This window comes from Rhodococcus sp. PD04 (assembly GCF_035918275.1).
Taxonomy (GTDB): domain Bacteria; phylum Actinomycetota; class Actinomycetes; order Mycobacteriales; family Mycobacteriaceae; genus Rhodococcus; species Rhodococcus rhodochrous.
Genome location: NZ_CP142144.1, coordinates 288,358 through 346,028 on the forward strand (window position 1 = coordinate 288,358; position 57,671 = coordinate 346,028).

Annotated in this window: 45 protein-coding genes and 1 riboswitch (2 of these 46 only partly in view); of the genes, 32 read left to right on the plus strand and 13 right to left on the minus strand. The window is 62.3% G+C overall.

The features are described 5' to 3' along the window. Both U9J23_RS25695 and U9J23_RS25700 read right to left on the minus strand, forming a co-directional pair. Positions 1-1,138, minus strand: the 5' portion of a protein-coding gene (locus U9J23_RS25695) for an aldehyde dehydrogenase (RefSeq protein WP_088898952.1). The gene continues 338 nt to the left of window position 1, outside the view; the window shows 1,138 of its 1,476 coding nt (coding positions 1-1,138); the start codon lies at positions 1,136-1,138; its stop codon lies off the left edge, out of view. A gap of 34 nt (positions 1,139-1,172) precedes the next feature. Further along, entirely contained in the window at positions 1,173-2,633 is a 1,461-nt protein-coding gene (locus U9J23_RS25700; protein ID WP_039583666.1) for a nicotinate phosphoribosyltransferase, read from the minus strand. 834 nt (positions 2,634-3,467) lie between these two features. On the opposite strand from U9J23_RS25700, the gene U9J23_RS25705 reads away from it, so the two are divergent. The 10 genes from U9J23_RS25705 to U9J23_RS25750 all read left to right on the plus strand — a co-directional run bounded on the left by U9J23_RS25705 (position 3,468) and on the right by U9J23_RS25750 (position 12,912). Continuing rightward, positions 3,468-4,559: an LLM class flavin-dependent oxidoreductase gene (locus U9J23_RS25705; protein WP_039583668.1), complete on the plus strand. Its 1,092-nt coding sequence runs from the start codon at positions 3,468-3,470 to the stop codon at positions 4,557-4,559. 34 nt (positions 4,560-4,593) lie between these two features. Next, positions 4,594-5,235 carry an HAD family hydrolase gene (locus tag U9J23_RS25710; protein WP_272268906.1) on the plus strand — a complete coding sequence of 214 codons (642 nt, stop codon included), beginning with the start codon at positions 4,594-4,596 and terminating at the stop codon, positions 5,233-5,235. 74 nt (positions 5,236-5,309) lie between these two features. Next, positions 5,310-6,065, plus strand: coding sequence for a glutamine amidotransferase (locus U9J23_RS25715; protein WP_039583672.1), 756 nt, complete (start codon positions 5,310-5,312; stop codon positions 6,063-6,065). 20 nt (positions 6,066-6,085) lie between these two features. Continuing rightward, a complete protein-coding gene (locus U9J23_RS25720; protein ID WP_084222256.1) occupies positions 6,086-7,132 on the plus strand; it encodes a LacI family DNA-binding transcriptional regulator in 1,047 nt (348 codons plus the stop codon). Next, positions 7,125-8,048 (plus strand): PfkB family carbohydrate kinase, encoded by a 924-nt coding sequence (locus U9J23_RS25725; protein WP_039583674.1) that lies wholly within the window; start codon positions 7,125-7,127, stop codon positions 8,046-8,048. The genes U9J23_RS25720 and U9J23_RS25725 overlap by 8 nt, the downstream gene beginning before the upstream one ends. 181 nt (positions 8,049-8,229) lie before the next feature. Continuing rightward, positions 8,230-9,222 carry a ribose-phosphate diphosphokinase gene (locus tag U9J23_RS25730; protein ID WP_052227156.1) on the plus strand — a complete coding sequence of 331 codons (993 nt, stop codon included), beginning with the start codon at positions 8,230-8,232 and terminating at the stop codon, positions 9,220-9,222. Then, positions 9,212-9,784 (plus strand): flavin reductase family protein, encoded by a 573-nt coding sequence (locus U9J23_RS25735; RefSeq protein ID WP_253250136.1) that lies wholly within the window; start codon positions 9,212-9,214, stop codon positions 9,782-9,784. The genes U9J23_RS25730 and U9J23_RS25735 overlap by 11 nt, the downstream gene beginning before the upstream one ends. Before the next feature lie 14 nt (positions 9,785-9,798). After that, a complete protein-coding gene (locus U9J23_RS25740) occupies positions 9,799-10,128 on the plus strand; it encodes an NIPSNAP family protein (protein WP_039583675.1) in 330 nt (109 codons plus the stop codon). A 329-nt stretch (positions 10,129-10,457) separates the two neighbouring features. Further along, positions 10,458-11,915: an NAD-dependent succinate-semialdehyde dehydrogenase gene (locus U9J23_RS25745; protein WP_088899673.1), complete on the plus strand. Its 1,458-nt coding sequence runs from the start codon at positions 10,458-10,460 to the stop codon at positions 11,913-11,915. Positions 11,916-12,030: 115 nt separating this feature from the next. Continuing rightward, positions 12,031-12,912 carry an HpcH/HpaI aldolase/citrate lyase family protein gene (locus U9J23_RS25750; RefSeq protein WP_088899672.1) on the plus strand — a complete coding sequence of 294 codons (882 nt, stop codon included), beginning with the start codon at positions 12,031-12,033 and terminating at the stop codon, positions 12,910-12,912. A gap of 702 nt (positions 12,913-13,614) precedes the next feature. Here U9J23_RS25750 and thiC read toward each other — a convergent pair. After that, positions 13,615-15,372 (minus strand): phosphomethylpyrimidine synthase ThiC, encoded by a 1,758-nt coding sequence (thiC, locus tag U9J23_RS25755; RefSeq protein WP_268656019.1) that lies wholly within the window; start codon positions 15,370-15,372, stop codon positions 13,615-13,617. Continuing rightward, positions 15,371-15,480, minus strand: a riboswitch (TPP riboswitch). (Overlaps the previous gene by 2 nt.) A gap of 142 nt (positions 15,481-15,622) precedes the next feature. Here thiC and U9J23_RS25760 point away from each other — a divergent pair. The 12 genes from U9J23_RS25760 to U9J23_RS25815 all read left to right on the plus strand — a co-directional run bounded on the left by U9J23_RS25760 (position 15,623) and on the right by U9J23_RS25815 (position 30,528). Then, on the plus strand, positions 15,623-15,961 hold the full coding sequence (locus tag U9J23_RS25760) for an ArsR/SmtB family transcription factor (RefSeq protein WP_120284965.1): 339 nt from the start codon (positions 15,623-15,625) through the stop codon (positions 15,959-15,961). 15 nt (positions 15,962-15,976) lie between these two features. Further along, on the plus strand, positions 15,977-17,392 hold the full coding sequence (locus U9J23_RS25765) for a substrate-binding protein (protein WP_268656018.1): 1,416 nt from the start codon (positions 15,977-15,979) through the stop codon (positions 17,390-17,392). Positions 17,393-18,275: 883 nt separating this feature from the next. Then, positions 18,276-18,956: a nitrile hydratase subunit beta gene (gene nthB, locus U9J23_RS25770; protein WP_272268907.1), complete on the plus strand. Its 681-nt coding sequence runs from the start codon at positions 18,276-18,278 to the stop codon at positions 18,954-18,956. A gap of 63 nt (positions 18,957-19,019) precedes the next feature. Then, positions 19,020-19,643, plus strand: coding sequence for a nitrile hydratase subunit alpha (gene nthA, locus U9J23_RS25775; protein WP_088899668.1), 624 nt, complete (start codon positions 19,020-19,022; stop codon positions 19,641-19,643). 1 nt (position 19,644) lies between these two features. Further along, positions 19,645-20,091, plus strand: a complete 447-nt coding sequence (locus tag U9J23_RS25780; protein ID WP_088899667.1) for a nitrile hydratase accessory protein — start codon at positions 19,645-19,647, stop codon at positions 20,089-20,091. A 344-nt stretch (positions 20,092-20,435) separates the two neighbouring features. Then, the gene (locus U9J23_RS25785; protein WP_264721937.1) at positions 20,436-21,428 is read left to right on the plus strand and encodes a HoxN/HupN/NixA family nickel/cobalt transporter; all 993 of its coding nucleotides are present in this window, start codon (positions 20,436-20,438) and stop codon (positions 21,426-21,428) included. A gap of 126 nt (positions 21,429-21,554) precedes the next feature. Beyond that, complete coding sequence (locus U9J23_RS25790; protein ID WP_272268908.1) at positions 21,555-23,102, plus strand: amidase; 1,548 nt, start codon at positions 21,555-21,557, stop codon at positions 23,100-23,102. 190 nt (positions 23,103-23,292) lie between these two features. Then, complete coding sequence (locus tag U9J23_RS25795) at positions 23,293-23,628, plus strand: STAS domain-containing protein (RefSeq protein WP_088899665.1); 336 nt, start codon at positions 23,293-23,295, stop codon at positions 23,626-23,628. Between the two features lie 280 nt (positions 23,629-23,908). Next, on the plus strand, positions 23,909-25,006 hold the full coding sequence (locus U9J23_RS25800) for a beta-mannosidase (RefSeq protein ID WP_442802298.1): 1,098 nt from the start codon (positions 23,909-23,911) through the stop codon (positions 25,004-25,006). Between the two features lie 1,500 nt (positions 25,007-26,506). After that, entirely contained in the window at positions 26,507-28,081 is a 1,575-nt protein-coding gene (locus U9J23_RS25805) for a sigma-54-dependent Fis family transcriptional regulator (protein WP_326603216.1), read from the plus strand. Positions 28,082-28,337: 256 nt separating this feature from the next. After that, complete coding sequence (locus tag U9J23_RS25810) at positions 28,338-28,622, plus strand: YciI family protein (RefSeq protein WP_088899482.1); 285 nt, start codon at positions 28,338-28,340, stop codon at positions 28,620-28,622. A gap of 1,615 nt (positions 28,623-30,237) precedes the next feature. Continuing rightward, complete coding sequence (locus tag U9J23_RS25815) at positions 30,238-30,528, plus strand: hypothetical protein (RefSeq protein ID WP_159419448.1); 291 nt, start codon at positions 30,238-30,240, stop codon at positions 30,526-30,528. A 61-nt stretch (positions 30,529-30,589) separates the two neighbouring features. On the opposite strand, the gene U9J23_RS25820 is transcribed toward U9J23_RS25815, so the two are convergent. The 5 genes from U9J23_RS25820 to U9J23_RS25840 form a co-directional block, all read right to left on the minus strand. Beyond that, complete coding sequence (locus U9J23_RS25820) at positions 30,590-31,453, minus strand: SMP-30/gluconolactonase/LRE family protein (protein ID WP_230792737.1); 864 nt, start codon at positions 31,451-31,453, stop codon at positions 30,590-30,592. Between the two features lie 88 nt (positions 31,454-31,541). Then, a complete protein-coding gene (locus tag U9J23_RS25825; RefSeq protein ID WP_254072974.1) occupies positions 31,542-33,122 on the minus strand; it encodes an AMP-binding protein in 1,581 nt (526 codons plus the stop codon). 41 nt (positions 33,123-33,163) lie between these two features. After that, complete coding sequence (locus tag U9J23_RS25830) at positions 33,164-34,270, minus strand: acyl-CoA dehydrogenase family protein (protein ID WP_272269625.1); 1,107 nt, start codon at positions 34,268-34,270, stop codon at positions 33,164-33,166. Further along, positions 34,263-35,423, minus strand: coding sequence for an acyl-CoA dehydrogenase family protein (locus U9J23_RS25835; protein WP_088899479.1), 1,161 nt, complete (start codon positions 35,421-35,423; stop codon positions 34,263-34,265). Before U9J23_RS25835 ends, U9J23_RS25830 begins: the two co-directional genes overlap by 8 nt. Positions 35,424-35,428: 5 nt before the next feature. Then, the gene (locus U9J23_RS25840) at positions 35,429-36,202 is read right to left on the minus strand and encodes an enoyl-CoA hydratase-related protein (protein WP_088899478.1); all 774 of its coding nucleotides are present in this window, start codon (positions 36,200-36,202) and stop codon (positions 35,429-35,431) included. Between the two features lie 1,439 nt (positions 36,203-37,641). On the opposite strand from U9J23_RS25840, the gene U9J23_RS25845 reads away from it, so the two are divergent. Continuing rightward, positions 37,642-39,285, plus strand: a complete 1,644-nt coding sequence (locus U9J23_RS25845) for a flavin-containing monooxygenase (protein WP_039585267.1) — start codon at positions 37,642-37,644, stop codon at positions 39,283-39,285. A 430-nt stretch (positions 39,286-39,715) separates the two neighbouring features. Here U9J23_RS25845 and U9J23_RS25850 read toward each other — a convergent pair whose 3' ends face one another. Together U9J23_RS25850 and U9J23_RS25855 are read right to left on the minus strand one after the other, a co-directional pair. Further along, complete coding sequence (locus U9J23_RS25850; protein WP_272269621.1) at positions 39,716-40,849, minus strand: TetR/AcrR family transcriptional regulator; 1,134 nt, start codon at positions 40,847-40,849, stop codon at positions 39,716-39,718. Positions 40,850-41,421: 572 nt separating this feature from the next. Then, the gene (locus tag U9J23_RS25855) at positions 41,422-42,336 is read right to left on the minus strand and encodes a LysR family transcriptional regulator (RefSeq protein WP_088899477.1); all 915 of its coding nucleotides are present in this window, start codon (positions 42,334-42,336) and stop codon (positions 41,422-41,424) included. 114 nt (positions 42,337-42,450) lie between these two features. Here U9J23_RS25855 and U9J23_RS25860 point away from each other — a divergent pair, with 114 nt between their 5' ends. Beyond that, positions 42,451-43,941, plus strand: coding sequence for a CoA-acylating methylmalonate-semialdehyde dehydrogenase (locus U9J23_RS25860; protein ID WP_088899476.1), 1,491 nt, complete (start codon positions 42,451-42,453; stop codon positions 43,939-43,941). 10 nt (positions 43,942-43,951) lie between these two features. Further along, the gene (locus U9J23_RS25865; protein WP_088899475.1) at positions 43,952-45,112 is read left to right on the plus strand and encodes an iron-containing alcohol dehydrogenase; all 1,161 of its coding nucleotides are present in this window, start codon (positions 43,952-43,954) and stop codon (positions 45,110-45,112) included. Between the two features lie 146 nt (positions 45,113-45,258). Here the strand turns inward: U9J23_RS25865 and U9J23_RS25870 are convergent, their stop codons facing one another. Together U9J23_RS25870 and U9J23_RS25875 are read right to left on the minus strand one after the other, a co-directional pair. Beyond that, entirely contained in the window at positions 45,259-46,353 is a 1,095-nt protein-coding gene (locus tag U9J23_RS25870; protein ID WP_064061483.1) for an acyl-CoA dehydrogenase family protein, read from the minus strand. Beyond that, a complete protein-coding gene (locus U9J23_RS25875) occupies positions 46,353-47,504 on the minus strand; it encodes an acyl-CoA dehydrogenase family protein (protein WP_064061482.1) in 1,152 nt (383 codons plus the stop codon). Before U9J23_RS25875 ends, U9J23_RS25870 begins: the two co-directional genes overlap by 1 nt. A gap of 282 nt (positions 47,505-47,786) precedes the next feature. Here U9J23_RS25875 and U9J23_RS25880 point away from each other — a divergent pair, with 282 nt between their 5' ends. The 7 genes from U9J23_RS25880 to U9J23_RS25910 all read left to right on the plus strand — a co-directional run bounded on the left by U9J23_RS25880 (position 47,787) and on the right by U9J23_RS25910 (position 56,821). Beyond that, positions 47,787-48,485: an IclR family transcriptional regulator gene (locus U9J23_RS25880; RefSeq protein WP_153008491.1), complete on the plus strand. Its 699-nt coding sequence runs from the start codon at positions 47,787-47,789 to the stop codon at positions 48,483-48,485. 899 nt (positions 48,486-49,384) lie between these two features. Continuing rightward, complete coding sequence (locus U9J23_RS25885) at positions 49,385-51,025, plus strand: flavin-containing monooxygenase (protein ID WP_060655096.1); 1,641 nt, start codon at positions 49,385-49,387, stop codon at positions 51,023-51,025. Between the two features lie 40 nt (positions 51,026-51,065). Continuing rightward, positions 51,066-52,514, plus strand: a complete 1,449-nt coding sequence (locus tag U9J23_RS25890) for an aldehyde dehydrogenase (RefSeq protein WP_060655094.1) — start codon at positions 51,066-51,068, stop codon at positions 52,512-52,514. Between the two features lie 235 nt (positions 52,515-52,749). Then, a complete protein-coding gene (locus U9J23_RS25895; protein WP_272269611.1) occupies positions 52,750-53,997 on the plus strand; it encodes a CaiB/BaiF CoA transferase family protein in 1,248 nt (415 codons plus the stop codon). 275 nt (positions 53,998-54,272) lie between these two features. Then, on the plus strand, positions 54,273-54,557 hold the full coding sequence (locus U9J23_RS25900) for a YciI family protein (RefSeq protein WP_060655090.1): 285 nt from the start codon (positions 54,273-54,275) through the stop codon (positions 54,555-54,557). 392 nt (positions 54,558-54,949) lie between these two features. Continuing rightward, complete coding sequence (locus tag U9J23_RS25905; protein WP_060655088.1) at positions 54,950-55,855, plus strand: alpha/beta hydrolase; 906 nt, start codon at positions 54,950-54,952, stop codon at positions 55,853-55,855. Between the two features lie 165 nt (positions 55,856-56,020). Then, on the plus strand, positions 56,021-56,821 hold the full coding sequence (locus tag U9J23_RS25910; protein ID WP_060655086.1) for a crotonase/enoyl-CoA hydratase family protein: 801 nt from the start codon (positions 56,021-56,023) through the stop codon (positions 56,819-56,821). A 428-nt stretch (positions 56,822-57,249) separates the two neighbouring features. Here the strand turns inward: U9J23_RS25910 and U9J23_RS25915 are convergent, their stop codons facing one another. Continuing rightward, positions 57,250-57,671 carry the 3' end of an alpha/beta hydrolase gene (locus tag U9J23_RS25915; RefSeq protein ID WP_060655084.1) on the minus strand. Its footprint extends 511 nt past the window's final position, so the window shows 422 of its 933 coding nt (coding positions 512-933); its start codon lies off the right edge, out of view — the gene reads right to left on this strand; its stop codon occupies positions 57,250-57,252.

Sequence of the window (57,671 nt, forward strand, 5' to 3'; positions counted from 1 at the left end):
AGACGGTGGGCTCGACGAACCAGCCGCGATCGAGGTGGGACGGGCGTCCGCCGCCGTAAGCCAGTGTCGCCCCTTCCCTGATCCCGATCTGGATATAGTTCTCGACACGGTCCCGCTGCCGATCGCTGGCCAAAGGTCCCAGCGTGACCTGAGGATCGTACGGGTCGCCGATTACCACCCGGTCGAATTCGTCTGCCAACGCCTTGACCATCTCATCGTGACGTTCCTCCGAAACGATGATCCTGGTGAGCGATGCGCAGATCTGACCCGAGAGGAAGCACTCCGCAGAAGCGATGGTGTGTGCCGCCTCGGCAATGTCGAAGTCGTCCAGGACAATGGCAGGAGACTTGCCGCCGAGCTCCAGCGAAGACCGTGCAATTCGACCACCGAGGATGCTCCCGATTCGTTTGCCGACTTCCGTTGATCCGGTGAACGAGATCTTGTCGACCCGAGGGTCGGAGACCAACCGCTCGGAGGCAGCACGATCAGCGGTCACCACGTTCAGGACACCCGCCGGAATGCCGAGCTGATCAGCAATTTCCGCCATGATGTATCCAGCCCCCGGAGCTTCCGGGGACGACTTGATGACGACGGTGCATCCCGCCAGCAGTGCCGGCGCCACCTTGAACGCGATCAGTCCCATCGGCGCGTTCCATGGAATGATCGCTCCCACGACGCCTACAGGCTCTTTCACGATCATGCCGAAGCGTGCGCCGTTGGTGGGTGTGACTTCTTCCTGGAACGGGAAGCTCTTCGCCAGACCTGCGTAGTACCGGTACGCGTCGATTACCTCGCGCATGACACCGGGGACCGACGATGCCAGAATCCCGGTCTCTCGCGGCCAGATCTCCACGATGTCATCGATCCGCGCTTCGACGGCATCAGCGATATCGAGCAGCACCTGAGCCCGCTCGGCGTGCGACAACCGCGGCCAGGGTCCCTCGTCGAATGCCTGCCGGGCCGCTGTAATCGCGCGATCGATATCGTCGACATCGGCGTCCGGCACCGAGTAGTAGACCAATTCGCTTGTCGAGTCGACTACATCGATCAGAGCAGACGAGTGCGGGGGAACCCACTTCCCGTCGATGTACAAGCAATCTGTATTGGCAAGTGGCACACTCGGCAACTTTGTCATCATGGATCCCTAGTTATCTGTTCAACAGTTGTTGTGGTCAGGCAGGCACCGCGGCGCTGTCCTGCGCACGCATCTGTTCGATGACGGGGTAGTAGTACTCCTCGGGGACCTCCGCCTCGCTCCGCTCGATCAGCTCGGAGAAATCCCACTTCTTCAGGAGCTTGCCGTTGCGGTACACCGGCTGAAGGAGGTTCTCCTCGGGAGAAACCGAGTCGCGTCGCACCGTGCGGTACTCACCATCCCGCTTGACGAGGGCGAGACGGCCGGCCTTGGACACCTTGAAGCTCGCCCCGGTCGGCTGCTTGGCCACATCGCGCCATTCACCGTTTACTCGCACAGCGTTGCACTTCTGCCCGAAGTTCAACGTGTCTCGGTTGAAGTGCTGGAGCAGACCGCCGCCCATACCGAAAATCGCGTTCTCTGCCGCCATGCCCCGGCGTTCGAGTTCCATGTAGATCTCCGACAGGGTATCGAGCGTGATGCCGTCGCCCTGGACGACCCGCAGATACCGGGGCAGAACCTTGAATCCCTTGGAGTTGACCTCATAGCCGAAGGCATCCATGAGCCACTCAGCGGTATCCGCGGTCACCTGCACAGGGTCGCCCGAGTCCGGACGAGCACAGACCACGCCCGGGAAGTTCTCGATCTCGGCCTTCAGTTCTTTGCCGAGGATGTTCTTCACAGCGTTCTCATGGTCGTACGAGTCGGTCAGCAACAGCACCACACCGGCATCGCGGTAGGTGTTCATCATGTTGCGAAGAGCGTCGACTTCCTGATCCCGACCCCATGCCGTGAAACCTGCATGCTCGCTGTTCGGGCCCGAGTTCGCCGGACACACCGCGTTGTAGTATTTCATCGCAGCCAGGATGCCCGGCACCGTGTCACTCTGGTTGAAGTTGACCAGGTGTGCCAGACCACCCAATGCAGCAGATTCCTGGGAGCTCACGCCGCGAGCGCCGTAATCGTGCAGCTGGAAGCGCAGCAGATCCGGATTGTCCGAGGTGCGAGCGAACGCTTCCTTGATGATCTGCTTGCACATCCAACTGACCGTTCCGATCGTGGTCGGGTACCACACCGCTCGCAGCAACGCGGTCTCGAAGAAGCTGGTCACCCAGTGGTACTTCGGATCGGTGTTGATAACCTGCACAAGGACATTGCGGGTGGGCAGCACAGTCCCCTCGGGGACTGCCTCGATCTCTACAGGAAGGAATCCGCCGTGGTCGTTGAGGATGCCCATCCAGTTCTCCCTGCAGAAGGGCATCCCCTGCGCCCTGGTCACCGCTTCGGCCTCATCGATGTCGGCGAGGGTGATCGGCCGGAGCAAGCGCTCCTGGATGTAGGCCTGCAGTCCGACGAACATCGTCGCCGGGAAGATGCCACCACGCGATTCGACGTAGCTGGAGACGTACTCGGTTCCCTGAGGATAGAGAGTGTGGTGGCAATGCTTGTAGGTATCGGTGTTGAGGATCAGATTGTCGAATCCCGAGATAGTGGGCATGGACGTTTCCCTTCGTTCGTGTGATGCGAAGACAGTTGTTGAAACGTTTCTACTGCTGCACGAAAACTGGGCCAGAAAGCCTGGGGACATACCGCGAGTCGCAGCATTTGAATTCGTGCGGCCGTGTCGGCGGTTGCTAGAGATCATGGTCGAGCCCACACCTCAGGTCAAGCGTTGACGCGTAAAATCTTCCGGCAATATTCGCGCAACACAGTCGATACCTCCGGCAGCACCCAGGTCTGTCTACAGACCGCCACAACCGGGATGCAGCCCGTCACCGAACGATCGATAGTGCTCTGCGCCCTCGGAGCTGTGTTGCGAACAGAAAGTGTGTTGTAGGAACACTTCCCGGAGCAGGGATGACAGAACCGTCTGCACAATCACGCAGCAACCGACACCCGCCGGCACGTCTCCCCTGTGCACCACCACCCGACCGCGGCCGACCACGCCTCTACCGACTGCCGGACGAATCCTGCCGAGCACCCGGGTTGAATCGCTTCTACATCTGCGTCGCTCATTGCCTTCGTGATTCGCGGATCTTGGAGGTTGATCCAAACACCGGAACACCCGGCCTTACGTCTCTCACCAGCGTGAACAACGTTTATCGAGTTTCTCGAAAGAAAACGAGTTCGGCACTATGCACAGGGCGCCGGACCGTTGTATGCTCCGGATGTACGCGATAGAACCGTTTCTACATCGCCCCACAGTCCGAGTTCGGCAGGGACCCACGCACCGGGTCTGGCCCGGAACTGCACGAGCGTCCGCTCTGCAGCCGGAACTCGGCACGCCTCCAGCAATACAGGAACTGCCCAACCTCGTAGAAAGACAGCTTCCATGAAGATCTGGGTCACCACTCCATTCTTCTACCGCGACATGAGCCGTCCGTGGTCCGAACTCCTCAACGACATGCTCAGCATCGTCGATGCCGCAGAGGACCTCGGCTTCGAGGGCGTCACAGTCAACGAAAATCACTTTCAGAACTACGTCAGCAATCCTTCATCGCTGATGTTCAGCGCTTTGGCCGCAGCGCGCACCGAGCGCTTGCGAATCATGCCCGGCATCGTGGTCCTTCCGTACTACAACCCGTTGCTCATCGCGTCGGAGATGAGTTTCCTCGACCAGATGGCACCGGGGCGCATCGGCATCGGCGTGGCGCGGGGTGGCAGTCGCTACCCGCTCGACCGACTCGGCATCAACCCCAAAGAAGCACGCGACATCTACGAAGAATCCCTCGAGATCATCAAGCGGGTGTGGGTCGAGGACGATGTGTCGTTCGACGGCAAGTACTTTTCGTTCCCGCCGACGACTCTTGTGCCCAAGCCGGCATCCAAGCCGCACCCGGAGGTATGGGCGGCCTCGCAGAGCATCGACGGCGTACGCCGCGTGGCACGACAGGGAAACAACCTGATCACTGCTCCGAACTACGGCAACTTCGAGCCCTACGGCGATCTCGAAGCGTTGCTCGCCGCGTACAACGACGAGATCGAGACGAGCGGGATGCCTCGAAAGCAGGTGATGGCCCTTCGCCACACCTGGCTCGGCAACACCGAAGAAGAGGCGACCGAGTACTTCGACGACGTGCTCAGTGAGTACAACTACTATCTCACCCTGGTGCATGCCTCCAGCTCCGGCCAACAGTCCCAAGAGGAGCGTCTGGCAGCACGCGCCGAGGGAAAGAAGGACGACTCGGTGGTCCAGGGCGGAGCGATGAGGCCCGCCCAGGAGTCGTTCTCCAAGGAAGGGCTCCTCGAAAAGTACGCCGATCCCATCCTCACCACCCCCGACAAGATGATCGAACGATTCAAGTCCTACGAGGCATTGGGCGTCGATCACATGGCGTGCCTGATCGCCGTGGGACAGCCGATCGAGGCGATCATCAAGAACATGCAGTTCATGGCCAAGGAAGTGCTCCCGGAGTTCTCCTGAGACCCGGCCCGACGACTTCCACAGAAAGCAACACATGCCCACCCGACTGCACGTATTCGATATGGACGGCACGCTGCTCAACGGAGCAGCCGCCCTGGAACTGTCGACATTCTTCGGCCGCCGCGACGTTGGACTCGAAATCGAACAGCTCTGGCACGCTGGACAAATCACCGACTTCGACTTCTGGTCAACCCTGCTCGAGGTCTGTGCGCACGCGACGGAGGACGACCTCGACGCCGCGTTCGAACAAGCGGCCTGGCTCGATGGCATCACCGATACCTTCGACGATATCCGCAGGCGCGGTGAGATTGCCATCGTGATCTCGCAATCGCCGGCGTTCTTCGTTCAGAGACTTAGAAACTGGGGCGCTCACGAGGCCTACGGATCCGATGTGGTGATCGGACAGACGCTCTCCGAAGAGGCAACACTGTCACCGCAAGCCAAGGTCCACATCACGCGAGATGCACTGGAGCGCTACCACATCGAACCAGCCAACTGCGTCGCCTACGGTGACTCGTCCTCCGATGTGGATCTGTTCGGATGGCTACCGAACACCGTCGCTGTCAACGCCAGCCCGTTGGTGTCCGAGCTTGCCGCAGTCCAGTACCAAGGTAACGACCTTCGCCAGGCGTACGCATTGGGACGGAAGTTACTCAGCGCGAGCACCCCGTCCTGAACACGCGCCGGGCCACCGACGAACACTTCGCTACCGACACCCACCTCCCATTCCCAGGCACCACAGGAGACCTTATGGAACCGCTCAAGATCCTCTTCACCGGCGAATCCTGGATCAAGCACGTTATTCACATGAAAGGCTTCGATCAGTTCCACACCACTGAGTACGAGGAAGGCGCAAGCGTATTCCTCGAAAATCTCACCCGCGAAGGGCACGACGTCAACTACGTGCGCGGCCACGAGATTTCTTCACGTTTCCCCAAGACGGCACAGGAAATCGACGAGTACGACGTAGTTGTCATCTCCGATATCGGATCGAATTCCTTCCAGCTCCCCGACGAGACGTTCCTACGTTCGGAAGCATCGCCCAACCGTCTGGGAGTAGTCGCTGAATACGTCCGCCGGGGCGGCGGATTGGTCAAGGTCGGTGGCTATATGTCGTTCACCGGAATCGACGGCAAGGCCCGCTTCGGCATGACCCCCCTCGCCGACGTGTTGCCTGTGACCATGCTCCCCTACGATGACCGCATCGAGGTCCCGGAGGGCTGCAAGGTCGAGGTATGCCGACCGGAACATCCCGTCCTGGGTGACACCTCCAGCGACTGGCCTCCCCTGCTCGGCTACAACCGAGTGGTGGCCCGCGACGACGCCGAGGTCGTCGCCCGCACCGGAGACGACCCCATCCTGGTCACAGGACATCATGGCGACGGCCGAGTGGTCGCGTTCACCTCGGATCTCGCTCCCCACTGGGCCCCGCCGGAGTTCGTCGAGTGGTCGAACTACGCGCTGCTGTGGTCTTCGATACTGTCGTGGGCTAGTGGACGATCCTAATTCCGCAGAGAGGGATTGCTGTGGCGTCATCTGAGCACAGACGCACGCGCAAGCGCACGACCATCAAGGACGTCGCGGAACACGCTGGAGTCTCCATGAGCACGGTGAGCTACGTACTCAACGACTCCGGCCCGGTTGCGCCCGACCGCCGTACCCGTGTGCTCGACGCCGTGCGAGTTCTGGAATACTCGCCGAACGAGTCTGCGCGTAATCTCAAACGCCGCAGCGCTTCCCGTATTGGCATGGTCGTACCCGACCTGACCAATCAGTTCTTCGCCATGATCACCGAAGGGGTCCATCAAGCCGCATCGGCACGTGATGTCCTGGTGGTCCTGGTGGTCCCGGGCAGCTCGGAACAATCCGAGGAAGCCCAGACCAGATTGCTGCGCAGCCAACGCGTGGACGGAGTCATCTACCTGACCAGCACCGGGTCCATGCCCGAAGCTTGCTACGAACTGGCTCGCTCTGGTCCGGTGGTGCTCGTCGACGAGCAGATCCCGGGCATCGACCTGCCCGCCGTGGTCTGCGACTCCCGCAGGGGAGCTCGCCAGGTCGCGCAACACGTCCTCGACAAGGGCCACCGGGACGTTGCGGTCATCGGCGGTCCGGAGGGTCTGTGGACGGCTCAACAACGACTGGCCGGCTACCGCGAGGCACTTGCCGGGGCAGGCATCGACCCGGACACGGTCCCGGTGTACTACGGCGACTACCAGCAATCGTCCGGCCGGGACCTGGCCCAACGCGCGTTGGCGGCGCAGACTCGGCCCACTGCCCTGATCTGCGCCAACGACCTCATGGCTGTGGGCGCGATGGAGTATTGCCGCGCACAAGGGCTCCGTATGCCCGAGGACGTCAGCATCGTGGGCTTCGACGACCTTCCTCTGTCGTCGCTTCTCACGCCGCGGCTCACCACCGTGCGCCAGCCGGCGCGAGACATGGGCTACCGCGCAGCGACAGTCCTTTTCGATTTGATTGAGAACCGCACACCGGAACCCATGGATCCGTTACCGACGACACTCCAGGATCGGTCATCGGTGTGCACTATCAGCGGGAGCGTCAATGAGTAACGGGGTTCTAGTGGTCGGCGCCCTCAACGTCGATCTGGTCGTGGCCGTCGATCGGTTACCCGGTCCGGGTGAGACCGTCGTCGGTCCACACCTGGACAAGTTCGGCGGCGGCAAGGGCGCGAACGCGGCTATCGCAGCCGCCCGCATGAACGTGCCGGTGCGCTATTGCGGAGCGATCGGCGATGATGAACTCGGACGCGAGGCATTGGTCGAGCTCCGCGCCTCCGGTGTCGACGTCACCGACGTCGCCGTCCTCGACGACACCGCCACCGGCACTGCCCTGATCGTGGTCGACGCGGTGGGGGAAAACCAGATCGCCGTTGCCGCCGGGGCCAACGCTGCCCTTACGCCGGCACTCGTTCGCCGGGCCGTCGAGCGTGCATCGGGGTGGGCCGGATGTGTACTCGTCAGCACCGAAATCCTCCCGGCAGCGGTCGAAGCTGCCGTGTCGACAGCCTCCGACATGGGACTGCGCTGTGTGCTGAATCCGGCCCCTGTGCGCAACGAGTTCATCGCCAGCGCCCACGCAGCGTCGGTTCTGACACCCAATAGTTCAGAGCTTCGTGACCTGTGCGCTGCACTGTCCATCCCGTTCACCGACGTCGGTGACGCCTCGGCGAACGTCGCTCGGGCCACGGGAGCGTGCCTCGTCGTGACCAGAGGGGACAAGGGGGCGATCGTGGCCTATCCCGACGGAACCATCGAACCCGTCCCGGCCCTGCAGGTATCGGACGTGCGTGACACAACCGGTGCGGGCGACACGTTCAACGGTGTGCTCGCAGCGTCGCTTTCCTCCGGGATGCCGCTCGGAGCCGCAAGTGCGCTTGCAGTAACGGCAGCGTCACTGTCGGTCAGACATGTCGGTGCCCGCACAGGGATGCCGATCGCCGACGAGGTCAACGCCGCACACGTATAACCGATCACCGTGTGATCATGCTGGGCGCCGTATCCGCCCACCCTCCATAGAAACGTTTCTATCGCCGATACGGGAATCTCCACCTTCGAACCCACCGCTACATCCCCACGATGCTCTCGTCCTTTCGCGCCACACTCCCCGCACATGCCCGATTCCCCGGCATCTACCTGGAAGGCCACCAATGACGACCTCCATTCCGTTCGGATCCCAGAAACAATTGATGTTGTTCTCGGGCCGCGCCAATCCGGCGCTCGCCTCGTCGATCGCCTCCAACCTGCAGGTCGATCTGGGTCGGGTCGCTCTGAAGACATTCTCCAACGGAGAGGTGTACTGCAGATTCGACGAATCCATTCGAGGCGCAGACGTCTTCCTGATCCAACCGATGTGCGCAAACCCCATCGAAGGCCTCAGCGCCAACGACGCACTGGTCGAACTGCTCGTGATGATCGATGCAGCCATCGGCGCCAGTGCACGCCGAGTAGTCGCGGTCACCCCCTGGTTCGGCTACTCCCGTCAGGACAAGAAATCCTCACCCCGCGAACCCATCTCGGCTCGTATGGTGGCACGAATCCTCGAGGCAGCCGGTGTCGACCGGGTACTCACGATGGACCTACACGCGGGACAGCTTCAGGGCTTCTTCAGCGTTCCGGTCGACCACATGACCGCGCTGATGGCACTCGCGGACCACTTCGCCGCGCTGGACGACGACCTGGTGGTCGTCGCGCCGGACGCCGGTCGCGTAAAGCTCAATAAGCAATTCGCCACTCGCATCGGTGCCGGCCTGGCCATCCTGGACAAGGAACGTCCTCAGCAGCAGGTCGCGGAGATCACCACCGTCATTGGAGATGTACGAGGTAAAACCGCGATCATCGTCGACGACATGATCGACACCGCGGGAACCCTACGCGCAGCAGGCGAGGCGGTCGTCCGCGCCGGATGCTCGCGAGTCTTCGCCGCCGCTACCCACGCAGTGTTCAGCGGCTCTGCGCACGAGAACCTCGCCAACTCTCCGTTCGAGCGCATCGTCGTGACAGACACCATCCCCCTCGGGCCCGGAGCCCCGTCGACCGTCGACGTCGTATCGTGCGCACCGATGCTCGCCGACTCGATCCGGTGCATCTTCACCGACGACTCCGTCAGCGAGGTATTCGGGGGGAAGAACCATGTGTTCTGACAAAGCCCTACACGCCGAAGGCCAGATCATGACGGCCATAAACCTCAGAGGTGTCCACGACGACATCGGTACGGTCGACACAGCGGCGTTGCGCGCAACGTTCGGCCGCTTCCCGAGCGGGGTCACCGCGCTGTGCGCGACCGACGTGACCGGTGAGCCGATCGGTATGGCCGTCAGTGCGTTCGTCAACGTGTCATTGGAGCCTCCGTTGGTGGGCGTGTTCGTTCAGACGTCCTCGACCACCTGGCCCAAGCTACGAGAACGACCACGGATCGGACTGTCGGTCCTGGGAGCAGGACAGCAGACACCGTGCCGGCAACTCGCCGCCCGCCAGGTCGACCGGTTCGCCAACGTGAGCTGGGAGAGCGGGCCCGACGGATCAGTCTTCCTGCACGGTGCAGCAGCCTGGTTCGACTGCGAAATCGAATCGGAAACCACGACGGGCGATCATCGATTCGTGCTTCTCCGCATCATCGGACACGACTTCGAAGCCGAGCAGGACCCACTCGTATTTTACGCCAGCAAGTTTCACGAATTGCCCAACGGCATTCCGGATAACTGACAGAAAGGACAGCTGTGATCTACGAGATCAGGGAGTACGTCGCGGTACCGGGCAAACTGTCGGCGATAATCGACCTCTTCACCAACCACACGGCCCGCATGTTCAAGCGATACGACATGGAGCTGATCAGCGCCGGCCACACACTGATCGGAGAACACTCCTTCGGCGAATTGGTGTACACCGTTCGATTCGCAAACCTGGCCGAGCTCGAAAACAAGTGGTCCCAGATGCTCGCGGATCCTGAATGGCAGCAAGCGTTCGCTGCTGCCGAATCAGACGGACCACTGATTCGGACAATGCGCCGTCGGGTCATCGACGGATCATCGATCGAAGAAGCGCCATGATAGTCCAGATCAATGGGTGTCACGACATTCAACTCATCCCTACCGAGGACGATGACGTCCGGGTAGTAACACACGAGATCTTGCTCCCCTATCTACCGGGCATCGTGAAACTGACCGGATTGGGACGCGTCAACGGCCGCTCCGTGGAGCTCGACGAGAACTGGTCCGGATGGCCTTCTCATTGCTGTTCCTTGCCCAAAACCGCGACCATCGTCACTCGTTCCCTCTGAGCGGAAGTCGATGATCCGGCTCTTCGCAGAGCTTCACTTTTCACGAGTCAGGCTCGCACCCGCTATTGCCACGGTTGGCACCATCCGAAAGGAACCTCGATGACCGGCTTCAGCTCCCTACTGGCTGCCGTCCCGACCGGCCTCTGGATCGACGGCACTACTCGCGAGTCCTGTTCCGGTAGATGTTTCGACATTGTGAATCCTGCGACGGGCACCGTCTTGACGACCGTAGCCAACGGCAGCGTCGCCGACGCAAGACACGCGCTCGCATCGGCTGCCGAGGTTCAGCCGGCATGGGCTGCGACCGCCCCTCGCGAACGGTCGGAGATCCTTCGCAGAGCCTGGGAACTCGTCATGGAGCGGTCCGAAGAGTTCGCCCGGCTGATCACACTCGAAATGGGCAAACCGTTGGCGGAGAGTCGCGGCGAGGTGGTGTACGGAGCAGAGTTCCTCCGGTGGTTCGCAGAGGAAGCTGTTCGAATCGGCGGTCGTACCGCGACCGCACCGTCTGGAAACGGCCACATCGCGGTGATCAAGGAACCTGCGGGTCCAGCCCTGGCCATCACGCCCTGGAACTTTCCGCTCGCGATGGGGACACGCAAGATCGGCCCGGCGCTCGCGGCTGGATGCACCATCATCGTCAAACCGGCCGAGGACACTCCCCTCACCATGTTGCTGCTCGCACACGTCTTTGCTGAAGCCGGTCTTCCTCGTGGTGTTCTGTCTGTACTACCGACTCTCGATGCCCCAGACGTCGTCGGCACTCTGATGAAGGACCGTCGACTGCGAAAGGTCTCCTTCACCGGATCCACCGCCGTCGGGAAGAAGATCATCGAACAATCCGCAGATCAGATACTGAAGAGCTCCATGGAACTTGGCGGCAATGCCCCGTTCATCGTCTTCGATGACGCCGACATCGACGCCGCAGTCGACGGTGCGATGGCCGCCAAGATGCGTAACGGTGGTGAAGCCTGTACTGCCGCCAATCGACTGCTCGTACACAATTCGATCCGGGAAGAGTTCACTCGTGCTCTGTGCGATCGGATCGCCGCGACAACAGTGGGTCCCGGTTACGAAGACGACGTCACGCTTGGTCCGTTGATCAATGCCAAGCAACGCAACGCGGTTGCAGCACTGGTCGATGAAGCCGTTGCTGCCGGAGCACGCGTGCGCACGGGCGGGACACCCATCGACGGTCCCGGCTACTTCTACCAACCGACCGTCATCGACAATGTACCTGCCGGTGCACGCATCCTCAGTGAAGAGATCTTCGGTCCGGTTGCGGTCATCACAGGCTTCGACACCGAGGCCGAAGTAGTCGCGAGCGCAAACGACACCGACTACGGATTGGCTGCCTACTTCTACACGCAGAACCTCGATCGAGCGTCCCGAGTCGCTCGCGCCCTCGAATTCGGGATGGTCGGCGTGAACCGGGGCATTATCTCCGATCCAGCGGCTCCCTTCGGCGGCATCAAGCAGTCCGGGTTGGGCAGCGAGGGCGGCAGCGAAGGAATCGAAGAGTACCTCAACACCAAGTACATCGCTCTGACCCCCTGACAGTTGTTCATGGCAACTGTCCTGCAGAAATCGGAGATTCCAGGACTCGTCCGCACAGCATCGATAATCCACAACATCCACTGATTCGAATAAATACTGGAGATCGACAACAACGATGTCATTCGACTTCGAGGAACCCGATGCAGCCCGGGAAGCGCGAACCGAGCTGGCACGCCTTGCCCGATCATGGCTACTCGTCCCCCCTACCGATCTCGCTCGGTTGCATACCGCGGTCGCTACCAGTCCGGACTGCCTTGTCCTCGATCTCGAGGATGGAGTGCCCTACAGGGAGAAAACATCTGCACGGACAGTTGCGGCGCAGTGGCTTCGCGACAGAGTCGGTTGGGTCCGAGTCAACGACGCTTCGACCCGTGAACTTGCACTCGACCTGGAAATACTCCGCGATTCCCCGGGCCTTACCGGAATTGTTCTTGCGAAAACCGAGAGTCCGCAAGACATCGACATCGTGTCTGCCGCACTCCCCCATGTCCCGATCGTCGCTATGGTCGAAACTGCTTCCTCGCTTCGTCAGGCCGACCGTATCGCTGAATGCTCACCGGTCGTGCGCTTGGCCTTCGGCATCAGAGACTTCTGCAGCGACCTCGACATCGATGGGACACCAGAAGGCCTGGCGTATGCCCGCTCGACCCTCGTCATCGCCAGCAAGACGGCGGAAATCGCAGCGCCTATCGACGGCCCGACCGCTGCGGATGATCGGGATACCGTCGCAGCCGACATCGACACAGCCAAAAAGTTCGGCATGACCGGAAAATTGTCGGTTCGGGCGCGTCACGTCGACACGATCAACGAGAAATTCTCCCCGTCGGCCCATTCAGTCTCACAAGCGCATGCCACTATCGCCGAACTCGGCCCCTGCGGGGAGAACATCGAGACGGGAGCCGATCGGCCGCGCTTCATCTCAGCCACTGCCGTGCTCTCCAGATCTCGGTACTTCGGCCGCTTGGAGGCGACCAAATCCGCCTCTCTTGCCCAGTAGTCGGCGCGTTCACGCTGCTCTGATCGGCACCGCCAACGCTGCAAGGGTCTCGGGTGCGGTGTACCTGCCCGGGTCAAGAACCCGCAAGGCATCATCGAGAAGACTGATTACCGCGCGGAGATGGTGGACAACGCCGCCGCGCGAGGTCGACGCCGAGCGAATGCGGGATGGTCCGGACGCGTTCCAGCACGTGTGCAGCGACCGCCGATCCCGGAAGCAGAATCGACCGGGCCGACGATCACGACCGCTCCCCCGAGACGGCCGCCTGCCATGACACGGTGAGGGGAACGGCAACCCGCACCGTGTCACGGCCGGCGTCGAGACCACCCGGGCAACTACTCCTCGGTGCCTCGAAGCTGAGCGAGTCACAAGTGCAGGTCACCCCCGATTCGGCAGCGAGGTGGGCGATGTCGTCACCGCCTCGCCCGCCGGCACCCGATCACTGCTACAGCGAACCCCGCTCACACATGGGCACTTTCGTTGAGCACGAGTGGATACCGCCGCTGAATCTCATTCCCCTCGTGCTCGAACCCGGACGGTCGCCGGCACCGCGAAACCGCACATCGATGCCGACTCCGTCCTCGACCACCTTCGTCATCGCGACACAACGCCACCCGGCAGAGCAAGTGCGGGCGTGCGTCACGCCGCTGAGGGCGTTGCGTCCGTGTCCTCCCGTCACCTGGACTCAACGCCCCTGCGACCTCAGTTGTCCTGTGTCACACGCTTACTTTCGGAGGACAGGACAGTAGGGGCATCCAAATACACCGTGCTGCCGGCGGCCCTGAACTGGTCGGACATATGTTGCATCCCGGCGACGGCGGCCTGGTCGGCGGCGTCACCGAACCTGGTCCGGATGTCTTGGGAGATACGCATCGAGCAGAACTTCGGCCCACACATCGAGCAGAAGTGCGCCGTCTTGGCCGGTTCAGCCGGAAGCGTCTCGTCATGGAACTGCTCGGCCGTATCCGGATCCAGCGACAGAGCGAACTGATCCCGCCACCGAAACTCGAAACGCGCCTTCGACAACGCGTCGTCACGCTCGACGGCACCGGGATGGCCCTTGGCGATGTCGGCAGCATGAGCGGCGATCTTGTACGTGATGACCCCGGTCTTCACGTCGTCCCGATTCGGCAGTCCCAGATGCTCCTTCGGGGTGACGTAACACAGCATCGCGGTGCCATGGCGGGCGATCTCGGTGGCCCCGATCGCGGAGGTGATGTGGTCGTAGCCCGGAGCAATGTCGGTCACCAGCGGCCCCAGGGTGTAGAAAGGCGCTCCATGACATAACTTCTGCTGACGCTCCACATTTTCCCGCACCCGATGGATCGGGATGTGGCCAGGGCCTTCGACCATCACCTGAACGTCGTGAGCCCAGGCACGGGTGGTCAGTTCGGCAAGGGTGTCCAGTTCGGCGTACTGCGCGGCGTCGTTGGCGTCGGCGATCGACCCCGGTCGCAGCCCGTCCCCGAGGGAAAATGCCACGTCGTAGCGGGCGAAGATCTCACACAGTTCGTCGAAGTGGGTGTAGAGAAAATTTTCCTCGTGATGGGCAAGGCACCAACCGGCCATGATCGACCCACCTCGGGAGACGATGCCGGTGAGCCGCTCGGCCGTGAGCGGTACGTAGCGCAGCAGCACTCCGGCGTGGATGGTCATGTAGTCCACACCCTGCTCACACTGCTCGATCACGGTGTCGCGGAAGATCTCCCACGTCAGCGCATCGGCCTGGCCGGCGACCTTCTCCAGAGCCTGGTAGATCGGCACCGTGCCGATCGGCACCGGGGAGTTGCGAATGATCCACTCTCGGGTGGTGTGGATATCTTCGCCGGTGGACAGGTCCATCACAGTGTCCGCGCCCCAACGGGTGGCCCAGCGCATCTTGTCGACTTCGTCGACGATGGAGCTGGTCACCGCTGAGTTGCCGATGTTGGCATTGATCTTCACCAGGAAGGACTTGCCGATGATCATCGGCTCGGACTCGGGGTGGTTGACGTTGGCGGGGATGATCGCCCGACCCGCCGCCACCTCCGAGCGCACCAGTTCCACGTCGCAGTTCTCCCGCAGCGCCACGAACCGCATTTCCTGGGTGATGATCCCCGCCCGGGCATAGTGCATCTGCGTGACCGTCCGGCCTGTCTTCGCTCGCACCGGGACAGGTCGGGGCCCCTTCCACTCCTGGGACGCCTCTCCACGCCGCACCGCCGAGCGGCCATCGTCGAGCAGATCCCGTTCTCGCCCCGGGTAGTGCTCGACGTCGCCGCGAGCAGCAATCCAGTCGGCGCGCGTCGGCGGGAGCCCGACCAGCGGATCGCTATCGGGACCTGCAGTGCGGTAGACCTGCAGCGGCGGGTTCGGCACCCCGCCGGGAGAGTCGTTCAAGCGGATCTCTGTGACAGGTACACGCAGGTCGTGTTCCTCGTCGTGGACATAGCTCAGGGCATGCGAATTGGGTGCACTCATCGGAATCGTTCCTACTTCCTTCGCCGGCATTACCCGGGCAGGTTCGACGGTCGCAGGCTGCCTCAGCCCGATCTCAGCCCCTGCAATAGGGCTCCCGTGGGGACGGCACAGACCCTAACACCCGGCTTCTCCTGCTGCAGATGTAGCTGGTCCGGTCGTCGGAGCGGTGCGAAGTCGGCCCGTCCTGTACGAGCTACGAGGAGGTACTCTTCTATATGTAATTGACTGTTGACTCGAGGAGATCGGGACCTTGTCCGCACAGCTGGCCTTCGATGCCCTCGCCGACCCTGTACGGCGAGCCATTCTCACTGTGCTGGCAGAGCGTGACGAGTGCAGCGTCAACGAACTGGTCGACCAGATCGACAGCGTGGGACGCACCGGCGTCTCGAACCACCTCCGGATCCTGCGGCACGCGGGCCTGGTCACCGAACGTAAGGCCGGACGCTTCCGTTTCTACTCGATCGACCCGGCCGGTCCCGCACGCGATGTCATTGCAATGTTGCAGGAATTGTTCCGAGGAGCCCTGTCAGATGCCGTCGAGGCCGCAGACCGCACCGCTGCCACCGACACAACCTTGCGACGTGCATAGCTTCCAGGAAACACGGTGACCCAGCTCGTACTGCACGCCGAAGAGTGGACCGCATCCCCGCCCTCGGTGGCCTACAGCCTTTTCGGAGCAGGCGACGAGGCGGGATGGCTCTTCGGCGCGGTATGCGATCGGGTCGAACCCGGCGCTGCCGTGCGTATGGCGGTCCACCTCAGCGGTTCCGGCGCAGAACCGGTCGAAATCCTCGGCCGTATTGCTGCCGCACGTCCGCATGCGTACCTCGATATCGTGCACGACCAGCCCTGGCGAGGGCGTATCAAACTCCGTTTCGAAGCCGCAAACGGTGGTACGAGAGTTCGGCTCATCGCCGAACTCGACCAGCCCGGATTGGAATGGTTGATGCGGCGTCGAGGGTTCCCTACCTCTCGAAACGCCTCTTCCCATCCCCGTCTGGGATTGTTGACGTCGAAATCCGGACCCGGCAGCCTCTTCGCCACCTCGATTGACAACGCCGCCATGCTGGCACTGGAGGAAATCAATGCCGAGGGCGGCATCCACGGCAGTCCAGTCGAGTTGATCGTGGGTGATGACGCCACAGACCCGCAGACCGGCGTCATGGAAGCGCGACGACTCGTCCAGGCAGGCTGCCGGACCATTCTGGTCGCCGCCACATCGGCTACCTACACCGCCGTTGCCGAGGCGCTCAGTGATGCACCCGTGCTGCTGGTACAGCCGGTCATGAACGAAGGAGGGCGCGGCGATCGTCTCCGCCTCCAGCTCGGCGAGCGGCCGGGCGACCAGTTGGCAGCAGCCGTGAAACCACTCATGCGGATGGAGGGGGTGCGACGATGGTTTCTGGCCGGCGACGACTATTGTTGGCCCCGTACGACACACGGCCTGGCACGCCAACTGTTGCCTCGGTACGGCGCCAGAGTCGTCGGGGAAAAGTTCGCATCTCTGGGAACTCGTGACTTCGCCCCGATCATCGAATCGATCCAGCAATCGGGTGCCGACATCGTACTGTCGACATTCGTCGGAGCTGATGCTGTTGCGTTCGAACGGCAATGCTATGCAATGGGATTGCGGGATCAGTGCATCACTCTGGCGCCCGCCTTGGAAGAGTCCACGCTGACGTACATCGGCGACGAAGCGGCCCGTGGCCTCTACTCCGTCTCGGGGTACTTCCAAGGATTACAAACGGAAGGTAACGCCTCGCTCCTGAAGAGGTACCGGGCGCAATTCGGTCCTTGGGCACCGCCGCTGTCGACGTTGAGCGAGTCGGTGTTCGAGGCAGTTCACATATGGTGGCAAGCGGCCCGGAAAGCCGAGGATAGCGAGCGGATCGCCGCGGCAATGCGTCACGGCGAGTTTCAGCTACCGCGGGGCACCGTCACCTTGAGCGAGGACCGACTCAGGCAGCAGCTCCATTTGACGAAAGCGACCGGCACAGAACTGTATCCTGCCCTCGGATGAGTTGAGACCTCGCTTGCTGGTACCGAAGACCAGGGCATATGTCTGGTCATATCGACGTGCTCGCTCCGTCTGCAGTTTCGTTCCCGGCCGGACGGATGCGCAACCACCGAGCGCAACTCGGGGTCGTCTGTGCATCAGCGTCGCCAGGATTGCTTCCGGCTACGCTCGGGTCCCGCGTTACCGCCATTCGACGCGATGTCGATCCCGGTCAAGGCGACAATGACAGCTGCCAGATCCTCCTCTGTGGGATCGGGACCGGTCGCGGAGGTCGAGGCTTTCTGCGAGATCTGCTTCCCTCTCGGGGGTCGTTCTGACTTCATTCTTCGCCTTCCTTTGTGAACGTCTCTCTGCGGCACTTCCGGCCACAGTCAGCATCTTTTGAGATAGCTCCGAATGCAGACGGTTCACGATTCGTTCCGGGGGCTCGACGAACGTCTTCCAGTCTCCAAAACAAACAGCAGTGTGGTCGAATTTGTGGCCGTCAGCGCGTTGAGCCGCAGAGTGAATGCGCGGCAATCGAACTCAGATTATCGGGCCATTGCCCCACTGTCCACAGCGCGTGAGCGCGATACACGTGGCAATAAAGAATGACTGCCAGAACGCTCGTGCCGACACAGGCGAGTGCGGCGCTCTATTGCAGGCAACCCACACACCGGATAGGTCTCCACGATCGTACCTCCAGACGGATGGTGGGGATGTTCACTTTCTCTCTGGAGCTCCCTGGAGCCACTCGCGCCGACGCATCCACGCTCGGACAGCCCACGGTGCGGATCACCCCTGTTCGTCGGTAACAGAACAGTAACATGTCATCAGGTCATGACGTGTTGACGCATTAGACGAGGGCACATAGGGTTGGTGACTCACGGCACAAGGAGAGCATTTCATGGATGGAATCCACGACCTCGGTGGCCGCGCCGTCCTGGGTCCGATCAAGCCCGAATCCGATGAACCTGTTTTCCATTCCGATTGGGAGCGGTCGGTTTTGACGATGTTCCCGGCGATGGCGCTGGCCGGCGCGTTCAATCTCGACCAGTTCCGGGGCGCGATGGAGCAGATCCCCCCGCACGACTACCTGACCTCGCAATACTACGAGCACTGGATGCACGCGATGATCCACCACGGCATCGAGGCGGGCATCTTCGATTCCGACGAACTCGACCGCCGCACCCAGTACTACATGGACCATCCGGACGAAACGACCCCCACGCGGCAGGATCCGCAACTGGTGGAGACGATCTCGCAACTGATCACCCACGGAGCCGATTACCGACGCCCGACCGACACCGAGGCCGCATTCGCCGTAGGCGACAAAGTCATCGTGCGGTCGGACGCCTCACCGAACACCCACACCCGCCGCGCCGGATACGTCCGCGGTCGTGTCGGCGAAGTCGTGGCGACCCACGGCGCGTATGTCTTTCCGGACACCAACGCACTCGGCGCCGGCGAAAGCCCCGAACACCTGTACACCGTGCGGTTCTCGGCGACCGAGTTGTGGGGTGAACCTGCCGCCCCGAACGTCGTCAATCACATCGACGTGTTCGAACCGTATCTGCTACCGGCCTGACCAGGTCATCCGGTCCACCCAGCGAGACGTCCCTTCACCACAGACAGAAACGAGCCCACCCCGATGACCGCCCACAATCCCGTCCAGGGCACGTTGCCACGATCGAACGAGGAGATCGCCGCACGCGTGAAGGCCATGGAGGCCATCCTCGTCGACAAGGGCCTGATCTCCACCGACGCCATCGACCACATGTCCTCGGTCTACGAGAACGAGGTCGGTCCTCAACTCGGCGCCAAGATCGTCGCCCGCGCCTGGGTCGATCCCGAGTTCAAGCAGCGCCTGCTCACCGACGCCACCAGCGCCTGCCGTGAAATGGGCGTCGGCGGCATGCAGGGCGAAGAAATGGTCGTGCTGGAAAACACCGGCACGGTCCACAACATGGTCGTATGTACCTTGTGCTCGTGCTATCCGTGGCCGGTTCTCGGCCTGCCACCCAACTGGTACAAGTACCCCGCCTACCGCGCCCGCGCTGTCCGCGACCCCCGAGGTGTGCTGGCCGAATTCGGATATACCCCCGACCCTGACGTCGAGATCCGGATATGGGACTCGAGTGCCGAACTTCGCTACTGGGTCCTGCCGCAACGCCCAGCCGGCACCGAGAACTTCACCGAAGAACAACTCGCCGACCTCGTCACCCGCGACTCGCTCATCGGCGTATCCGTCCCCACCACACCCAGCAAGGCCTGACATGCCCCGACTCAACGAACAACCCCACCCGGGTCTCGAAGCCAACCTCGGCGACCTGGTACAGAATCTGCCGTTCAACGAACGAATCCCCCGCCGCTCCGGCGAGGTCGCCTTCGATCAGGCCTGGGAGATCCGCGCCTTCAGCATTGCCACCGCATTGCATGGCCAGGGCCGATTCGAATGGGACGAATTCCAGTCCCGCCTGATCGAGTCGATCAAACAGTGGGAAGCCGAACACGCCACCACCGAGCAGTGGAGTTACTACGAGCGTTGGATGCTCGCACTCGAAGAGCTGCTGCACGACAAGGGATTTGTCGCAGGCGAGGAACTCGCGCACCGTACCGAGCAGGTGCTGGCAACGCCCGCCGGCGCCCATCACCAGCACGCCGTGCGTGATCCCATCGCCGTGCACGCCATCGGCACACCCACCACTGACTCCGACGGGTAGCCGGAACCTCGTCGCCGCGAACCCAGCGGGTTCACCAACGTCGAGTCGCTCCCGGAAGCGCGCCCCGTGTAACGACGACTGTTGGTGCGAACCCCGAACGCCGCGACATCAGTATCTTCCCGGTCTTCAGACCCGGCTCCACCGCGGACCTACGGAGCGTCACCGGTACCGCGGCTCGAATCGGGCCGGATCATCCCCGCACCGCACCCGCGGCACCCCGAACATTTCAGTCTCAGGCGTATCCGAAAAACGCTGCGAATCATCTGAAGGACAAGCGTTTGACCAGCACCACCATTACACCGCACCACATAGGTGGTGCCTGGACTCGAACCGAGCGTCGACGGTTGGCGTCCGTTGTCGGTGCCATCGTGATCCTGCACGTCTTGGGCGTGGCGCTGTACTTGGGATACTCGGGCAACCCGGCAGCGGCCGGGGGCCTCGCCGGATCCGGTGTGCTCGCCTACGTGCTCGGCGTTCGTCACGCATTCGACGCCGACCACATCGCGGCAATCGACGACACGACACGCCTGATGCTGCTACGGGGACGCCGTCCCGTCGGAGTCGGATTCTTCTTCGCGATGGGACACTCGACCGTCGTCGTTGTCCTTGCCCTCGTCGTGGCACTGGGCGCGAGCGCCCTAACCACGACCGAACTCGAAGGAGTACAGGAAATCGGCGGGTTGGTCGCCACCGTCGTCGCCGTCACCTTCCTGTTGATCGTTGCAGGACTCAACAGTGTGGTCCTGCGCAATCTGCTTTGCCTGTCCCGACAGGTACGCGCCGGATCGGACATCACCGGCGACCTCGAGAGCAGACTCAGTGAGCGCGGGCTGTTCACCCGCCTACTGGGCAACCGCTGGCGCGGACTGGTTCGATCGTCCTGGCACATGTACCCCGTCGGCCTGTTGATGGGACTGGGGCTCGAGACCGCCTCCGAGGTCACCTTGCTCACCCTCACCGCCTCGGCAGCCACCGGGGGCACGTTGTCGATAGCCGCTGTGCTCAGCCTCCCGTTGCTCTTCGCCGCGGGGATGAGCACGTTCGACACAGCGGACTCCTTGTTCATGACCCGCGCATACTCGTGGTCGTACCAGGACCCCCAGCGTCGACTGAACTTCAACATTGCGACGACCGGCGCCACCGTGGTCATCGGCCTCTTCGTAGCCGGCATCTACGTATGTGCACTACTGGCACACCTGCCCATGTTCGCTGCGCTGTCCCCGATCGGTGACATCTCCGAAAACTTCGAATTCCTCGGCTACGCCGTCGCAGCCGCCTTCATCCTCACCTGGACAGGCGCGTTGCTGTTCAATCACCTGAAACCTCAACGGAACTGAAGGCGCCCACGATCACATCAGCCACCGAGATACCCATAACGCTGACGGACACTTACGACACAGCGCACCGAGCGATCCCTCCCTCCCCCACTCGATGATGCTGTTCACATATTCGAAGGGAACCTCATGTCTTCGTTGACTCCCCCCAATTCCAACCAAATGTCGGCCCTGAACAACCACTTCCGATTCGGACTGACGACGCCGGAACTCGAAGAGTTCGCACCGGCCCTCGAAGCGACGCTCGCGTCCTCCGAAACCGTCGAACGCCTCTACGAGCGCACCGCGCCCGAGCCGCCTCAGCGGTCATGGACCTCACCCACGGCGGACGAGAACCCGCTGAGCGCCTGGTACGTCACCACCTCGATCAGCGAAACCGACGAAGGCCCCCTCGCCGGGCGAACGGTCGCCGTGAAAGACAACGTCGCAGTCGCCGGCGTGCCGATGATGAACGGCTCCCGAACCGTCGAGGGCTTCACCCCCCGCTACGACGCCACCGTCGTACGCCGACTGCTCGACGCCGGCGCAACCATCACCGGCAAAGCGGTGTGCGAAGATCTCTGCTTCTCCGGCGCCAGCTTCACTTCCCACCCCCAGCCGGTCCGCAACCCCTGGGACGAAAGCCGCATCACCGGCGGCTCGTCCAGCGGCAGCGGCGCCCTGGTCGCCAGCGGCCAGGTGGATATGGCAGTCGGCGGCGACCAGGGCGGTTCGATCCGCATCCCCGCCGCGTTCTGCGGCATCGTCGGACACAAACCCACCCACGGACTGGTCCCCTATACGGGAGCATTTCCCATCGAACGAACCATCGACCACCTCGGTCCGATGACGCGCACGGTCAGCGACGCCGCCGCAATGCTCACCGTCCTCGCCGGCACCGACGGCCTCGATCCCCGACAGACCCACCGGATCGAACCGGTGGACTACCTCACGGCGCTGGCCGAACCCGCATCGGGTCTGCGCGTGGGTGTGGTCACCGAAGGCTTCGACACCCCTGTCTCCGACGCTGCCGTCGACAATGCCGTCCGCACCGCCATCGACGTACTGCGCTCGGCCGGACTTACCGTCGAAGAAGTCTCGATCCCCTGGCACCTCGATGCAATGGCCGTCTGGAACGTGATCGCCACCGAGGGAGCGGCCTACCAGATGCTCGACGGCAATGCCTACGGCATGAACACTGATGGCTTCTACGATCCCGAACTCATCGCCCACTTCTCCCGTCAACGACTCGAGCACGGTCACCAACTGTCGAAGACAGTCAAACTCGTCGGGATGTCCGGGCGCTACACATTGGAGGTAGGCGGCGGCAAGTACTACGCCATGGCCCGCCAACTCGTCCCCGAAGTCCGCGCCGCCTACGACGCCGCCTTGGCTCGGTACGACGTGCTGGTGATGCCCACCCTCCCCTACACCGCCACCAAGATCCCGACCACGGACATTCCGTTGGCCGACTATCTGGACACCGCACTGTCGATGATCATCAACACCGCACCATTCGACGTCACCGGTCACCCCGCCTGCAGTGTCCCCGCTGACCTGGTCCACGGGCTTCCCACCGGAATGATGATCATCGGCAAGCATTTCGACGACGCGACAGTGCTGCGCGTCGCCCAGCTCTACGAACATGCAGTGGGCAACTATCCTGTCCCGCCGGCTGCAGCCGGCACCCTGACATAACCCATTCGCCCGACCGTACGAGACCACACGCTGCGAACTCGTACGGTCGGGCGGAACCGGTGACTGTCGGACACCTCCCTCCTCGACCCGGACGCGCATTCGGGGAGTGAGGACACCCAGGTCACCGTACGCCCTTGCTCTGGACGGACTTTCCCGAGAAAGGGCGCCATTGCCGAACGAAGGACTCCGCATGCAATCTTGCGAAGAACGCGTAGAGAACAGCATCCTGATGCTGCGCCCGATCGGCGTGCTGCGCGGCGCCTCGTCCGCTCGGCTGCGGCAGCGCCTGGACCGAGCCCTGGCTGACAATACCGATGTCGTCGTCGATCTCGGGAGCGTGCCCAGTGTAGATTCCACCGGTCTCGGTGTGATGATCCATGCCACCAAGACGGCCCGGACGCACTGTCGTTCCCTGACATTCGCCGCGCCCAGCGCCCGGGTGAAGGCGATGATCGAACGGACCCGCTTACAGTCGGTAATCACACTGTCGTCGTCGGTCGAGGCTGCTATGGAACGCATCCGATGATCCGCCACGCTCGAGCAGACACAGACACAGACACACACCGCTGCAGATCCGCCGGACCACGGCCACCTCTGCACTCCATCCAAATCATGGAACCTTGAGCGAAACCCATGTTCTCGAAAGACGCCTCTGGGCAGTTCACGTCGACAACTGTCACCGGTGCACCCGCGCCGACGCAGCTTGCCGATCGCGCGCGTTCGGCCGACGCAGCGGTCGCTACCCCCACGCTCACCCGTCGAGTCGGGAAGGCTGGAAACCTGGGAGAGGCACCGATATGACCTGGATGCGACTCGTCTGCATGTCGGCGATACTCCTGGTCGTCGCCCTTGCGAGCGCGTGCACCATCCCCGGACCCGGTGCAGCATCGCCAGGTGAGGACACAAGTGCGCCGACCTCCACCCCGTGGGTCTCGTATGCTCATCCGCTGCGGGTGACCACCACCGGCGGTATTTTGCACCTCGACGGTCAACCCTGGTGGCCCACCGGCTTCAATGCCTATCAACTGGCTACGGATTGGACGGTCAACGCCGGGTGCGGAGCGATGGTGGATCTGGACTCCTACTTCTCGTCTCGCCAACCGGGGACAGTGACCCGATTCAACGCCTTTCAGAATCTGGCCGTGGACAAGCGCAACGGCAAGCTGAACTTCGAACCGATCGATGCGGTGTTCGCGGCCGCCAAACGGCACCGACAGTTACTCATCCCGGTGCTCGCCGCCCAGGACGGCGCCTGTGAGGACGAGCAATACAAAACGCGCGAGTGGTATCTCGGCGGATGGAAAGAACCCACCGACATGCCGCTGAGCTACAGCGAGTGGGTTGCTGCCGCCGTCGATCGCTGGGCCGGATCACCTTCGATCGCTGCATGGGAACTACTCGGTGAACCCGAGGTCGGCGTCTGCACCACCCCCGACTGCGACCTGCACCAACGTCGGTGCCCGGAAGACTCGTCGCAGGTGCTGCGCGACTGGGTCGATGCGGCCGGGGCGGTGGCTCGTGCGCACGATCAGCGACACCTGCTCACGCTCGGTCTACTCGGGGGCGAGCAGTGCGGTCTCGCCGACGGTGGTTATGCCCTGGTCGCTGCCTCGCCCTATCTGGACGTGGTTCAGTACCACGACTACGACGATGCGGCATTCCTCCCACTGCGACTCGAGCAAACCGAGAAACCTGTGCTCGTTGCCGAGTTCGGGATCCGCGCTGGAAGCTGCCTACCCCTGACCGAACGCGCCACCCGCGTCGGTGCCCAGATCGACCGGTATCACACGATGGGCACTGCCGGGGCGCTGTTGTGGGCCTTCGTACCGGATCCTCGACCACAGGAATGCACGTACGACATCGGCCCCTTCGACCCCATTCACGGCTTGCCCCAGATGAGATAGGGACGCGCCCTGGGCCGGCACGTCGGGGTGACAGTCGTCTCGGAGGCCACGGAACCGATTGCTCGGGCCGGCTTCCGCCACCTTCACCCATGGTGAAGGTGATGAGTACCTGTCGTCCGCGGATGCCGGTATTCTGTGTCCGGGCTCGGCGCCCACCGCGTGACGTTGTCTTCCCTCATTGCACGAATCGAACGCGATTCCGAAATTGTTTGTGCACTAGTACTTCTGATTGAAGTCGATTAGGTCGTATCGGGAGGCACCGTCGGTGCCCGCTTAGATTGTCGAGGCGGACACCGACGGCTCCCGCACCTGTCGCCGACAGGGGGCGGCGACGGTTCGTCGCAGAGCGACGAAACGGGGTTCTCGTTCTCGGTACTGCGCAGCGACTCGGACATAGTCGCGTAGCAACTCGGAACAGCAGGGGCGAGGTTCCAAGCACGGAGAACAGAATGTTGAAACAAGGCCCCGTCCTCCCCGATAGGGCGACTCGCTCCAACACCAAAAGACTAGCGAAAAACTCGCCGTAACAGCAAATTACATGGCTTTTCATCCGTTCCGATACCGCAACACCGGAGCACCCGCCCACGAGCACCGGTGACATCCTGTCCCCTTCCCATCTCCCGACAGACCGGATCTTCTTGCCAACACCGCCGACGAACGACTCCACCCCCCTGAGTCCGGCGCCGAGCACACTCCCACAACCGTGGGTTCCGGTCGGACAGATACGGACGAGTTCCGAACGCCCGGATCAATGCCACACAGCCGACCCCACTGTCCCCGAACCCTGCCCGGCCACGAAACCCACTGGTAGCTACGCAACTCGTGGTCACGCGCAGGAACCCTGTGATATACACATACAGTTCACGGAGCATTGATGGTCGACAGTAGGGGTCACACTGCCAACCAACAGCTTTCGTGACGCACCAGCGTCGTTCCAGGGGAACACGGCGCGAACGGACGCGCGCAGACGCACGGCCTCGCCGACAATGCCAACGCACACCTCCCCACTGTTCACTTCCGCCGACTCCGCCGGACCGATCGACTGGAATGGCATCGGCCGAAACGGCCCTGGTCCTGCAGAGGAGATGGAACGCTGCACGATGAATAGCATCGTGTTCCGCCACCGTGCGGATCGACAGGCCCTCAAGACGCCGGTGAACACACTGGACAAGGTTCGCACGCACCGAAGACATGTCCAGAAGTTCCCGGTGTAGCGTTCTGGGACACTCCGAACCGGTGTCACCTCGTTTGCATAGAGTCCGTTCTCGCCGTGAGGTCTTCGGAGGTGGATGTGTGGTAACCGACCGGTTCCGTGAGCAAGCAGAAGAACACGGTTCCGATAGCTGTGAGAATCTCATACCGAAAATGCGGCCGGAGATCGAACAGTCCTGGCGCCGCTGCCGTGCCATCGGGGCGGCTTCGGACGGTTCTCGTCTGCGCTACATCGATACCCCCACAGACTCGAAGCTTGTGCGTGCGGCGCGGCCGGTCCTGGATCGGTTGGCCGATCAACTCGCCGATGCACCGGTGACGATCCTGCTCGCCTCGCAGGATGCGACCATCGTCGACCGGCGGGCCGGGCAGCGGTCGCTGCTCGGTCGTCTCGACCGGGCCCAGGTCGCCCCGGGGTTCATCTTCGCCGAAGAATGCGCCGGAACCAACGGGATCGGCACCGCCCTCGAAGAACGCAAAGCGTTCCGGGTCCGCGGGGAAGAGCACCTGCTCGAGTCGCTGCACCCGCTGGCCTGTGTCGGCTCCCCGATCGTCGACCCGGTCTCACGCGCGGTGACCGGCATCGTCGACATCACCTGCCAGGTCGACGATGTCAACGAGCTGATGGCACCGCTGGTGCTCTCGGCGGTACGCGACATCGAAGAACGACTGTTCGCCCTGTCCGCCCGCAGCGAGCAGAACCTGCTGCGCGAATACATGCGCAGCAAACGCCGCGGCCACGCCGCGGTGGTGGCGATGAGCCGGGACACGGTGATCGCGACCCCGACGGTGTCACGGTTGATGGACTCGACCGATCAGATGATGATCTGGGACTGGATCAGCACCCATCTGGCCGCCAAGGACGAATGGGAAGGACCGCTGCGTTTCGCCGAGGGGATCGACGTGCGGGTCCATGCCCGCCGGGTCGGTGAGTCCACCGATCCGCTCAGCGCGATCATCGAACTGCGCCCGCTGGCCTCCCCGGCTCCGCCGCGTCCGCGCGCCCGCCTGGCCCCCGCCGCGCCCGCCGGTGCGGCGCCGGCGACGCGTATCGCCGGCCGCAGCCTGGCCGCGCACCGACTCCAGGACCGGGTCGACGAGATCGCCGCGACCGTCGCGCCGGTGCTGATCATCGGCGAGTCCGGTGTCGGCAAAACCCATCTGGCCCGGCAGATCCAGCACCGCTGGGGACCGAACGCCCCGGTCCCGAGCGTCGACGCGTCGACGTTGACCCCCTCGGCGGTGGCCGAGTTGCGGGCGCGTCTGTCCGGCAGTTTCGCGTGCATCCTCGAGCACCTCGACGAGGTCCCCGACGACGCTGTGGCTTCTACCCGGCGGTTGCTCGACGCCGCCGTCGAGCTCGGTGCACCGGTGATCGCCACCGCCACCTCGAGCACCCCCGACGATCTGCGCCATCAGGTGCAGACCCATGTGCGGCGCAGTGTGTGCATCCCACCGCTGCGCCAGCGCATCGAAGATCTCACCGATCTCGCGCGGGAGTTGCTCGCCGCCGAATTCCCCGACCGTCCGACCCCGCAACTGCAACCGGCCGCGCATCGGGCGTTGATCGACCATCACTGGCCCGGCAACCTGCGCGAACTCGCCTCGGTGCTCAGTACCGCGGCGGCGCGGTCGATGGGATTCGACATCAAACTCGAACATCTGCCCGCCGACTACCGCACCCTCGGCGCCGGCCGCCGGTTGACCTCGCTCGAACGCACCGAACGCGAAGCGATCGTCCGCGCCCTCGACGAGTCCGACGGCAACAAATCCCTCGCCGCCCACCGACTCGGTGTGGCCCGCTCGACCCTCTACCGCAAGATCCGCGCGCTGGGCCTGGAAAACGAAACGTTCGGTTCCTGACCCCTGAAACACTCTGTCGTATAACGGGATATCCTCGCCGCTGAGTCTGCGGGGACACCCTCTTCCTCACGCCGAGCGGACGTCTCCCCATCTCTGTTCGGGACAGCAATGATGCCGTTTGTACCTCGTCGTCGTGCACGGACGGTGTTGCAAAATAGGACACTCGCTGCGGCATCCGACGCCCTACCGTTCTCGAGTACGTATTCCATGAGGAGTACGCGCGTCGTTTCATGACCGTATCCCCCGAGGAGTGACCATGGCCCTGTTCGCTGTTATCTGGTCGTACACCACTGACGCATCCGTCAAAGAGGCCGCCCATGCCGACCACCTGGTCTTCGTCAAGGACGCGGCCGCCAAAGGCGTGCTACAGGAAGCGGGCGCCTGGGCCGACGGAGCCGGCGCGCTGCTCGTGTTTAAGGCGGACAGCGAAGACGACCTGCAGGCCCTGCTCGCCAAGGACCCCTATGTCACGCAGGGTGTTGTCGTCGACCAGACCATCTACCAGTGGAAGCCCGTCCTCGGACCCCTCGTGGGAATCTGACGACGAAGCGGCATGCCTAGCTTCTGTTGGTCACAGCATGCAGCATTTTTGCAGTTGACCAGACGATGGGACGCACAGTGTGTGCATTCGACGAAGGCGCGGATCGTATGTGGGGCCAGGAATTGCGTCACGTGACGTCCTGAGGCGCCCGTCGATACATGGTGGAGTGAACGCGCGGACGGAGATGCAGCCGGCCGATCGAGTGCTCGCCTGATCGGGTCCAACCAGATCCACGGGTTCGAGAGACAATTAGCGCAGGGTGCGGCTGTAGATTCACACAACCGACGTGTCAACGGAAACCGGTGTGACACGGCAATCTTGGAACAGATCTCTCTATCCTTGACGTGGGCGCTACGCCGGAAGTCAGCCACGGCTGTTCCCGCGCCCTCACACTCGGTTTCTATGCCCCCACCGCCCTTCAGAATGTCGCGCCCAGCGATCGCCGGGTCCTCGAAGCCTTCGGGATACCTGGGCGGGAGATCTGGGAGGCTCTGGCCAACGGAAACTGGACGTGTTCAGTAGATGTGCGCGGATGGTGCACGGCGAAGCCTTGGCCACCGAGCACATGGTCGAGACTCGGGTAAGAACTGTGCTCCACGCTCCGAGGCCACTGAACGAGCATCCAGAAACGATGGGGTGGCAAAGTCACGCAGTAGTGAACAATACTGTTACATATATTGATTGAGCAGGTATCTTCCGTCGACAGTCATGCGGTCCAGAAACAGCGAACTACCTGTTGACGGTTCGTCTCATGAGCATCCACCGAGAGCCACGTGTCGGCCGATGGTGCGTATGCGGCATGGGCGAGGCGGCGTGCCTCCGCCACTGGGCACGGGCAGATCCCACCTGCTGCCTGCGCTCGGGCTGCCGGGACCCTGCTTCGGTGATCAAAGGCGATGATCGAAGCAGGGTTCTCCGTCCTCGATAGAACACCCCCTTCGCCGGCGAGCTGTTCGCAGCATGTCGACGTAGCGACGGATCGCCGCAGTGCGCGCTGTGGTGTTCGTACTGGCCCATCCACGACCTGAATCGCTGACGCGGGTCAGAGTCGTCCTACCGATACCCATCGAGGTGTACGTTGCTGTCGTCGGCTCCGTATCGATGTGCTTACCCGGATCCGGCTTCATATCTCCAGTGAGAGAACGTATTCGCGCCGATTCCAAGCAGACCGAACACAGAGTGATCCGAGCTCGCTGGCCCGTCGCCGGAGATGGCGCTGAGTCAGTAACGACAGGAGGTCGTCCACACGATCATATGACAGGGGTCGTAGTGAAGGAGTAGATGCACGATGACCTTGTCCGGTCCGCACCTCGGGGTAATGCCTTCGGTTTGTCGTTCTCAACCTGAGTCCGGTTCCGACACCGCACCTGTCCATACGGCGGCGTCCCAGCGGAGCAGGACGGACGCCGCGGACCCGCGCACAGTTGTATCGAACATCAATCCAGGAGAAGCTGAGTCGAATTCGGATATTCGGCAAGAGTCGGAGTTCGATGCTGCAGGGTTTGTCGAGTTCGCCGAACGTCACCTCGAGTGGCTCGATCGGGTCGACAGTGCCGAAGCCCGAGCGTGGCACGAGGTGAGGTCCCGGGGTGGTCGGATATACACGTGTGTGCCTATGAACCCTGATGCCGAAGTCACCGAGCCGATCTGTATCGACCTTTTCAATGGGGACTTGTTGACATCACCGGCGCGTGAACACATTCAGGTTGCCACTTCTTCGCCGGCGATCAGGAAAACCTACGATCGCTGTGTCGCCACGATCGAGGCCGAACTTCCAGCCTATGACGTGCCTGATGCACTCGGGTTCTCCACGATACTGAACACCTATTTCGGGTACGCCTGTCAGACCGACTTGGTTTCCCTCCTCGCGCGTATCCCACCTGCAGTGCGCCCGAATCCCGCATAAGCACCGGGGTCGACTCGGCCGAGATCAGCCCTTGGACCCGATACTTCTGCGGCAGTCCTACTCACATTGCCGGGCTGCCCTTGTAACCGACGTTCGCAGTCGCGACTACCGAAGTCGACTTGCCGTCGTGAAACTCCTCGAGCGTGGTCACATTGCACGCCATGTACAGGGTGCGGAGATCGTCACCGCCGAATGCACAGGTGACCGACCAGGCCCCATCGATCGCAACCCTGTCGGTGATCTCTCCTCCCTCGACAACTCGGTAGAAGCCACTGTCCGACTCGAGGGTCAACGCGTTGCCGAACCACACACCGCCGTCAGCGTCGAGTGCGATGCCATCCGGGTGAACGGAATCGTCGAGCTGGGCCCAGATTCGCTCGTTGGCCAGGCTTCCGTCTTCCTGGATGTCGAACGCCGTGATGCAGTGCCGCCATGTCTGGGCGGTGAGAAGAACTCTGTCCGGGGTGATCGCCATGCCGTTCGGGAACAGAACTTCACCACCGACGGGGTTGATGGAGCCGTCTGCGGACACATGGACCAAGCGTGTTGTCTTCGGGTCTTCCTCCCCGAGAGCGAAACCGAAGTTTCCGACGTACGCATCACCTTTGCCTGTGACGATCATGTCGTTGCCGATGCCACCGGCGTACTGGCTGAAGTCAGCGTGCACCGACTGTGTACCGTCGGGTTCGATCCGCACGACGGTTCGATCCATCTGTGACACGACGAGGACCGAACCGTCATCCAGGAAGCCCAGTCCCGATGGCGAGCCTTCGACCTCGGCGACGTCGGTGTACGAACCGTCGGCGTTGAACGTCTTCACCGTCTTGCTGAAGAAATCACTGGCCCAGAGCTTGCCATGGTGCCAACGAAGACCTTCGAGGAACTGGTGACCGGTCGAGAAAACGGCCGAGCGGTGCTCTCTCATGATGTTCTCCATCCCGCCGCGAGGGATTCGCGGCGATGGTCATTGCTCGAGGAATGAAGGGTGCTTGTGTCCGGTGTGTCGGGTCCACTCAACGGTGGACTGTGCCTTTGACGCGGTCCGCCGCGAGCTCCCGCAATTTGAACTTCTGGATCTTCCCGCTTGCCGTCCGCGGCAACTCGTCGACGACGATCAGGCTTTCCGGGAGCTTCTGCCGTGCGATGTTGCGTTCGATCAACCAGCCGGTGAGATGCTCGAGCTCGATCTCGACTTCGGGCTCCGGTACAACGATCGCGCAGACTCGTTCTCCGAGGACGGGATCCGGCGATCCGACGACCGCGACGTCGGCAATCATCGGATGGGCGAACAGGTGGTCCTCTACCTCTTTGGCACTGAGATTCTCGCCGCCGCGGATGATGATGTCCTTCTTGCGGCCGACGATCTCGAGGTAGCCCTCGGTGTCGAGACGTCCGAGGTCACCGCTGCGGAACCAACCGTCCGCGGTGAACGCACTGTCGTTGAGTCGGTTGTCGAGATATCCGAGGAACATCTCCGGCCCGCGCAGCAGAATCTCACCGGGAACCCCTGGGGTCACGTCCTGCATGTCGTCGTCGACGATTCGGATCTCCGCAGACTTGATTGCTCGGCCATCTGTCGTTGCTCGTTTGGTCAAGGGATCGTTGCGCTTGCCGGCCGATGCCGTCGGAAACTCCGTCGATCCGTAGACACGCGCAACCAGAGCATCAAGGGTGTCGGTGGCCTCGATGACCAGGTCAGGGGGAACATCGGCGCCACCACAAAGGAAGTTCCTCATCGAGGAGAGGTCATGTGACGAGCCGGACGGGTCGTGGACGATCCCGTGCAGGAACGGAGTCGCAGCGACCGTCGTGGTGCAGCGGTGCTCGTCGATCAGACGCATGCCCGCCTGCGGACTCCAGACATCGAGCAGCGCCACGCCGCTGCGCAGCATCGGTGGTAGCTGGATCCCGTACAGGATTCCGGTGATGTGTCCGACCGGCGATGGCATGAAGATTACATCGGATTCGCTCAGTTCGAGAAGGTCGGCGATGCTGCGGTTCTCGTAGTTGAGAGTGTTGTGGCTGTGCATCGCGCCCTTGGGATCGGATGTGGTTCCCGAGGTGTACAGCAGTAGCACCACATCGTCCGGTGAGCGGTCGACACGGTTCGGCTTTTCCGCGCCTTCGACGAAGGCGTCGTACCGGATGCCGCTGGCTGGGCTCCCCTCACCGACTACTACGACGGTGGGTGGTTCGTCCAGTTCACGAGCGATCTCGCAGGCCATCGCCGCATAGTCGAAGTTCCGGAAGACCGACGGGACAAAGACGATTTTCGAAGCAGACTGTCGCAGAATGAACGCGGTCTCGGTCTGCCGGTAGATCGGGATGATCGGGTTGCTCACAGCACCGATACGTATGGCAGCCAGATGGACCACGCACGCTTCGATCCAGTTCGGTAACTGCCACGAGACGATATCGCCAGGCGCAATGCCATGCGCTTGCATGGCGCTTGCCAACGCGTTCACTGCTGCGTCGAACTCGGCGAAGGTCAACGATCGGGTCGGCTCGGCCAGTGCCATCCGGTCCGGTACCGCGGCGGCTGCGGTCGCCAGATAGTCGTCGATGAAGGCGCCGTCCCAATCCCCGGACGCCACGTAGTCGCGAGTGGGAGCGACATTTCCACCTCGTGGGATCATCAGACCGCCTTCGCCGTGCTTGCGTGTTCTGTGGTCTGCGCCAATGCTGCCGCACCGACCATCTCTTCCAATGTCCGGGTATCGCCGTACCAGGGTCGTAGGGCGAGCGCTCGTTTGTAGAACCAGTGCAGATCGACCTCGGCGGTGAATCCGATTCCGCCGTGCACCTGGATCGCGTCCTGGCAGACCTCGACGGCCACCTTGGAAGCGTGCGCCTTCAGCACAGCTGCGTCGACCGCTGTCGGCGCTCCGCTGTTCACCGTGTCCGCGAGTACGGAATCGCAGAGATTCCGAACCGAGGCGGCATGTACATGCATATCGGCGATGATGTGCTTGATCGCCTGGTAAGATCCGATCGGCCGACCGAATTGCTCACGCTCCTTCGCGTAATCGATCGTGGTGCGTACGCAATGGGCGGCGATTCCACTCAACTCACATGCGACGAGCGTTCTGACCCACGAACGGATCTCTTCGATCAGCCTCGGCGCTGCAGACGCATCAGCGAGCGGCGTGCCTGCGACGCCGTCCAGACCAACCGAGGCGAAAGACGAGAGCGGATCTGCGTTGGCATCGGTCTGGATCATCTCGAGGCCTCCCGCATGGGGATCGACGAGCCATAACTGCTGATCTTCCGAAACGACGACCAGCTGCGTAGCATCACCACCGAACCGAACGAGGTGACAGCGTCCGAAGAGTCTGCCGTTGCGGACGGTGATCGATCCGCCGTCCCAGTCTCCGGTGGCGTGCGGATCGACGAGGGCCAACTGTCCGTCACCGCTCATCGCTGCCTTGAACACTGCGCGGGCGGTCTCCGGTGCATCAGCGGCCAGAACAGCAGGAAGTAGCGAGTTCTCCAGCAATGGCCCCGGTACCAGATACCTGCCGTACAGGGTGAACAACGGTCCGAGCGACGCCATCGGAAGCCCCAGCCCGCCGAACACCTCGGGTACAGAGGTAGCGAACACTCCCATCTCGCCGAGAACACCACCGAGCTCGGTGACCCTCCTCTCCGAGAGCACTGCGCGTCGGGTGGCGGAATCGTAACTGCGAGCGAGGAAGTCTTCCAGGCTGTTGGCCAGTTCTGCAGTAGTGGTGTCGTCAGCCACGAGGGAGTCCTAGCAGTCGTTCCGAGATGATATTTCGCTGAATCTGAGAGGTGCCGCCATAGATGGAGGTCGCCCGCGAATAGAGGTGGTCATGTGCCCACCGATCTGATGCCAGCCCCAACGGCCGACTTTCCTCGACGGCCCGGTATGGACCGAGAAGCTCGGCGATCTCCCCGAAAATTATCTGCTCGACCTCGTTGAGCAGAAGCTTGTCGACGGAATCCTCCGGAGTCGGGACCTCTCCCGCAGCGAGTCGCGCGACCGTTTTCTGCGTTTGCGCGCCCAGGACTTTCAATGCAACGTGTGCCTTGCCGATCGCTATGCGTACACGGCGTCCGAGCCCGGTTTCCGGCGCGGGAAGCCCATGATCTCGAAGCGCAGCGACGGCGTCTTCGAACGCGACCTCGTAATCGACTCGCCGGCGCAACGTGTAGGCGGCGCGCTCGATGCCGAGAGTGTGCGTCGCAACAGCCCAACCGCCGTTGAGCTCTCCGACAAGATTCCGCCGCGGAACGCGCACTTCGTCGAAGAAGACCTCACAGAATTCGCGGTCGCCCGTCATCTGCTCCAGTGGCTTCGGCGTGATTCCCGGCGTGGACATATCCACGAGCAGGTAGCTGATTCCGGCGTGCTTGTGTGCCGCAGGGTCGGTACGAACGAGCAGCGCACACCATTGTGCCTTGTGCGCCCAGCTGGTCCATACCTTCTGGCCGGAGATGACGAACTCGTCACCGTCGAGCACGGCCCGGGTGCGCAGCGAGGCAAGGTCCGATCCGGCCCCGGGTTCGGAGAAGCCCTGGCACCAGATGTGCTCACCGGAGAGCAGCTTCGGTAGGAGTTCTTCTCTCTGCCACTGCTGGCCGAACTCGTCGATCGATGGTCCGACGACGTCGAGGCCGATCAGACCGATAGGCATCGGCGCCCGGGCATAGGCCAATTCTTCAGCGAACGCCAGTTGGTGCAGATGGGACAGCCCTTGGCCACCGGCCTCCTTGCTCCAGCTGATGCCCAACCCTCCGGCTTCGAACAGCACTTGCTGCCAGTCGCGCAGAACATCGAATCGCTCGTCGAGATCGAGGGGAACGGTGGGAATGTCCGCGTCGGCCAGCCACGCGCGGACCCCGGACCGATACTCGGCCAGATCCGTCGTCATCTAGGTCACCTGCCCGTGTAGTGGGGAGTACGACGTTCGAGGAAGGCGTTGACTGCTTCCTTGGAGTCCTCGTAACCGGACAGTTCACCGGTGAGCGACTGCTCGTACTCGTAGCCGGACTTGAGGTCCATGTACTCGATGGTGTTCATACTCAGCTTCGCGAAGCGCAGTGCGGCCGGGCTGTGCCGGGCAAGTGAATCGGCGAGAGCCTGGGCACGAGTCATCAGCTCGTCGTTCGAGACGACCTCGACGATCCCACCGAACTTGTAAATGTCTGCGGCCGGCACCATGTCACCGCTCAGATGCATCAAGCGGACCATGCCTTGTGGGACGAGACGCGAGAGATGCTTGGCGCCACCCATAACCCCCACGTTCACTTCAGGCAATGAAAATCGCGCGTTCTCCGCAGCTACGACCAGGTCACACGAGGCTGCAATGCACAGGCCCGTACCGACAGCCGCACCCTGCACCGCTGCCACCGTCGGCTTCGCACTGTCCCGGATCGAGAAAAAGGCCTCGCGTACCTGTTTCATGCGTGCGGGCGAGTTCTCCGGCGACAGGGTCTTGAATTCTTCCAGGTCGTTGCCACCGCAGAAATGCTTGCCGCGGCCTGCGACGACGACGACACGCGCGTCGGGAAGGTACTTGTCGACATTGTCGAAGAACTGCTTCAGTTCGACGTACATGTCCTGGCTGACTGCGTTGGCCGGCGGGCGGTTGAGCCAGACCGTCGCAGTCGCTCCGGACTCCTCGAACTCGATAAACTCGAACGTTTCCATGCTGGTCCATCCTGTTCTGAACACCGTGAGCAAGCCTGCAGCGTCCGACATTAAGTCTATGACTGCTAATCTCTAGTCGGATGCTTGTCTCGTGAGATGAGAGCACATTAGGGACCTTATCCGCATTTTGTCAACGGCTACTAATTTTTCACCCCGCGCGGAGCACAGATGCAGTCTGCGTAGCCGCGCATCTCGCTCCGGATCGGAATGCCCGCTCGTGCACCACCTTTCGTCGACAAGTCGCAATACGCACTACGAAGCCGCAGTGCGGCACAGTAGGCAGCGCGGCAATACATGCAGCCCCCGGCCGGGTCGGCCGCTCCTTGCTCGACCGACCCGCTTCACCACCACAACTTCCCCACACAGCGTCATGCACGTCACAGCACGATGTCAAGGGATACTAACTTCAGGCCCCTGTCCTAGTACCACGCAATGGATCCACATACGTCGACGCAGACATCCCGAGCGGCCGGTAAAGCCCCAGCGGCGCCCAACAATCGTCGAGGACTTCTCCCCTAGCAACGATGATTCGCGAAGAAACTCCCCCCACCGGTGACAACAAGTCATCAAATGCTAAGAAGATCTCCTAAACCGACTCGAACCCCTCTCCTCGATCCCGAGAAGTAGGCCGCTCACCGCTCACGCAACGGCACACGGTCAGCATCGGGGAGAGGCGTGTCCTGAGATCGACGCTGGCGGTCTTTACGCGGCAGCCTGGACGATCCGGTTCTCCGCACGCCCACGAGACCGTCGTCCTCGACCCGTCGAGATTTCGGGCGCCTCGTCGTGAACCAAGAATCACTTGTCGGACGCTGCGAACCGATCAGCTTCCATGCGCTCCGAACGATATTGGGAGGCTATGTAAGGTCTCGATGAGGCCGGTCGGTGGGAGACCAACCCTTGACGCATCCGCGATACGCGGCGGGTGCGAAGAAGTTCGGGGCCGGTCGACGCATTCCACCCGGCACCATTACGGGTCGACTCGGCACACCGTATGCGGGTCTCGGGCCATCCCGGTGGACACCGGTCGCCACCTCGAGATCCCCGAGCCGCCTATGAGCTCAATTAAGTTAGCGATGGTTACCATTAGCGAAACGCTGCACCGTCCATACTTCGAGTCCGAGGCCGGCGGCTCCCCGACCACCGTGACCAACGACCGTGCAGAACACCTACATTCACTACAGTCGCATGGACGCGTCGGGAAGGCGCGGGTACCAGATCATCGCGAACACGAATTAGTGATTCTTGACATATTTTGACGACGGGGGCACCATCGTCCCATTCGGAGAGTGCGCGTTAGCGCTCGATGACATTCGTGAACTCGGGACATCGAAGGGTGCCCGCTGCGGCGTCCGACATCGACTTTGTCCAGAGCTGCGATCGATCAGATGAATCGAACAGCCCGAGGCTTCAGATCCAAGGTGCGAAAGGAATACACAATGGTCTCCCTACTCGAGGACACTCGTCCCGTAACCGAGGAGCTCGACGTGCTGGTAGTCGGCGGCGGGTTCGCCGGCGTCTACGCGCTCGAACGCCTGCGCGCGTTGGGGTTCACGGTGAAGCTGTACGAAGCAGGCTCCGAGGCCGGCGGTGTCTGGCACTGGAATCAGTACCCCGGCGCCCGGGTCGATACCGAGGCCACGGCGTACCAGTTTTCCGACGAGCGCATCTGGAAGGAGTGGGACTGGTCGGAGATGTTCCCCGGTCAGGAGGAACTGCAGGAGTACTTCCGCTTCGTGGTCGACAAGCTCGAACTCGGTCCGGAGATCCACTACAGCACTCGCGTGCTCGCAGCCCGATTCGACACCAGTCGCGATCAGTGGGTTGTCGAGTCCCGCAACGAGAATACCGGTGAGACCTTTCTGACCCGGGCACGGTTCTTCCTTCCGATGCTCGGTACGGGTTCCAAGAAGCTCATCCCGAACATCGCGGGGCGCGACACCTTCGAGGGCGACATCTTCCACACCGCCGAGTGGCCCACGGGCTACGATATGCGCGGCAAGCGCGTCGCGGTGATCGGCACCGGCGCCAGCGGTGTACAGGTCATCCAATCGATCGCCCCTCAGGTGGAGTCGATGACGGTCTTCCAACGCACGCCGTCGATGACGCTACCGATGTATTCGGCCAAGCTCGATCATGCCGCGAACGAGGAGCTACGCAAGAGCTACCCGAAGTTCTTCGAGTTCCGCAACCAGACGTTCGGTGGTCTCGCCTACGACCTGGTCTACAAACCGACAGCCGAGATGACCGACGAGGAGTTCACCGAAGGACTCGAGAAGCTGTACGCCGAAGGAGGCCTACAGATCTGGCTGGGCGGTTACGCCGATCTGTTCTTCGACGTCGAGGTCAGTAACCGAATCTACCGTTTCTGGCGCGACAAGACCCGCGGCCGGATCAAGGATCCCGTCCTCGCCGAGAAGTTGGTTCCGACCGAGCCTCCGTATCCCTTCGGCTCCAAGCGATGCCCGCTGGAATACACCTACTACGAAGCCTTCAACCAAGACAACGTCGAACTCGTGGACGTCAACGACAACCGCATCGATCACATCTACGAGAACGGCATCGTCACCGCTGATGGTGTCGAGCGCGAATTCGACGTCATCGTCCTGGCGACCGGATTCGACTCGTTCACCGGTGGCCTCTGCGACATCGACATCGTAGGCACGAACGGTGAGACCTTCGGCGAGACCTACGCGAACGGTGTTCACACCCTCCTCGGTCGTGCCACCTCGGGTTTTCCGAACATCCTCTTCGTCTACGGACCGCAGAGCCCGTCGGCCTTCTGCAACGGACCGACCTGTGCAGAGCTCGAAGGAGACTGGGTGATCGACTGCCTGGTCAGTATGCGTGAGCGGGGCCTGACCCGGATCGAAGCGACGCCGGAGGGCGAGAAGGAGTGGCAGCAGCACTTCGAGGAAGTCACCGCCGCCACGATCTTCCCGCTCGCGGACTCCTGGTACATGAATGCCAATGTGCCCGGGAAGAAGCGTGAACTGCTGGCCTACCCCGGTGGTCTGGCCCAGTACCTGAAGAAGAACCAGGAGTCGGCAGAAAACGATTACGCCGGCTTCGTCCGCACCTGAACACAGTGATGTGACGGCACGGGTGCTGGGGTCGGACAACCCCAGCACCCGTGCCGTCACTGTTGAAGTAGATGGATGCGCCGCTCCACTGTGTGAGCTCGACGTTCGAGCCCGAGGTCACCGAATACTCGCTCACGGCGATGAACACTGCGCTCGAGCAGTTTTCGGAACCTCGGCAGGTCCTTCGATCCGAACGACACGGTCGGGACCTGGCCGGCATCCGCCCGACGTCGACTACGCCCTCAGGTCCGAACGCACCAATATGGACGACGTCGACGCCGATCTGTCACGTACGGCCCACCAGGCGGTCGTCTCCAACTCCGGTGCTCCGACCGGTCGAGAGCGGGAGAAGGGTCCGGTTCGAAAACCGACCTACAGATCGGAAGGCAGAGGCGTGCCTGACCCACGCGTCCCAGCACGCCGGTCGACATCAGTCTGCACACAGGGCATGCACTACCCGATCGAGCTCGGATTCGAAGTCCGGGGAGCGGAGGAAATGGGGAATCCGAACCAAGTCGTGCACCACGGTGACCGCGATGCTCACGAGCGACTGCGCGGCCGCCGGGTCGACATCCGGCCGGACCGAGGAGTACCACCGGCGCAGCTCGGAGACAAAATCGTCATTGATCCGCTCGAAGCGCTCACGATCCTCGTCTGGAAGGTAATGCCCTTCGGTCAGTGCCACGGCGAGGAGATCCACGGCCTCGATTCCGAGACGCACGTACCCGGAAATCAACGCGGACAACACTTCGGCCGGATCAATGGAGGTGCGCAGCGCTCGAACGACCTCCAATGCTCGCCACTCGGCGAATCGCTCCATCAATGCGACGAGGATGCTCGACTTGGTCTTGAAATACCGGTAGATCGCCGGACCGGCGAACCCGACATCCGCTCCGATATCGTCGATGCTGACGCCGGCATATCCACTGCGACGAAAGGCTGCCGCCGCGGCCGCAAGCAACTGCTCGCGCCGCGCCATCGGCACGTTCTCGACAGTCGGCGTCTGCCGGCGACGCACAGGCTCGACTGTCGGCGCAGCGATGATCCGTTCGCATGCCGTTGCCATCACGGTAGCGAGACGAGACCGCGAAAGCGCGCTGTCGTAGAACGCCGGGCTGGTCAAGACGCTGACAACCGCCCAACTGCGAACATCGGTTGCGAACGCGCCGAGGCCGGGGTGGCACGGACGGATCAGTCGACCGGCAACGTTGTCCGAGATCCACACTGCCCTGCTTCGTACGGTTCGGAAATCATCCTCGTCGAGATGGCGTGCTTCACGCTGCCACAGCACCGACAGCCGGCGACTTTCGATACCGACACGCGCCAGGTAGTCGAGATGCCGGGCCAGCTCCTCATCCGACTCGACCTCTGAGATCGAATCCAGAGCGTCGATCCAACGCTGTTGATCCTCATCGATGATGCGGGCGAGGAGTTCCTGCTTGTTCTTGTAGTGCCGATACACCGCACGCGCGGTGACTCCACTCGCCTCGGCGATATGGTCTACGCGAACGGCGTGAAAGCCCCTGAGTGCGAACAGCTCACGTGCATTGTTCGCAATCTGCACATTGCGGTCCTTCGGCCGACGTGACGTCGGTGCAACTCGGGCTTCAGCCCCCATGGGTCTCTCCGTTCATGACGGGCTCAGCTCCGGACCTCGCCTCCGGTAGACACGTCGCGTCGCTGTTGAGCATGTCGGTCCAACTACGCCCCAGCCAGGGCGCTCCCCCGTCGGGTCGTGCGAGACTGCTACGTCGCTCCGGTTGAACGAGCACAGACCTCCTCCAATCTTCCGGAGACACTTCGCAGCCACACACCGACCACGACAAGTTGTTACCTCAGGTTACCTAATTTGCGCCTGCGACCCGACATGAACCACCCGCAAGCACATATCATGCAGGTTGTTTATCTCAGATGAGAGGTCAAACCACCATCTGGTGACGACCACTGACAGTTATGGACCATTGACTTACTATCCTATCGGTCGATAGGATCGGCCGAATGGACGTCCGAAGACCGAAGGCTGAAAAGTGAAGAGCTGCTCGGCATTCCCACACCGTCATGGTCTGTCCGTTCCCGAGACAGACAAGATGCCGGAGGCGTCCTTCCACCGCCACAGCCATCCGAGCGACACGCGAATCAGCGTGAATCACCGCCCTGACCCGGCGCCCTCAGATCCGGATTCTCGCTGACGATGTCGAGAAGAACCTCGATGACGGCCTGCACCCGTGCCAGGCGAGCCAGTTCTCGCGGAACAACCAACCAATAGGTTCTCTCGGCCACGAACTTGTCCGGGAGTACGGGCACGAGATCGGGATCGGCATTACCGATGTAGGTCGGGAGCGGCGCGATACCCACCCCGTACCTGACAGCCTGATAGTGGCCGGTGATGTTGTTCGTCTGGACATGCGCGCGATCTTTGGGCAGGAGACGCTCGAGTCGACGTAACGGCTCGACGTCCAAGATGGCGTTCACGTACCACACCAACGTGTGGTCCTCGAGGTCGTCGAGGGCCTCGATGGCACTGTGCGAGTCGAGGTAGCGACGTGATGCATAAAGACGCAGGTCGTAGTTGGCCAGCTTGCTGACAGACACCGATCGTGGTGACGGCCGTTCGAGAGTGACTGCGAGGTCGAAGTCGCGACCGGTCACCAGATCGTGTGTGGTCGACGTACGCAACTCGGTGAACAGGTCAGGGTGTCTGTCGCGCACCATGCCCAGTCCCGGAACCAACACATAGGCGCCGAAACCGTCCGGGGTGAGAATCCGGACAGTGCCGTGAAGACTGCCGGATCCAGCGGACGATGTCGCGTCGAGTGCAGCCAACAGAGTCGATTCGACCGCTTCTGCGTACGGCACCAGACGCCGGCCGGCCTCGGTCAGTTGCCATCCCGACGATCCCCGGTCGAACAGTCGCGCTCCCATGTCTTTCTCGAGTCTGGTGATCCTGCGCGACACCGTGGTCTGATCGACGTCCAGACGTTTGGCCGCGTCCACGATCCGCCCGGTCCGTGACAACTCCAGCAGAAAACGCATGTTATCGGCGGTGAACATCCCACTCCCTCGCTGCTGCGAAATTGCAGTTCTCACTGCGAAGATACTCGTTGACCGCGGCACATATGCACCGACAGACTCGAGAAAACCACAGAGTCACAGGAGCACATAACCATGACCGTCATCCCACACTGGTTGGACAACAAGCCCTTCACCGGCACCAACGGCACATCGGCCCCGGTCACCAACCCCGCCACCGGCGCAGTGACTGCAGAAGTTGCACTTGCGAGCACAGACGACGCCCGCACGGTGATCGAGGCAGCCGCGGCGGCGTTCCCCGCATGGCGAGATACCTCGATCGCCAAGCGCACACAGATTCTGTTCGCATTCCGTGAACTGCTCAACGCCCGCAAGCAGGAATTGGCTGCGATCATCACCTCCGAGCACGGCAAGGTGCTCTCCGACGCGCTCGGTGAGGTCTCCCGCGGCCAGGAGGTCGTCGAATTTGCCTGCGGCATCGCCCACCTTCTCAAGGGTGGGATGACCGAGAACGCGTCGACCAAGGTCGACATGGCGTCGATCCGCCAGCCCATCGGGCCGGTCGGCATCATCTCCCCGTTCAACTTTCCCGCCATGGTTCCGATGTGGTTCTTCCCCATCGCGATTGCCGCCGGGAACACCGTGGTCCTCAAGCCGTCGGAAAAGGTTCCCACGGCAGCGCTGTGGATCGCCGAACTGTGGTCCGAGGCGGGTCTGCCTGCCGGCGTGTTCAACGTCCTGCAGGGTGACAAGACAGCCGTCGACGAACTACTCACCAATCCGGCGATCAAGGCCATCTCCTTCGTCGGGTCGACCCCCATCGCGAAGTACGTCTACGAAACCGCAACCGCCCACAGCAAGCGCGTCCAGGCACTCGGCGGCGCGAAGAACCACGCCGTTGTTCTGCCGGACGCCGACCTCGATCTGGCCGCCGACGCGATGGTGAACGCGGGCTTCGGCTCCGCCGGTGAGCGCTGCATGGCGATCTCCGCACTGGTCGCGGTCGGGGACATCGCCGATGAGCTGGTTGCAAAGATCAAGGATCGCACCCTGAGCCTGAAAACCGGCGACGGCACAAAGGACTCGGATATGGGTCCATTGGTGAGCAAAGCACATCGTGACAAAGTGTCTTCCTATATCGACGCCGGCGAAGCTGCCGGCGCCACCGTCGTAGTCGACGGCCGGGCCGTGCAGGCCGATGGCGGAAGCGACGGATTCTGGCTCGGACCGACCCTTCTGGATCACGTCACCACCGATATGAGCGTCTACACCGACGAGATCTTCGGCCCCGTCCTGTCCGTCGTACGGGTCGAGACCTATGACGAAGCCCTCGAATTGATCAACTCGAACCCCTACGGCAACGGCACCGCCATCTTCACCAACGACGGCGGCGCAGCCCGCCGCTTCCAGAACGAAGTCGAGGTCGGTATGGTCGGCGTCAACGTCCCCATCCCCGTCCCCACCGCGTACTACAGCTTCGGCGGCTGGAAGAACTCCCTCTTCGGTGACACACACGCCCACGGCACCGAAGGTGTGCACTTCTTCACCCGCGGCAAGGTCGTCACCACCCGCTGGCTCGACCCCAACCACGGCGGCATCAACCTCGGCTTCCCTCAGAACGACTAAGGACGGCACCATGAGTATCCAGATCGCCTTCCCACGGTTCCTGCGAATCGGCGGGGGCACCGTCGACGACATCGGGGACGTGATCCGTCAACTCGGATTGCAGCGCCCGGTAGTGGTGACCGACAAGTTCCTCACCTCGACAGGCACGTCCGAACGGATCTTGACTCTCCTGCGCGAAGCACGCATCACACCAGCCCTGTTCGACGACACCGTTCCCGACCCCACCACCGACTCCCTCGAAACAGGGCTCGCCCTGCTCGCCGATCACAACGCCGACTCGGTGATCGGCTTCGGTGGCGGCAGCCCGATGGATACTGCGAAGGCGCTGGCCGTCCTCGGGGTCCGCGGGGGCCGGATGCGGGACTACAAGGTCCCGCACGTCTACACCGGACCAGCGCTTCCCGTCGTCGCGATCCCGACCACCGCCGGCAGCGGCTCGGAGGCTACGCAGTTCACCATCATCAGCGACAGCGTCACGGACGAGAAGATGCTCTGTCCAGGCCTGTCCTTCCTGCCCATCGCAGCAATCGTGGACTTCGAACTGACAATGTCCATGCCCCCTCGCCTGACTGCCGATACCGGAGTCGATGCACTTACCCATGCGATCGAGGCGTATGTGAGCCGAAAAGCCAACCCTGTCTCCGACGGCCTCGCACTCGCAGCCATGCGCACCATCGGCCAGAATCTGCGCGCCGCGTATGAAGACGGCGAGAACAAGCAGGCACGAGAAGCCATGATGCTCGCCGCTACCCAGGCCGGCATGGCGTTCTCGAACGCGAGCGTGGCCCTCGTTCACGGAATGAGCCGACCCATCGGCGCGCACTTCCATGTCGCGCACGGGCTGTCCAACGCCATGCTGCTCCCGGCGATCACCGCATTCTCCGTCAAAGGCGCCGAGTCACGATACGCAGACTGCGCCAGGGTCCTCGGTGTGGCCACCGAAGCCACCGGTGACGGTATCGCCGCGCAGTCCCTCGTCGACTCCCTGGCCGAACTATGTCATGACCTGGCTGTTCCCACTCCCCGCGACCACGGTATCGACCGAGCTCGCTGGAACGATCTGATCCCACTGATGGCGCAACAGGCGCTCGATTCGGGTTCGCCGGGCAACAACCCGGTTGTGCCCACTGTCGACGAAATCGCCGAACTGTACGTCGAGGTCTACGACTAGCGTGGATGCGATCCGCGCCCCGCGCTGTCCGACGAGTCAGGGTGAGAGCTCGAGCGGCAGGACCCTTTCGGTCCTGCCGCTCAGCCGCCCCCATCGCCGGGGAGCTCGCTCCGCAACGATGTCACCGTCGTCATGAACTCATGCACTCAGTCAGGACGTGAACGTCCGGATACAGCATCGAGATAGGCAGAAGCTGTACCCGTGATCCGCGTACCCTCGACGATCATCGGCCAGGTCCCGTCCATACCGGCGTCGACGGCGGCACGGCTGAGCTGACGCTCCCAGAACGCAGCGGACCCGAATTCCGAACGCCACTGCAACGCAGGCAGGGTGAGCCGGTGGAGGGTGTGCTCATGGGTGGTGCCGATTGCGCCGTGCACTTGGTGAGTGTTGCGCACCGCCACGGCCAGCGCTGGTGAGACCACACTGCGGGCCACCGCGACACGAAAGGCCGAGAAGTCGCCGGCAAGGTCGTCGGTAACAGCGTCTGCGAGAGCGGTGTCGACGGCGGCACGGGCAAGGACGGACTCGGCTGCAGTGTCGACCACGAGATTCTGCACGGACTGGAACCGCGCCAGAGGGCGCCCGAACTGAGCGCGGTCGGTGGTGTGTGCAACCGCCGAAGCCAGCATGCCCTCCATAGCGCCGACGCACTGGATCGCACGGATGAGAGCGCCGCGCAGGACGTAATCCTCGACGGCACGGGTGTCCACCGGTGTCCAGGTGACGTCACCGTCGACCCGGACCGACCCGAGGGGCACCTCGGAGATCCCCTCGACCGCCTCGACGGTCAGCCGATCGGTGGGCACGTCCGCGATCTCGTAGCCCGCATCGACCCGACGCACGCAGACAACGGACCCGGTGGCGCCAGCCCACGGCACACGTTGCGCGAGGCCGTCCGCCCTCAGGACGGCGACGGTCGCTGTGTCCGACGACGAGTCGTCGAGGCCGGCCGCGCGCCTCAAGGGACCTGCCAACAGATCGGTCTCGGCGAAGGGCACGGCCACGCCGCCAGCGGCGGTCGTGCGTAACAGAGCAGCGGCCTCGACCCAACCCGCGCCGCTGCCCCCGGTCTCCTCGGGTGCGGTCAGCCTGGCCAGTCCGACCGCACCCAAGGTGGCCCACACAGCGGCCGGATCCGGCTCGATGTCCGGCCCCGAGTGCCCAGCGACAAGATCGTCCATGAGGTCCTGGAGATCCCCGTCTACGGCAAGATCGATTGTGCTCGCGGTCGTGGTCATCAGCGCATCCCCAGCCCCCGCGCGATCACGCCGCGCAGGATTTCGTTGGTACCGCCGCGAAGTGTGAACCCCGGACGCTGGTGTAGTCCGGCCCTGCACAGAGCCTCGATTTCCGCTTGCCCGTCCATGGTCTCGTCACCCAGCCGATCAGAGACGTACTCGACGAGGTCGCCTTCCATGCTGGTACCGAGGAGTTTGACCAGGGCGGCGGCGGTGTCGGCCTTCTCGCCCCGTTGAAGGGCTCCGGCGATGTTCTGGCTCAGTGCGTGCAGTCCGACCATCCGGGCCACAGAACGTCCCAGGTCGGTGCGCTCGGGCAGCAGTCCCTTTCGGACCGCGCCGATCTCGGCAGCCAGGAGCCGGAAGGTCGAAAGGAAACGCTCGGGTCCACTGCGTTCGAAGGAAAGCTCCGAGTTGACCTGTTCCCATCCGTTGCCCAACGTGCCGAAGACCCTGGCGTCGGGAACGAATACCTCGTCCAGAACGACCTCGTTGAAGTGGTGGTCGCCGGAGAGGGAAATGATCGGCCGGATCGTCACGCCTCGGGAACGGAGGTCGACGATGAACTGGCTCAGGCCCGCGTGGCGGTGTGCCGTGTCGAGTGGTTCCGTGCGGGCCAGCACGATGAACGCCTCAGCGTGGTGGGCGCCCGAGGTCCACACTTTGGTGCCGGTGACGGTCCAACCGCCCTCCACTCGGGTGCCGCGGGTCCGGACACTGGCCAGGTCCGATCCTGAGTCGGGCTCACTCATTCCTATGCCGAAGAAGCACTCACCCGCAGCAATTCGGGGAAGGTACTTGTGCTTCTGCTCTTCGGTGCCGTATCTCAGCAGCGATGGTGCAATCTGGCGGTCTGCCACCCACTGCGCTGCAACCGGAGCGCCTACCGCGAGCAGTTCCTCGGTGACAACGAAACGCTCGAGATGGGTCCGGCCGTGCCCGCCGTACTCGGTCGGGATGGTCATTCCTACCCAACCGTGCTCGGCGAGGCGGCGGGTGAAGTCCTCGTCCCACCGGGTGAGCCAGGTGTCGATGCCCGGTGTCAGTGTCCCTGCCGCGGTCTCCTTCTCGAGAAAGGTGCGTACCTCGGCGCGTAGAGCATCCATTTCATCAGTGGTCACCGTCGTCGGCGGCGCGACGGAGGGGTTCATAGTGCCTCCATAGGAAGTTCCGGCTGGGGCGAGGCCCGACATGCTCGCGTGAATTTCGCCGCCGAGTAAGCGGCGGCCGGTCGGATCGGGGGGGCGAACGCCGGCCCCATCTCGGATGGACACTATCCAGTCCTCGACATCTACGCAATAGCGCATTATCTTACGTAATTATGTATCGGTTGGAGGAGTTCTCCCTGTTGATAGGCTCACGAAATGGCTGACACTCCTGGGTCCCCCGGAGCCGTGCCGGTCGAGAAGGTTCCCGGCCGTCCCCGGCACCGCATGGTCGATCGGGTGGCGTCGATCCTCGAACTCGTAGCCCGGTCCGAAAACGGCCTCACCCTCACCGCTATCGCACGGGCACTCTCCGCGCCCGTCAGTTCGGTCCAGGGCTTGATCAACGGTCTCGTCGCCGTCGGCTACCTCGACGAGCGCGACCGGATCTACACCCTCGGCACCGCGCCCTATCTTCTCAACGTCATCGCAGGCCGACCTCCGGTCACCTCGATCAGCCATGATCAGCTCGAGCAGGTCCATGCCGAGACCGGGTTGACCATCACACTGTCCACATCTGTCGGCGACGACCTGTTCTACGTCGATCACGTCTCTTCCGACCCGCATTACGCATACCTGGCAGAAAACCGGGTGCGCCGATCTCTCCTGCGTACCTCTGCAGGATGGCTCTTGCTGGCCGATCGCGATCAACGTGACATCTGGGCGTACCTCAACTCTCGACCATCCTCCGATGCCGACTTCGTAGAGCGCTTCCTGCACTCACTCGATGAGCTCGAGAACACCGGCGTATGCGTGGCACCCGGTGTGGCCGTTGAACATGCAGACGGGGTATCGGTCGCCCTCCGAGAACGCGGCCGGACCATCGCCACCCTCGGCGTGGTCGGGATACGGGAGACCATCGTCGAACGGCAGGACGAACTCGTCGAGATCTGCCTGCGATACGCCACCAAGTGGGGCTTTCGCTAGCCTGCAACACGGACACTGGTTCCTCGATGAGTCGCTCGACCCGGCTCGACGACCGTGTCGACCGACGCCACACCCCGCCTGACACAGAAACGGACCAGGGTTGATGCGGTCACTCGCGGTAAGCGACCGCATCCGTGAGCAACACGCGACGGCCAGGCCGCCGCCTCTCGAGCGAGCGTGACCCTCACATCGCGATCGGACCCGCCTGCTCGATCTCTCGACCTTCACCTAACAGATGATCGATTCCCGGTGCACCGCTCGACCACCGGATATATCGGAGGGTGCGCCTCCACGCGGCGCGACTTCCGGATCGAACGCCGCAGACCGTAACGGTCGGCAGGGTCCGGCAGACGCCGTCGATCACAGCGGAGGAACGTGCGCCCGAACATGTCTCGCACCCTGTAGCCACCATTCACATCGTTGATCTGCTTCTGATCTCCGGCCGGCCGCAGGGGAGCGTCGCGCAAGCACTCCACAACAGCGAGTTCGCTTCGCCCACGTCGTCGCCGTAGCACCCGTCCGCGACATCGGGCGGAACCGAGGGTCCCGCACTCGTCGATGTGCCGTCGACACCAAGCGACTCGGCCTGCACGCGCCCGAGTGTCAAACTCCCCCGCCGACAACAAACACCCCTTGTCCTGACATGGTCCCCCCTCGCCTTCAGAAGACGCGCAAACCTTGCCGCAGAGCGCCTATCTACTTATTTACGTATTTTTATTTCTAGTTGCGGATTTTTTGGTGGGTCGCTATTGTCGATTCATTCCATCTCCGTGACCCATGCCACACCCCATACGCAACGAGGTCGCAACTCCGACAGGCCGTTTGACTTTCGGAAAGCAAAGCCAGACACAACGCCCCGGAACTCTGCCCGCACGTCAGCCTCGGAAAGGTCTAGGCCCATGACATCAACCCATCTCCCTGAGCACGCCACGACGGAAACGCAGGATTACGACGTCATCGTGGTCGGCGGCGGTTTCGGCGGGATCTATCAGCTGCGCCACCTTCGGGACAAAGGGTTCTCCGTAATCCTGCTCGAAGCCAGTGGAGGCTTCGGTGGGGCCTGGAGCCTCAACCGCTACCCAGGCGCACGCGTCGACAGCCACGCACCCGTCTACCAGTTCACCGATGAATACCTTTGGAAGGACTGGAACTTCTCACAGATGTTCCCGGACCACGAAGAGATGCGCAGTTACTTCAACTACGTCGACTCCAAACTGGACCTGAGCAAGGACTCGCGCTTCAACACCAAGGTCGTCAGCGCGACGTTCGACGAGGACGAGCGGATGTGGACCCTCGTCTCACAGAACGACGAGAGCTTCCGCGCACGCTTCGTCGTGTTCGCAACGGGATCGACTACCGAACCCTACATCCCGAACATCCCTGAAATGGACGCCTATCGAGGTGAACTCGTCCACACCGCGCGGTGGCGAGACGACATCGACATGACCGGCAAACGAGTTGCCATCATCGGCACCGGCGCCAGCGCAGTCCAAGTAGTTCAGGAAGCCGGCCCTGTCGTCGAGAAACTCACCGTCTTCCAGCGCACGCCGAACCTCTCGTTGCCCATGCATCAGGAATACCTCACCGAGGAGAGGCAGGCGGTCCTGAAGGAGACCATGCCGGATGTGGCGGTCAAGTGTCGCGAAACGTTCGCTGCGATCGACTACGAGTTCGATCCCCGAAATGGCGTCGACACGTCCGAGGAAGAGCGTCTCGCACTGTTCGAACGTCTGTGGAATCAGGGCGGATTCGCATTCTGGCTCGGGAACTTCTCCGATTACCTCTTCAGCGAAGAAACCAACTCGATGGTCTACGAGTTCTGGAAGAGCAAGATCAAGCCGCAGATCCTCGACCCTGTCAAGGCCGACCTGCTGGTGCCTGACGTAGCGCCTCATCCGTTCGGAGCCAAGCGGCCGGCCCTGCACCAGAACTACTACGAGGTGATGAACCAGGAGAACGTCGAACTCGTCTCCATCCAGGAGTCACCGATCACCGGGTTCACGGCAACCGGAATTCGCACATCCGATGGTATCGAGCACGGAGAGTTCGACATCATCGTACTTGCAACCGGATTCAACAATAATACCGGTGCGCTCACTTCGATGGAGGTCCGCAACTCCGCTGGCGTTACCCTCGGCGAGAAGTGGCGCCAGGGCGTCGACGCATACCTCGGCGCATTCACCGCCGGCTTTCCCAACGCCATGTTCGTGTACGGTCCGCAGAGCCCCGCCGCCTTTGCGAACGGGTCCACGAACGCGGAGCTTCAAGGTGAGGTCATGGTCGAGTTCCTCGAATTTCTTCGTTCGGAGGGCCTTACCCGGTTCGAATCGACTCCCGAAGCCGACCAGACCTGGACCGATCACATCAACGGTACCGATGACATGGCGCTGTTCAAGCATGCAAAGTCCTGGTACAACGGCAGCAACATCCCCGGCAAGAAGCCCCAGATGCTTCAGTATCTGAACGGTCTGCCCATGTACCTGGATTTCTGGCACAAGGAAAAGGCGGCAGGATACACCGACGGACTGCGGGTATCGTGAGGTTTCGCTCAATCGGATTCAACCTCGGAAGAAGTGAATAATGCCTGTCATCAACAGCATTGAACGTGAACGTTTCTTCATCGACGGCCAATGGCGCAAAGCGAGCACCTCCGATCTGGCACCGGTGTTCGAGGCAGCAACCGAGCGCCCTCTGGGTGTTGCTGCGATGGGCGGGCCCGAGGAGATCGATGCGGCTGTGCACGCCGCACGGGCCGCACTCCAGAAAGGACCCTGGGGGCGCAGCACCCCCCACGAGCGAGCTACAGTGATGCGGCGCTTCGCCGACAGCCTCGAGCGTCGAGGAAGATCGACTGCAGAGCTCGTCAGCCGGCAGACCGGAATGATCTCCTCCTTGTCGGTGAGCACAAGCGCAACGGCTCCGGTAGCGATCCTGCGGTCCATGGCAGATCTCATCGAGACACGAACATTCGAGACCCGCCGACCCAGCAGCATGGGCTCCACCATCGTGCGAGAAGAACCCGTAGGAGTCGTCGGCGCAATTACTGCCTGGAACTATCCACAGCTCTTGGCCATGGCCAAGATCGGGCCCGCACTGGCAGCAGGATGCACTGTAGTTCTCAAGCCGGCACCGGAGACGTCGCTCGATGCCTATGTACTCGCAGAGGCAGCCGAGGAAGCCGGTCTACCACCTGGCGTCCTCAACATCGTTGCCGGCGGCGTTCATGCAGGCAAAGCCCTTGTAGCCCATCCCGATGTCGACAAGATCGCCTTCACCGGTTCCACTGCAGCAGGACAAGCGATCGGCGAGGTCGCCGGCCGCAGTTTCAAGAGAGTCTCCCTGGAGCTCGGAGGAAAATCCGCAGCCATTGTGCTCCCCGATGCCGACCTCGGCGTCTTTGCCAGAAGCCTCAAAGACGCCGTGCTCAAGAACGGGGGACAGACATGCACCACGAACTCCCGCATCTTGGTTCCCCACGGTAGGTCCAGCGAGATCATCGACGTCCTTGCGTCCTACGTAGACGGCTTGGTCATGGGAGACCCACTCGACGAGTCGGTAACCATGGGCCCCATGGTAAGCGAGCAGCATCGGGAGCGGGTGAGGAGTTACATCCGCCTCGGGCAGTCCGAGGGATTCCGAACGATCCGCGGCGGAACCGACTTCCCTCAGCAATGTCCCCGCGGCTGGTTCGTGTCTCCCACCATCTTCGAGGGTGTCGATAATCGCAGTCCGCTGGCACAGGACGAAATTTTCGGACCTGTCATCTCCGTCATCCCTTATGAGACCGAAGAGGACGCCATCAGCATGGCGAACGACACACCATTCGGTTTGGGAGGAGTCGTCTTCACCGAAGACACCGAACACGGCCTGAACATCGCGTCACGCATTCGATCCGGAACCGTGGGAGTCAACTACTACTCCCTCGATACCGGCTCCCCGTTCGGCGGCGTGAAAAACAGCGGAGTCGGCCGCGAATTCGGACCCGAGTCCCTGGACTTCTACCTCGAGTACAAGTCGATATACATCTAGGATTCGCAACGCCCGCAGACCCTCCATATCGCACTCGATAGTGCGCCCAGCCGGAGACTTCATCCCGATGGAAGGACCGAGTAGCTACACGGAGCATGCCCGTCGTCTTCAGCGTCGCTGACTATGGGCAACTACCCGCGGTCGATGCAGGTCAGCGATGGCTGAGAATACTCCGTTCATGCTTTGTCCCTCCCTCCGGAGGCCAGCGACTTCCAACCGCACAGAATGAGCAATCATGCCTGAATCCTCATCTGCCATCCTCCCGGCCGAGACTCGAGAATCCGCATCCGAGACTCTGCGTCCACGGACCGGCGCACTCACCGACATCCGGGTCGTCGATCTTTCGCGGGTGCTGGCCGGCCCACTGTGCGCGCAAGTGCTCGCCGACCACGGTGCCGACGTGATCAAGGTGGAGCCACCTACTGGTGACGACACACGCAGCTGGGGCCCGCCTTTCGTCAAGGACGACCACAGCGCCTACTTCGATAGCTTGAACCGCAACAAGCGGAACATCAGTGTGGATTTGCGTACCGAGGCCGGCCAACAACTGCTGCGCACGATGCTTGCCGAAGCCGATGTCGTCATCGAAAACTTCAAGGCGGGCACCCTTGCGAAGTGGGGACTCGACGACGACGTGCTCGCCGCCGAATTCCCGCGACTCGTGCACTGTCGAATCACCGGGTACGGAGTCGACGGGCCGCTCGGTGGTGCTCCCGGCTACGACGCAATTCTCCAAGCCTTGTCGGGGCTGATGAGCATCAACGGTGAGCCCCACGGTGATGCCATGCGGATCGGGATCCCTCTGGTCGACATCATCACGGGTCTCAACGCTGTGAACGGCATCCTCATGGCACTTCACGTGCGGCAAAAGACCGGACGCGGGCAACTCGTGGATCTGGCACTACTCGACAACGCTGTGTCGATCCTGCACCCACACGCCGGCAAGTGGTTTGCCACCGGCGTCGCGCCGGAGCGGACGGGCGTGGCACACCCGACGATCTGTCCCTATGAAACGTTCACCTGCGCCGATGGCCCCTTCTTCATCGGTGCCGGCAACGACCGGCAATTCCGCGCTCTGGTCGTGGCGCTCGACGCTTCAGACCTGGCCGACGACCCGAGATTCGTCACCAACTCCGACCGGATGGCAAACGCAGCTCAACTGCGCGACATCCTCGGCGGCCTCGTCAAAACTTGGCAGCGCGAAGCTTTGGCGGCCCTGCTACGGCGAGCCGGCGTACCGTCGGGGTCGGTGAACAATGTCGGAGAGGCCCTTTCGCTACCGCAGGTCCGTCACCGCGAGATGGTGGTCGAGTGTGACGGCTACCGGGGTCTCGGCGTACCCGTCAAACTCGCTGGGTCCCCCGGTGCTGTGCGGTTCGGGCCGCGCGACCGTGGCGCCGATACCGATACTGTGCTAACAGAACTCGGACTTCTCGAAGACGATATCGAGCAGCTGCGCGCCGCCGGGGCACTGCCCGAGTAACAGCTCACCTGCACGGCGGATCTTGGCCATGCCTACCAGCAGAGCTGGTTCCACACACAGCTGCCGGCAAGGTCACCGACCGTATGCAAGCCACACCGTCGTCCGGCCGTTCAACGCCGATCGCGTTCTCTCCGTTCTATATTCGCCGTCGTTCACCAACAGGTGTTGCAAAATAGGACACTGGTGATCTCATCCCTGCTTCTAGCGTTCTAAAGTGCGCATTCTCCTGAATATCCGCACCGTTTCACATCCCGTATCCCACTCAAGGAGTGACCATGGCCCTGTTCGCTGTTATCTGGTCGTACACCACTGACGCATCCGTCAAAGAGGCTGCTCATGCCGACCACCTGATCTTCGTCAAGGACGCGGCCGCCAAAGGCGTGCTGCAGGAAGCGGGCGCCTGGACCGACGGAGCCGGCGCGCTGCTCGTGTTCAAGGCGGACAGCGAAGACGACCTGCAGGCCCTGCTCGCCAAGGACCCCTATGTCACGCAGGGTGTTGTCGTCGACCAGAGCATCTACCAGTGGAAGCCCGTCATCGGACCCCTCGTAGGGATCTGAGGACGACCCGGCTGCTCCACCTCGATGGAAAGAAGTTGCAGCATCTCTTCATTGAGTTGCAATCAGCACTCTTCCAGTAGCGTCGGCACAAACAACCCGCACAACTTGCATCTGTACGTTCGCATAGTGAGCGACGGATGCGAAGAGTTCGATCAGCGACATCGCGGAACCATCACATCACCGCCTCGACGGCGCAAGCCTCGACGCCGAACCGATGTGGCGATCGATGAGTACCGACATTTCGACAAACCGAGGCAATCGTTGACCTTCCCAAGCGGCCTTTTCTGATCAGCCGACTGGGTGGGATGACACCGTGCGTACGCGATACACGAGCTTCACGCCTTCCTGATCAGTCAATCTCCTTCTCGACCGGTGATGAAAGTGAGCAACACATGTCCGTGAGCAAAGAATCGCTGTTCCTCAACGACCTGTACTCGTCCTGGCTTCGACGGTCCGAAGGTATGGATCTCGCAGGTCAGCGAGACATGTTCGAAGAATGGCATCTTCCCACCATCGAACCCACCGATGTCACGTATGAAGAAGTAACAGCCAACGGTGTGCCGGCAACATGGGCCAAGCCGCTGGGCGCCGCCGAAGACCGAGTGATCGTCTTCACGCACGGCGGCGGATTCGTGACAGGTTCACGCTTTTCCCATCGCAAGCTTGCAGCACACCTCGCCAAACTGGCAGGAGTTCACGCACTCGTGGTGGACTACCGGCTCGCGCCGGAGGCAAAGCATCCAGCACAGCTCGAAGACTGCATTGCCGTGCACAAGTGGCTCCGTACGCAGGGCTACAAGGCAGAACATACGGCGACGGTCGGCGACTCGGCAGGCGCACATCTCGCCATCTCGACAGTGTTCGAACTTGCGGGCATGGGACTTCCCATTCCGGCCGCCGTTGTCGCTCTTTCGCCGTGGCTCGATATGGAGATCAAGGGGTTGACGATCGAATCGAACGACGCAGTCGACGTCCTGGCCAAGAGGGCAGTCCTCGAGATGATGCGGGAGAATTTCCTGACCGATCTCTCGGAAGCGACGGACCCGCGGGCTAACCCCCTGCTCAGGGACTACACAGACTTCCCTCCCGTCTATGTATCGGTCGGCGGCTATGAGACTCTGCTCGACGACTCGCGCCGGGTCGTCGAGTTGATCGAAAAAGCAGGGAGCGAAGCCGTGCTCGACGTGGTCGACGAACAGCAGCATGTCTTCCACTTCAACGCGGGACGAGCACCCGAGGCGGATCAGGCACTGAACCGGATCGCCCAGTGGCTACGGCCGAAGTTGGGGCTCGCCTGAACACCGCATGTAGGGCGTGCAACTGAAAGCACAGCGCGCCGACGAAAGAGGACGTGTCTCGGCGGCGGTCTGCTTCGACCAGACCGCCGCCGAGTCCGTTCGCATGCCAGTCAGCAGTGCACTATCCGAACCATCGATTGCAGTGAAGATCGGGAAGACACATACATGGAAAATCCAGTTCTCGTAGAACGCGACGGATTCATCGAAACGTGGACGATCAATCGGCCGGCTGAACGCAACCCAGTCTCAGGGATGGATGTCGTCGACGCATTGGTCGCATGCGTGGATGCCGTCAACGCCGATTACGGGGTACGCGCTGTCATTGTCACTGGCGCGGGATCGACCTTCTCCGCCGGCGGCAACGTCAAGGACATGGCGAATCGCCAGGGACTGTTCGGCGGGAAACCTCACGAACAACGCGATGGCTATCGCGCCGGGATACAACGGATCCCACGAGCGATGTACAACTGCGACGTACCTTTGATTGCAGCGGTGAACGGTCCTGCAATCGGTGCCGGGTGCGATCTTGCCCTCATGTGCGACCTCCGAATTGCCAGCGAGAAAGCGTTCTTTGCTGAGAGCTTCGTCAAGCTGGGCATCATCCCGGGTGACGGGGGTGCGTGGCTGTTGCCGAAGGCGGTCGGTATGGCGCGGGCGGCCGAGATGATTCTCACGGGCGACCGTGTCGACGCAACACAGGCTCTCGAGTGGGGATTGGTCTCGAACGTCGTTCCTCCCGATCAGCTGCTCGACGAAGCTCGCGCACTCGCCAACAGAGTGGCCGCCAATCCTCCGCACTCGGTACGGATGGCCAAGAAACTCCTGCGCGAAGGGCAGCACCAGAGCCTCGACAGTCTCCTCGAACTGTCCGCTGCTCTGCAGGCGCTGGTTCAGCAGACCACCGATCACACGAGAGCAGTCGACGCCCTCATGGAGAAGCGAACTGCCGCATTCACCGGCGAGTGACGATGCCTCACGTAGCAAGCTCCTCGATCAGCGGTGCGGACACGTGGACGGTCGGCAAGGCAACCGCATCAACAGGAACGATGTCGTGAAGTTCGACGAGTCCTCTTCGATCGAGCACTGGTCTACTGACTGTTACCTCAGTGCCAGGGGCAGGACGAGGAACATGTTGTTCACCCGCCCGAGTTCGGACGTCTCGACCTCCCTGAGTTGCCCGAAGAGGAACCGGACGACCGTGTGCGTGTCTCGTGCACATCCAGCGCTCGAGAATTGTGTGACGGCGGGCCCGCCACTTCGAGGAGCCAGCGGCTGGACCAGGCATGTGCTCCGTGAGGACCTGAGTGCAACACGCCGGCGGGCACGCGCTGAGCGAGCAACGGGTGGCTGCACTCGCAGCACATGACTGCGGCACAGCCACCGGTTACTCGTACTCAGCGAGCGAACTGTTTGCCGAGGAATTCGACAACCGCGCTGTGCAATTCAGCGCTGCGCGGAACTGCACCGGTCATCCAGTACACGCCATGGACAAGACCGCTATACAGTTCGACCTGGACCGGGACACCCTGTTCCGTCAGCATCCGCCCGTAGTTCAGGCATTCGTCGCGGGTGACCTCGTACTCGTTGACCAACATCAGCGTGGGAGGAAGCCCCGCCAAACTCTTCGCCTTGGCCGGCGAGGCGTACGGGTTCTCGGCGTCTTCCAGTGTGGCCAGGTACTGCTCCCAGAACCAGCCGATTGCTGCCGCGGTGATCAGGTATCCCTCGGCATTCTCCTCCCATGACGGGAAGCGTGCCGTGCCGTCGATAACCGGATAGACCAACACCTGAGCACATAGGGCCGGTGAGCCGGTAT

Coding starts and splice junctions, on each gene's coding strand:
- U9J23_RS25700 (WP_039583666.1), bottom strand. CDS start 2,633: ATGCCCACTATCTCGGGATTCGACAATCTGATCCTCAACACCGATACC.
- U9J23_RS25705 (WP_039583668.1), top strand. CDS start 3,468: ATGAAGATCTGGGTCACCACTCCATTCTTCTACCGCGACATGAGCCGT.
- U9J23_RS25710 (WP_272268906.1), top strand. CDS start 4,594: ATGCCCACCCGACTGCACGTATTCGATATGGACGGCACGCTGCTCAAC.
- U9J23_RS25715 (WP_039583672.1), top strand. CDS start 5,310: ATGGAACCGCTCAAGATCCTCTTCACCGGCGAATCCTGGATCAAGCAC.
- U9J23_RS25725 (WP_039583674.1), top strand. CDS start 7,125: ATGAGTAACGGGGTTCTAGTGGTCGGCGCCCTCAACGTCGATCTGGTC.
- U9J23_RS25730 (WP_052227156.1), top strand. CDS start 8,230: ATGACGACCTCCATTCCGTTCGGATCCCAGAAACAATTGATGTTGTTC.
- U9J23_RS25735 (WP_253250136.1), top strand. CDS start 9,212: ATGTGTTCTGACAAAGCCCTACACGCCGAAGGCCAGATCATGACGGCC.
- U9J23_RS25745 (WP_088899673.1), top strand. CDS start 10,458: ATGACCGGCTTCAGCTCCCTACTGGCTGCCGTCCCGACCGGCCTCTGG.
- U9J23_RS25750 (WP_088899672.1), top strand. CDS start 12,031: ATGTCATTCGACTTCGAGGAACCCGATGCAGCCCGGGAAGCGCGAACC.
- thiC (WP_268656019.1), bottom strand. CDS start 15,372: ATGAGTGCACCCAATTCGCATGCCCTGAGCTATGTCCACGACGAGGAA.
- nthB (WP_272268907.1), top strand. CDS start 18,276: ATGGATGGAATCCACGACCTCGGTGGCCGCGCCGTCCTGGGTCCGATC.
- nthA (WP_088899668.1), top strand. CDS start 19,020: ATGACCGCCCACAATCCCGTCCAGGGCACGTTGCCACGATCGAACGAG.
- U9J23_RS25780 (WP_088899667.1), top strand. CDS start 19,645: ATGCCCCGACTCAACGAACAACCCCACCCGGGTCTCGAAGCCAACCTC.
- U9J23_RS25790 (WP_272268908.1), top strand. CDS start 21,555: ATGTCTTCGTTGACTCCCCCCAATTCCAACCAAATGTCGGCCCTGAAC.
- U9J23_RS25795 (WP_088899665.1), top strand. CDS start 23,293: ATGCAATCTTGCGAAGAACGCGTAGAGAACAGCATCCTGATGCTGCGC.
- U9J23_RS25800 (WP_442802298.1), top strand. CDS start 23,909: ATGCGACTCGTCTGCATGTCGGCGATACTCCTGGTCGTCGCCCTTGCG.
- U9J23_RS25810 (WP_088899482.1), top strand. CDS start 28,338: ATGGCCCTGTTCGCTGTTATCTGGTCGTACACCACTGACGCATCCGTC.
- U9J23_RS25815 (WP_159419448.1), top strand. CDS start 30,238: ATGAACCCTGATGCCGAAGTCACCGAGCCGATCTGTATCGACCTTTTC.
- U9J23_RS25820 (WP_230792737.1), bottom strand. CDS start 31,453: ATGAGAGAGCACCGCTCGGCCGTTTTCTCGACCGGTCACCAGTTCCTC.
- U9J23_RS25835 (WP_088899479.1), bottom strand. CDS start 35,423: ATGACGACGGATCTGGCCGAGTATCGGTCCGGGGTCCGCGCGTGGCTG.
- U9J23_RS25840 (WP_088899478.1), bottom strand. CDS start 36,202: ATGGAAACGTTCGAGTTTATCGAGTTCGAGGAGTCCGGAGCGACTGCG.
- U9J23_RS25845 (WP_039585267.1), top strand. CDS start 37,642: ATGGTCTCCCTACTCGAGGACACTCGTCCCGTAACCGAGGAGCTCGAC.
- U9J23_RS25855 (WP_088899477.1), bottom strand. CDS start 42,336: ATGTTCACCGCCGATAACATGCGTTTTCTGCTGGAGTTGTCACGGACC.
- U9J23_RS25860 (WP_088899476.1), top strand. CDS start 42,451: ATGACCGTCATCCCACACTGGTTGGACAACAAGCCCTTCACCGGCACC.
- U9J23_RS25865 (WP_088899475.1), top strand. CDS start 43,952: ATGAGTATCCAGATCGCCTTCCCACGGTTCCTGCGAATCGGCGGGGGC.
- U9J23_RS25870 (WP_064061483.1), bottom strand. CDS start 46,353: ATGACCACGACCGCGAGCACAATCGATCTTGCCGTAGACGGGGATCTC.
- U9J23_RS25875 (WP_064061482.1), bottom strand. CDS start 47,504: ATGAACCCCTCCGTCGCGCCGCCGACGACGGTGACCACTGATGAAATG.
- U9J23_RS25880 (WP_153008491.1), top strand. CDS start 47,787: ATGGTCGATCGGGTGGCGTCGATCCTCGAACTCGTAGCCCGGTCCGAA.
- U9J23_RS25885 (WP_060655096.1), top strand. CDS start 49,385: ATGACATCAACCCATCTCCCTGAGCACGCCACGACGGAAACGCAGGAT.
- U9J23_RS25890 (WP_060655094.1), top strand. CDS start 51,066: ATGCCTGTCATCAACAGCATTGAACGTGAACGTTTCTTCATCGACGGC.
- U9J23_RS25895 (WP_272269611.1), top strand. CDS start 52,750: ATGCCTGAATCCTCATCTGCCATCCTCCCGGCCGAGACTCGAGAATCC.
- U9J23_RS25900 (WP_060655090.1), top strand. CDS start 54,273: ATGGCCCTGTTCGCTGTTATCTGGTCGTACACCACTGACGCATCCGTC.
- U9J23_RS25905 (WP_060655088.1), top strand. CDS start 54,950: ATGTCCGTGAGCAAAGAATCGCTGTTCCTCAACGACCTGTACTCGTCC.
- U9J23_RS25910 (WP_060655086.1), top strand. CDS start 56,021: ATGGAAAATCCAGTTCTCGTAGAACGCGACGGATTCATCGAAACGTGG.